Origin of the sequence: Ureibacillus terrenus, from assembly GCF_006569205.1 — a bacterium.
GTDB lineage: Bacteria > Bacillota > Bacilli > Bacillales_A > Planococcaceae > Ureibacillus > Ureibacillus terrenus.
The window spans coordinates 1-57,671 of sequence record NZ_VIGD01000009.1 but is presented as its reverse complement, the minus strand read 5'-3'; the positions used below and the strand labels follow the sequence as shown (position 1 = coordinate 57,671).

Here is a 57,671-nt window from a genome sequence, read left to right as displayed (position 1 = left end):
CAGGCCACATCTTTAACCTGGGACATGGAATATTCCCTGATGTAAATCCGGAAGTGTTAAAACGGCTTACTGCATTTGTTCATGATTATAGCCGAGAAAGAATTGCAAAACTGACTCATGAATAACAAAAATTATTTGAGGTGAAAACATTGAAACCGGTACATGGTCTATTAGTCATGGCTTACGGTACGCCATATAAAGAAGAGGACATCGAACGATATTACACGCATATTCGCCATGGGAGAAAGCCTCCCCAAGAACAAATTGACGATTTGAAAGCGCGGTACAGAGCGATTGGCGGCATTTCTCCTCTTGCGAAAATGACAAAAAAACAAGCGGAGGCTCTTGTCAATCGTCTAAACGAAGTACAAGATGAAGTGGAATATAAATTATATATCGGATTAAAGCATATTGAACCATTCATTGAAGATGCCGTTGAACAAATGGTCAAGGACGGCATTCGGGAAGCAGTTTCCATTGTATTGGCTCCTCACTTTTCAACGTTTTCGATCAAGTCCTATAACGGCAGGGCCAAAGAAGCTGCCGAAAAATTGGGCGGCACTTTAAACATCACTTCAGTGGAATCCTGGTATGACGAGCCGAAATTTATCGAATATTGGTCACAAGCCATCCTTGCAGAATTTGAAAAGATGACAGAAGAAGAACGGGAAAAGGCTTGCGTAATTGTTTCCAACCACTCTTTGCCTGAAAAAATCAAACAGCTGGGCGATCCTTACGAAGAACAATTGATTGAAACGGCCCGTTTGATTCAAGAAAAAACAGGATTGCCGAATGTCGAAGTAGGATGGCAATCAGCCGGCCAAACACCTGAACCATGGCTTGGTCCGGATGTACAGGATTTAACCCGGGAGCTTTATGAGAAAAAAGGTTACCGTTCGTTCGTCTATGCGCCAGTCGGATTTGTAACGGAACATTTGGAAGTATTGTATGACAACGATATTGAATGTAAAGCTGTGTGCGATGAGTTGGGCGCTGGATACTATCGGCCACCAATGCCGAATACTCATCCGTTGTTTATCGATGCAATGATTGATGCCATTTTTAAAAAGCTGGAAAAATGATAGAGAGTGATGATGAGGGTGACGAATCGAAAAAAAATTGCTGTGATTGGCGGCGGTATTACTGGGTTGACAGCAGCGTTTTATTTGGAAAAGAGCGCACGGGATCATCGTTTGCCGTTGGATGTGGTGCTGATTGAATCTTCTTTGCGATTGGGCGGTAAAATCCAGACGTTGAGAAAAGATGGGTTTATTATTGAACGGGGTCCGGAATCTTTTATCGATCATGACGACAGCATGACCGAGCTGACTGAACATTTGGGCATACAAGATGAAGTGGTAAGCAATAACAGAGGCCAAACATATATAGCTGTCGGAACACATCTGTATCCGATACCCAATGGAATTTTGTTTGGAGGTGCGCCTATTGTCACCTCATTATTAACTTCCGGGATTGTTTCATTAAGCGGAAAGGTTCGTGCTGCCGGGGATTTATTCTTGCCTAAAACAAAAGAAGAAAAGGATGAACCGATCGGGGACTTTTTCCGGCGCCGTTTTGGAAAAGAAGTAGTCGAAAATTTAGTGGAGCCTCTGCTTGCAGGAACTTTTGCAGGAGACATCGACCGGTTGAGCATACAATCCATGTTTCCTGAAATTTATGAAATGGAAAAGCAATACCGCAGCTTGATTTATGGAATGAAAAAATCCCATTTTTCCTTGTTTAATCAAGTGAAGGGTTACCAGACATTCAAAAACGGCTTGGAAACGCTGGTTGAAAAAATCGAGGAATGTCTGCCGTCCAAAACGATTCTAAAAGGCGTAAAAGTGGAATCGATTGACCGGCTGCAGGATGGCACGATGCAAATTTATTTTAATAACATTGCCCCTCTAAAATGCGATGCGGTCATCGTAACAACGACATTAAATCAAGCGAAAAATATGTTTGCCCATTACGGGATATTCCATGAGATTCCGGACATGAATTATGCGACGATCGCAACGGTAACGATGGCATTTGAAAAAATGGAAAATGGAAATTATCAAGATGCAATCAGCTTCTATTTTTCCAGAAACAGCGACATTTCCATTACAACTTGTACATGGAGCAACCATAAGTGGAATAATGTGGCGCCGGATGGATATGATTTGATCCGGACATATATTGGACGTGTCGGGGATGAAGCCATCGTTGAATTGTCCGATGCGGATATAGAAAAAACGGTGCTCCATGATTTGGAGAAATCGATTGGCATTAAACAAAAACCAAAATTTACGATTGTATCCCGTTGGAAACAATCCATGCCGCAATATACGGTCGGCCATGAAAAACGTTTGGAGAAAATGAAGGAAATACTGAAAAAGGAATTTCCTTATGTCAAATTGGCGGGCAGTTCTTATGAAGGCATTAGTGTTCCGGATTGTGTAACACAAGGCAAGCAGGCCGCAGAGGAAATCATATCCGAATTGTTTCATATTCATAAAGAATATTTATTAACATGATCTGCAGGCGGGTGAGACCGGAGATTTGATTGTTGTCAAACGGAAATTCTTAAAATGTTTCGAACGGACGCTGCACGTCATCAACCCTCGCTCATCATTTCAGATAATATAGTGGATGAATATATTTGCATGGCTGCTTTCGAATGGTCAATGAAAATTGACGTTCGCAGCAGCTTTTTTTATTTCGGAAATGCATAGGATGGGGGGGATGTGCCCGAGGGGAGAGTTTATGTGCCCGAGCAGGAGGGGTTATCCGCCCAAGGGGAGAGTTTATGTGCCCGAGAAGAGGGATTAAGTGCCCGAGGCAGAAAGTTATGTGCCCGAGTGGACTTCTGACCTGCCCAAGCTGGAGGAGTAAACGCCCAAGCACGGGACAAATGCCTAAGGGATTTTAAATGCCCAAGAGGGGGAATGGCTACCTGAGGGAAGAAGAACAGCCCGCATAAGCGGATTTGAAAATATAAAAAATTGTAATGATTGTCAAATTTATTTCATCAAAACTTCACACTTTTTCACTACACTATAGAATTAGGGGTGATTATTTGAAAAAATGGGTAGCCTTTTTGTTTTTATGCACCATTTGGATATTGCATGGTTGCAATGACGAAGAATTTCAACAGATTAATCAGCACCAGTCTTTTGTTGCATCAGTAAACATTTTAGAGCCTTCAGTGGATTTTTTTGATTCGGATGGCGAACGGATTGCAACGTGGAAGTTTGAGAAAGCATATACTGGTGCCGCTTTGATCCCGTATGACCGCCTCGTGCTTTACGGCCATCAATTGGACGAGGTTGATATATATGAACTGTCTACCGGAAAACTGATACAGTCCATTGAAACGGGGACCGGTACGACGAATGTCCATTACGACAAAAAAGAAAAACTGCTGTTTGTGGCAAACAGTGAATCGAATACGGTCGCAAGTTTCAATGAACAAGGAGAAAAACAGGGGGAAATCCGTCTAAAGGATTATCCGATGTCAATGGATAGCCACGACGGAAAGTTATATGTCGTCAATTATAAAGCTCCGGTGCTGTCAGTAGTTGACATAAAATCCATGTCCCTTGTTGATGAATGGAACATCGATAAATCATCCAGCGGTCTATTGATTGTAAAAGAAACCAACACCCTTTGGGTAGGCGGGCACGGCTCCGGAAGCCGGCCGAATCAAAAAGTCAAAGTGCTGGATTTGGATAATGGACAGGTCATTCAGGAAATACAAGCTTCACAAATGCCTGTAGGTTTTTCTAAAAAAGGGGACATCATTTACGTCACCAACCACGGCTCGAACGAATTGTTTGCTTTTGACCTCAATGGCAAGATGTTGTGGAGGAAAGAGGTGGGGGCCAATCCATTCGCTGTAGCCGTTTTTAAAGATAATGTCATAGTAGCCGGTTTTGATGATAATCAGATTTATATTCTGGAAAACGGTGAAATTAAACGAAAGATTTCAACTCAATCCGGACCGTTCCAGTTGCTGGTGAGGGAGGTATAAACATGCCGACAGTGTTAATTGTAGATGATGAACAAGATATGAGAAATTTGATTGAAGTCATGCTTTCCAAATCAGATTTCGAAACCATCGCTGTTGCCAGCGGGAAAGAGGCATATCCGGTGATTGAAAGAAAAGAGGCTGATATTGTCCTCTTGGATGTCATGATGCCCGGCGAAGACGGATTTGAAGTTTGCGAAAAAATTCGAAAAATCTCGTCCATTCCGATCATTTTCTTGACAGCCAGGGATGGCAATGAAGATAAAGTAAAAGGGTTGACGATCGGAGGAGATGATTATATCGTGAAACCTTTCACCGCCAGTGAATTGATTGCCAGAATACAGGCGGTGTTAAGAAGAGCCGGAGTGAACAACCAAAAGATGCTTGAACGGGGTGTCATCAAGCTGGATGAAGCTTCACGGAAAGTGTATGTCAACAATCAGAATGTCACTCTGACACTAAAAGAATTCGACTTGCTGCAATTATTCATGAGAAATCCGAATACAGTCTTTTCCCGTGAACAGCTGTTGGAAAAGATTTGGGAAATGGATTATGATGGAGGAACTCGGACAGTCGATACCCATATTAAGACATTGCGGCTAAAATTAGGGAAAGTTTCAAAGGAGGCAAGCGAGTACATCCAAACTGTATGGGGGATTGGATATCGCTTTGATCAGGTATGAGAAAGTTTGCGACAAAAATTTGGGTTTTAATCATCGCGTATTTAATGCTGACGATCGCGTTCATGTATATATTCGCCGATTTTCTTTATGAAAAGTTTTATGTGGAAGATACAAAAAGCGAGATGATCGAAATCGGCGAAAACCTCCAATCTAAATATTCCGGAGGCAAAGTGACCGATGAGTACGTAGAGTTGGTCGAATCCTTTAATTATTATTCCAATTACGATGTTTTTGCCGTCCGAAACCCTCGCGAACTCAGTGCATGCGTCCCGTTTGAAATCGATTATAAAACCCTGATCGGTCCTGACGAGCGGCGGGTATTATTAAATGGAGAAAATATCACAAAAATTGGCTATGAAGAGCGGTTCAAGCGGGAAGTCGTATCCGTGATTTTGCCGCTGGTGGATCAGAATCGATTGGAAGGAATTATCTATATTTATTATCCTTTAGCAAAAATTACTGAATTAGCAAGAACGGAAGTGGCTATATTTATAGGTGGAGGGGTGCTTTTCTCCTTTCTCATCGCGATTTTGGTTTATCAAAGCCTGAAGCGGATTATGCGTCCGCTGAACGATTTGCATAGGGCAGTAGAACAAATGACGGAAGGGGATTATAGCGCGAGGGTAGAAGTTGCTTCAAAAGACGAAATCGGTTTGTTGTCGGAAGCTTTTAACCATATGGCCGAATCCATTCAGCGGGAAGATGAAAAACAAAAAGCGTTCCTGGCCACCGTTTCCCATGAATTAAGGACGCCGATCAGCTATATCAAAGGATATAGCGAGGCGATCCAAAGTCAATTGGTTGAAGGGAAAGAACAGACTGAAGCCCTTGAACTGATTCATCGGGAAGCGATCCGGATGGAACGGTTGACAAATGAATTGCTGCAGCTTGTCAGAAAAGAGAAAGAGGAAATTGAAATGCTTCCGATCGTCCTTTCCGAAACGATCCGCGAATCGGTCAAACTGTTGGAAGGACAAGGGGACAAAAAACATATTCACATTGTGCAAAACTTGGATGAAAATATTATCGTCCTTGGTGATGAAAAAAAATTAAAGCAAATATTTATCAACATCATCGAGAATGCGATCCGCTATTCCGATGAAAATGCAAAAGTGACGATTAATAGTTACGTGTCTGACCGGCGTGCCGTTATTGAAATTCAAGATGAAGGGATTGGCATCCCTGAAGAAGATCTCCCTCACATCACGGAACGATTTTACCGGGTAAACAAGGCGAGAAGCCGTTCCGACGGCGGAGCAGGTCTAGGATTATCGATTGTGAAACAATTGGTAAAAATGCATAATGGAACACTTTCTATTAAAAGCGCAGTAGGTGAGGGGACACAGGTTACCATAACATTACCGATAATGGAGGAAGAGTAAAATGAAAAAATGGTTGATTACTTTGTTGGCTGTACCTTTATTGCTGATTGGCTGCAATAATACGGAACAAAAATCGGAAATCGATACGAATGAAGATCCTGCCGATATAGCTTCATTGGAAGTGAAAGTTGAGATTTTGACTCCGGATCAGGTGGAAGTCGGAAAACCTGTAGAACTAGCCGCCCATGTAACACAAAACAATGAAAATGTGGAAGATGCGGATGCAGTGCAATTTGAAGTTTGGGAATCCGGATTGCGTGAACAGGGTGTCATGATTGATGCTGAACATGCAGGAGATGGCGTATATAAAGCTGAATTTACTTTCAATCATGACGGCGTGTATTATATGTATGCCCACACAACAGCAAGAGGGCTGCACGTCATGCCGAAAAAACAGATTGTCGCAGGAAATCCGGATATGAGCAAAGTGCTTCCGGAAAAAGATACATCGAAAGAAGATGCCGAAAAAATGCAGCTTGATAATCAAGAAAATACGGAATCTCACGATGAAACACATTAAAACAGCAAAAAATCCTCAAAGTTCGCGACTTTGAGGATTTTTTGCGTTTGTAAGCGATTGTATGTTGTCATGTGTTAAGCGATTTAATAGTAAGTTCATTTTCAGGTTTAAAGCGATTCACCGAATATTATTACGACCATTAGTGGGAGCTGCATTTTTCGCATGTGTTTGTATAGCATTCACTTTGCTCTTCAATTTTTTCTCCGCACTTTACACAGACTTTGTCTGGCAAGTTTTTGAAGAATTCAACGATATTTTCTAACATGGGGGACCTCCTTAAGGACTAACTGTTTTATAATACCTGTTTGTATTTGTAATTGTATTATAACAGTTTAGAATAGTCAATAAGGAATTTGCCCATTTTTAAAAACGGGATGTGAACATTTTGTGAATGAAGATGAAAAAATCGCAAAATCAAATTGGAAGAGGGCGTTTGAATGACCGTTATTGTATTTTTGTTAAAATAGAATTAGATGTTCCGTTAAGGGGGAAAGCATATTGGAAGGTACGCGAATCTATATCATTGAAGATGATTATAAAATTGCTACATTATTGGCCGAAAATCTAAAAAAATATCAATACGAAGTGGAGATTGTGAAAAACTTTGACGAGATTGTGGAGGAGTGTCTCGCCTTTTCTCCGCATTTAATATTGCTTGATATAAATTTGCCTTCTTATGATGGGTACTATTGGTGCAGACAGTTAAGACAGTACACAAAATGCCCGATTATTTTTATTTCCGCGCGTTCGGGAGAGATGGATCAGATTTTTGCGTTGGAAAACGGCGGGGATGATTTTATTACAAAACCGTTCAATTATGAAATTGTGTTGGCAAAAATCAAAAGCCATTTAAGAAGATCCTATGGAGAGTATTCATCGAGACAGGAAGAGAGAACCGTCCAATTGGGGCAATTGACGCTCTACTTGGAGCGGATGGAGCTGCATGTAAGAAATGTGGAAATCCCTTTGCAGAAAAAAGAATGCGCCATTTTAAATTTGTTAATGAGGGAGGCGCCGAAAGTGGTGTCCCGGGAAAAACTTCTGGAAGAGCTTTGGGATGACCAGGCGTTTGTCGATGAAAATACATTGAATGTCAACATGACCCGTGTGCGGAAAAAACTTGCCGAATACGGGGTGCAGTCCGTTATTGAAACCGTTCGCGGAGCCGGTTATCGATTCGTTTTAAGTTCGGAGGAAAAATAGTTATGGGGTTAAAGCTGTTTTTTAAAGAACACCTTTCCTTTATCATTTTTGAGCTGATCGTGGTGTTGTTCATATTATCCTTATATTGGCTGGACGGTTTCCGGAACGTGGATACCGCGGTGTATTCCATCGTCATCAGCATGATTCTTATTTTTTCGTTTCTTGCGGTCCGTTTCGCGTTCCGAAGAAATTTTTTGCAAAGAATTTCAAATTTGCCGCAAACCATGGACGACGCCCTTCAAAAGAATGCCAAGACGCCCGAGCATCTTCAGACAGAAGCGTATTTGCAGGAATTATATCGTCTTTATCAAAACGAAGTTCAGAACCTTTATGCAAAGCAGGATCGGCAAGAAAAGTTTTTAAACCAATGGATTCACCAAATGAAAACGCCCATTTCCGTGCTGGAACTCCTGTTGCAGGAAGAAGAGATTGACAGGACGAGCATCCAGGAAGAAGTGGACCGGTTAAAAAGAGGCATCGAAATGGTATTGATGAATGCGCGGATAGAGAAGTTCGAAGAGGATATGCAAATTGATGAAGTCCGATTGAAAGAGATTGTGACCGCAACAATTAATGACAATAAACGTTTATTTATAACAAACCATGTTTTTCCGGTCATTGATATAGACCCTGAAGTGACGGTGACAACGGATTCGAAATGGCTGAAATTTATGTTTACTCAATTTATTACGAACGCTGTAAAATATACATTTGAGCCGAATAAAAAGGTGAAAATATTTGTTGAAAAAAACGAATCGAAAACCGTTTTATGCGTGGAGGATGAAGGAATCGGAATTCCGAAATCCGATTTGGCAAGGGTAACAAAACCGTTCTTTACGGGGGAAAATGGAAGGAGAACCGGAGAATCTACCGGCATGGGCCTATATTTGGCGAAGGAAATCTGCGAGAAACTGGGCCACCGGCTAGAGATTGAGTCGGAAGTCGGAAAAGGAACGTTGGTAAAAGTGATTTTTTAATTAATAAAGCATGAACGAAACGGCGAACATTTATTAAAAAAGAGGGAACATTTATGGCAATTTTGGAAGTCGTTGATGTCACAAAAGTTTATGAAGGAAAGGTTACCAACCGTGCTTTGAACCAATTGAGCTTTGAGGTGGAAAAAGGTGAATTTTTGGCTGTCATGGGACCCAGCGGCAGCGGGAAAACCACTTTGCTGAACATCATTTCCACCATCGATAAGCCGACATCCGGTGAAATTATTTTTAATGGGACAAATCCGCATCTTTTTAATAAGACGGAGCTTGCCTACTTCAGAAGACGCGAACTCGGTTTTATTTTCCAGGACTTTAACTTGCTTCCGATGCTGACGGTGGAAGAAAATATTGTGTTGCCGCTTACCCTCGACAACCAGCCGGTTTCTTTGATGGAAGAGCGGGTAAAAGTATTGGCCGAAAAGTTGGGGCTTTCTGGCGTATTGCATAAAAGGCCTGACGAGTTATCCGGGGGACAAGCGCAAAGGGTGGCGATTGCAAGGGCGCTGATTCATGAACCTGCCATCATTTTGGCGGATGAACCGACCGGAAATCTGGATTCCCATAACTCCAGGGAAGTGCTGGAATTGTTAAGTAAAATCAACAAAGAAAGAAATGCAACCATCATTATGGTCACCCATGACCCGATTGCCGCAAGCTTTTGCGACCGGGTATTGTTTATCAAAGACGGCGAATATTTTAATGAAATTTATCGGGACGACCGGAGACAAACATTTTTCCAACGCATCTTGAACGTGTTGAGTTTGTTGGGGGGAAGAGTCGGTGACCTTTCATCAATTCGCTTACCGTAACGTCATACGCAATTTCCGGATTTATGCGGCGTTTTTTATGGCGAGTTTCTTTTCGGTCTTTGTGTTTTTTATTTATTCGATGCTCATGTTTCATCCTGAAATCGAGAATGGCCATCTGGGGAAAGTGCCGATTGGCGGCATGGTCATCGCTGAAATGATTTTGGTTTTGTTTTCATGGTTTTTTATTTTCTATTCCATGAAAGCATTTTTGGAGTCGAGGGCGAAAGAATTTGCCATTTTGATTCATCTTGGGATGGAGAAGCGGCAGCTTGCGAAGCTGATTTTTATGGAAACGATGCTGATTGGAAGCCTTTCAATCGCTTTTGGCATTATTTTTGGATATGCATTTTCGAAATTCTTTTTTATGATTGTCCGGGAAATTTTAATGCTGAATGAGCTGCCGTTATATTTCCGGTGGGAGCCGTTTATTTTAACGATTGTCGTTTATTTTAGCGCCTTTGTGATCATTTCGGTGATCAGCGTCAATTTTTCCCCTGAACGGAAAATCATCGATTTATTGAAATGGTATCAATATGCGGATGTGAACGATCGTTTTTCCAAAAAGCGGGCGGTTATGGCCGTTGTTTTGTTAGGAATTGCCTATATTTTGGCATTGCTGACGAACAGGGTGAACTTTTATCCGTTTGTTGTGCTGCTTCCGGTCCTCATTACAATCGGTACATATTTTTTCTTTACAGATACTGCCCAATGCATTGTGCAATGGATGAAGAAACGGAAGCACTACTATTGGAGAAAATCAAAAATGTTATCCATCGCGGAACAGACATTTATTTTAAAAAACAACGGAAAAATGTATTTTGTTGTGACGATGGTTTCTGCGGCTGCTTTTTTATGTATCGGGTTGTTGGCCGCTTTATCATCCTATACATCCCAGTACGACAAATTAAATCCCTTGGGGCTGATCTACAAGGGCCATATTGATAATCCCTATGAGAAACAACATATCACGTCCATAGTGAATGAACTGGAACAGAAGGGACTTTCCTATCATTTGACCCGCTTTGAAGTGAAAAAGCAGACTTCTTCTTTCACCAATTACGAAGTGGAAGTGTTTCGGGAATCCGACATCAACAGTTTGCTGTTCTCTTATGGTTATCCGATGGTGCAATTGGAAAGCGGGGAAGGGATGTTTATTCCCTATTCCGAAGAATCCATTAAAAAGCTGTCCAAAAGGACGGTGCATACGGTATTAAAGGAAAACAACGTGCCGATCACCATTGACCGGGTATATCCGAAAGTCATCTTTCCAAGTTCGATCGTCAGTCCCAACTCCATCATCATCAGTGATGAAGATTTTTTGCGCCTAAAAAATCCATATAGCGGTTATCCGAGGGTGGAACCGGGATATCATTTATTTGCGTTTGATATACCACAATGGCTGGAAGCGCAGAATGTGGGGCTGGACATCTACCGGCAGGTGCAGAAAGAATATGAAAAGAACCGATATGGGCTGCCATTTTATTTTGAGAATGCGGGGTTGAATTATTCGTATGTTTTATCCATGTATTCATTATTTACATTGGTAGGATTGTTGGTTGCCGGGGTATTTTTGCTTGCTGCCGGAAGTTTCATTTACTTTAAAATCCATACCAATTTGGATTCGGAAAAACGGAAATTCGATGTGCTGAAGCGGATGGGGATTACGGATGGAGAAATCAAACGGCTTGTTTCAGCCCAGCTGTTTCCGCAGTTTTTTCTTCCGTGGGGAGTGGCAATGGTTCACAGCATATTCGCCTTTTTGGCTTTGCAAAATTTATTAAAGGATATTGCCAATATCTCGATTGTAAAGGAAATCGTATTTGCATTTTCCTTCTTGATTTTATTGCAGATCATTTATTTCTATTTAATCCGCTGGAGATTTATCGCCCATGTGAAAAATTGATTTTTTAAAAAAGATGCCATAAAAAAGCGGCAATTCGGCAGTGGAAGGCGCGTTTCCAGCCGGGAGTGACAGAATGAGGGGAAACAAGTACAATGAATGTAAAACGAAAATGGACAGGGAAAGAGGGAAGAAGCAATGAAAAAAATGAATGTGGAGAGTTTTAACTTGGATCATACAAAAGTAAAGGCCCCTTATGTCCGTTTGGCCGGCGTTATCGAAGGGAAAAATGGCGATGTGGTGCGCAAATATGACATCCGTTTCAAGCAGCCGAACAAGGAGCATATGGAAATGCCTGCCCTTCATTCTCTTGAGCATTTGATGGCCGAACATATCCGCAATCATACCAATCAAGTGGTGGATTTAAGCCCAATGGGATGCCAAACGGGATTTTACCTCACCATGATTAACCACGATGATTATGAGGAAGTATTGGATATTTTGGAAAAAACTCTTCGGGATGTATTGAATGCGACGGAAGTTCCTGCATGCAATGAAGTGCAATGCGGATGGGCGGCAAACCACAGTTTGGAAGGGGCAAAACAATTGGCGAAAGAAATGCTTGAAAAACGCAATGAATGGCCGATAGTTTTTGCGGAATAATAAATTTTTGAATGTATCATCTTTTTAAAGATGATACATTTTTTATAATTCAACATTAGTCAAAAATACTTTATAATTTAAAAAATATTTTTGGGACTTTTCAACGATTTTTTTTGAATGAATGGATTGGATATTATTGTAATAGGAATTCAAAGATTATGTAAAGAGCGAGGAAATCATGGTGGAAGTATTTGTAGGAAGGCAACCCATCTTTAACAGGAATGAAGACGTGGTGGCATATGAACTGTTATACAGGAGAAGTGAAACGAATCGCTTTGAACAAGTAGACTCGAATAGCGCCACAATCGAAGTGTTGAAAAATTCGGTGTTTTCCATTGGCATGCAAGAATTGACGAATGGATTGCCCGGTTTTATCAATTTTACGGAAAAATTATTGATGAGCGACCTTTTTGATGTTATCCAGCCTTCCACTTTTGTAATTGAAATATTGGAAGATGTGCCGATTACAGATAAATTGGTTTATCGGATCATTGAATTGAGAAATCGTGGATTTATCATCGCGCTGGACGATTTTGTTTTACAAAAGCCCATAGATTATTACAACGTCTTATTTTCCCACGTCGACATTATAAAAATCGATTTTTTAAACACTCCGAAAGAAGATCGGCTGATCATTGAAGAGCGGGTAAAAAAAATCTTCCCCCACATCCAATTGTTGGCGGAAAAAGTGGAAAACCGCCAGCAGTTCGAGGAAGCGAAAGGGGCAGAATATTCGCTGTTCCAGGGATATTTTTTTGAACAGCCGCAAGTCATCAAATCTTCCGATATCCCGATGAATACGCTGCATTATTTCCAACTCATGAGCATTTTAAAAGAGGAAGATTCCAATATTCAGGAAATTGCCGAAAAGATTGAACAAAATGTTTCATTGACATATAAATTGCTCCGGTTGATCAACAACATTTCGAATAAAAGAATGAAAGTGCGCTCGATTAAACAGGCGATTATGATGGTCGGGCTGATTGAACTTAGAAAATATTTGTATTTATTGGCAATCAATGAAGGACGTTTGGAAGAGCCGTCCAATGTCGATCTTGAATTGATGCGGACCTCCATTTTGCGGGCAAAGATTTGCGAGTTGCTCGCGAAAAAAACAAAAAAGGAAAATTATCCCGAATATTATTTGGCCGGAATGTTCTCGCTGATTGATGCCATTTTGCAAAGGCCGATCCATGTCATTGTCCAGCAATTGCCCTTCTCCAAAGAAGTTATTGAAACCATTTGCGGCAAGGAAACAGAAATGACCATCTACTTGCAATTAAGCATCGCCCTGACAAAAATTGATTTGGACCGGGCAACAAAATTGGCCAAAGAATTGGGGATTCAAACGAAAGAATTAGTACATATCTACGATAAGGCGATAGAATATACAAAAAGATCGTTATAGTCAAAACAAATCCTATTCATCGGAGGATGATGAATAGGATTTGTTTATTGGAGCACAATATTTATGCATTTGCTTTTCACTCCACCGCGGAAATCATATTAAAATAATTTTTGGACGGTTTTTATTAATTGTGAACACGTTTTCACAAAGAATTCATAAAAATGAAACAAATGCTGGAATCGTTGATAATGCTGAATTTTCCTGTATTCTCAACGCTTTGGGGAAGGAACCAAATGTTTCTTTCTCGATTGATTTTGCTATAATGAAGTTGTATTGCATATTTTTACTATCTTTTTGGAGGGGTTCAAGAAATGAAAAAAGCATGGTTAGCACTACTATTCGGATCTGCACTAATGCTTGGTGCCTGCGGTGGTGGAAATGACAATGCATCTGACGACGCCGGTAAAAGCGATGGCGGGGACAAAGGCGAACAACTTGTCATGAAAAACTGCACATCTTGCCATGGCCAAAACTTGGAAGGAATGGGCAATACTCCTGCATTAAATGATGTAGGTTCCAGATTGTCTGAACAAGAAATTTTGGACATCATCAACAATGGTAAAAATGCCATGCCTAAAGGATTGCTTCAAGGCGAAGATGCCGAAGCTGCTGCAAAATGGCTGGCTCAGCAAAAATAATTTTCAAAATTAAAGCGTTTACATGTTCCATGAAAGGAGACGTTGAAGGCACGTCTCCTTTTTTATTTGGGTTAAGTATACTATAATGCTAAAATAAATACATATGAGAAAAAGGTGGGAGAATCGGATGGCGCAAGTAACGACAAAAGATGTGATGGAAAAATTCAATTTAAAGCTTGTCAGCGGACATGAAGGGATAGGCCGTTATATTACGACGAGCGATATTTCAAGGCCCGGTCTGGAGATGGCCGGATATTTCACCCATTATCCTGCCGACCGAGTGCAATTGATTGGAAGAACGGAACTGTCCTTTTTTGAAATGCTCCCTCCGGATTTAAAGCGGGAACGGATGTTGAAATTATGTTCTCAGGAAACTCCGGCAATCATCATTTCGCGGAATATGGAAGTGCCGCAGGAATTAATTGAAGCTTCCAATAAAAACAATGTGCCGGTGCTTGTCACATCCATGAAAACGACAAGATTTTCAAGCAGGCTCACCAACTATTTGGAAAGTAAACTGGCACCATCGACAGCGGTGCATGGAGTGTTGGTGGACGTTTACGGCATTGGTGTGCTGATCATCGGGAAAAGCGGTGTGGGGAAAAGCGAGACCGCTTTGGAATTGATTAAAAAAGGACATCGGCTCGTCGCGGATGATTGTGTGGAAATCCGCCAAGAAGGAGAGAATTTATTAATTGGAAGTCCGCCTCCTCTGCTTGAGCACTTATTGGAGATCCGGGGAATCGGCATCATTAATATTATGACTTTGTTTGGAGCCAGTGCGGTCCGCCCTTATAAACGGATTACATTGGTGGTGGAGCTGGAAAACTGGGATCCGGACAAAACGTACGACCGGTTGGGGCTGGATGAAGAAAAAATGAAAATCATCGATACGGAAGTGACCAAATTGACCATTCCGGTCCGCCCTGGACGAAACGTCTCCGTCCTTATTGAAGTGGCGGCGATGAATTATCGCCTGAAAAAGATCGGCATTAATCCAGCCCTCGAATTTTCCAGAAGGTTGGACGAAGTGATTGCAATGCAAGATGAAATTGATGAATATTAATGTAAGAAAGATTATGGAAATTGAGAGGAGTTCCTATGGAAAGTATTTTGTTAGCGATTGATCCGGTTGCCTTCAATATTGGTCCCATCACTGTGCGATGGTATGGAATTATCATAGTGACAGGCATTATTATCGGTTATTTTGCGGCACAGGCCGAAGGGAAAAAACGGGGATTGCCGGAAGATTTTTTTGGCGACTTATTGCTTTGGGCGCTGCCGATTTCCATCATTTGCGCCCGCCTTTACTATGTCATTATGAGATGGGATTATTATGGTGCCAATCCAGGGAAAATTATTGAAATATGGAATGGCGGAATTGCCATTCACGGGGCATTATTTGGAGCGGTTTTAACTGTGTATATATTCTGCCGGGTGAAAAAAGTAAGCTTTTTGAAAGTGGCGGATATTGCGGCTCCAAGCATCCTGATCGGCCAAATCATTGGGCGCTGGGGAAATTTCATGAATCAGGAGGCTTATGGCGGTCCGGTTTCCCGCGGATTTCTTGAAAATTTATTCTTGCCGGATTGGATTATCGAGCAAATGTATATTCACGATTTGGGCACATATGTCCATCCTACCTTTTTATATGAATCAGTATGGAACTTTGTCGGCCTTATCATTCTGCTAATATTCAGAAGAGCCAATTTGCATCGGGGAGAAATTTTCTTCTCTTATTTGATTTGGTATTCCATCGGCCGTTTTTTTATTGAATCTTTGAGAACCGACAGCCTGTATTTGTTCGGCGATTTGCGATCTGCGCAAGTTGTTTCGGTCACATTAATCATTATCGGCTTTGTTTCAATATTTTACCGCCGATGGAAGGTTCGTCCGGTTGTCCGGTATTTAGATGAGTAGAAAGGAAAATGGAAATGTCTACGTTAAAAAAGGGGATTATTGCAGGCGGCCAGACTGCCTGGTCTTTAAGCAAGGTCATTTTTCCCATTACTTTCTTGGTCACCATATTACAATTCACACCGGTTTTGCCATGGCTGATCGACTTAATTGCACCTTTGATGGGAATACTTGGACTGGGCGGTGAAGCTGCCATCCCGCTTGTTTTGGGTAACTTTTTGAATTTATACGCGGCGATTGCCGGGATTTTGTCGGTTGAACTCACCGTCAAAGAAGTATTTATACTTGCTGTCATGCTCTCGTTCTCCCATAACATTTTTATTGAAACCGGTGTTGCATTAAAGACGGGGGTAAAGCTTTGGATTATCCTTGCCGTAAGATTTGGTTTGGCGATCCTTTCCGCCATCGTAATCCGTTTTCTGTGGAATGGCGGAGGGGAAATTGCCCAATATGGGCTGGTTCCTGCACAAACCCCTGATCCGGATGGCTGGGGAGGAATCCTGCTTTTGGGATTGGAGAAAGCAGGGTTAGGTATATTGCAATTGTTAATCATTGTCATTCCATTAATGATTGTCGTCCAATATTTGAGGGACTATCTTTTTTTAGATAAATTATCAGATATTCTTGCCCCGGTGACGAAAGTGATCGGTGTACAGCCGAATGCAGCGATGACGCTGGTTGCCGGATTATTCATCGGTTTGGCCTATGGCGCTGGTGTCATGATTCAATCAGTCAAGGAAGACGGGGTCAGCAAAAAAGACGCTACGCTGTGCTTCATCTTCCTAGTTGCCTGCCACGCGGTGATTGAGGATACGCTCATTTTCGCACCGTTAGGGGTTCCAATCCTGTATTTATTATTAATTAGACTTTTGACAGCATTTGCTCTGACAATGGTAGTTGCATTTATTTGGAATAAAGCAGAATTGAAGGAAATGAACAGGGAAGTGTTTCAGTCGGAATGAAAGCATTATTGTTTGATTTTGATGGCACATTACTGAATACGAATGAATTGATTATACGCACATTTATGCACGTTTTAAACGAAAGATTTCCCGGGCAATATTCGCCAAAAGATTGCATCAAATTCATTGGTCCGTCTTTAAAAGAGACGTTTGAGCAAATTGCGCCAAATGAAGCTGATGAGTTGATCGCGAAATATCGACAATTTAATCATGCCTATCACGATCTTTACGTAAAAGAATTCGACGGCGTCAACGAGACATTGGAGCAGCTTAAACGGGAGGGCCATAAATTGGCAATCGTTTCAACGAAAAAAAAGGAAACGATTGAACGCGGGCTTAAATACATGAAAGCCGAACATTACTTTGACTTCTGGATCGGATTGGAAGATGTGAAAAAGGTAAAGCCGGATCCGGAGCCGGTGTTGTTGGCGTTGGATCGGTTGAAGGTGCCAAAAGAAAAAACGTTGATGATCGGGGACAATTACCATGATATTTTGGCCGGTAAAAACGCGGGAGTCAAAACGGCCGGGGTTGCATGGTCGATTAAAGGGGAACATTATTTAAAACAGTTCAATCCGGATTTTATGCTGCATCACATGTCCGATTTATTAACAATCGTGAAGGGGTTGTAATATGCGGAGAACTGAAACGTATAAAGTTCAAGGAGGCGCAAACTCTTTATGGCATGTATATAAAACGGTGCCGTTTTGGAAAGTTGTGAAATGTTTTGTTTTTATTCAAATCGGCAGGATTACTCCGTTCATGGGGTTAAAAAATTGGTTGTACCGGACATTTTTGAAAATGAAGATCGGGAAGAAAACCTCCCTGGCGTTAATGGTCATGCCGGATACGATGTTTCCCGAGCGCATTTCGATCGGGGATAATACGATTATCGGCTATAATACGACCATTTTGGCCCATGAATATCTGATTGATGAATATCGGCTTGGCGATGTGAAAATTGGAAACGGAGTTATGATAGGAGCGAATTCAACGATTTTGCCGGGGGTGGAAATCGGTGATGGCGCGATTGTTTCCGCCGCCACTTTGGTGAATAAGGATGTACCTGCCGGGGCCATGGTGGGGGGCAACCCGATGCGCATCATTTATACGGCGGAAGAAATGGCTGAACGGAAAAAGAAGAGGGACAAGGCTGTTTAGAAAGGTTTCTAAACAGCTTTTTTTATATGTTCATACAGCGTTATGAATAATTCCATATTCCGGAAGATATTTTGCGCATTCACCGATTTTGCGGATTACTTAAAAAAATTGACGGATTCTAAAGCGTTCCTGAAGATAATTCGAGTTAAAATGTAGATAGGAAAAGGGTTGTTGCAAATGCATAAAAAGGACGCAAAAATAAAAAATTTTCCTAACAATATTGTTTATGAATTGACTAATTTTTGATAGTTCGATACAATGCTTTCATATACTAATTCTCTAACTCTCTAACACTCTAATATATTAAAGTATATTAATAGGATGTGTGAATATGTCAGCAATCAAAAAGTTCGAAAAACCTATAGGAATGAGAGACACGTTCCCCGGAATTTATGAGAAAATTGAAAGAGCAAAGCGAATCGGCCGTGAAGTTTTCCGTTCTCGGGGATTTGATTTCATTGAAACGCCCACTTTGGAATATTACGATACGGTCGGAAAGGCATCGGCGATATCGGACGCATCTTTATTCAAATTGGTCGACAGTCAAGGAAATACCTTAGTTTTGCGTCCGGATATGACAACTCCTATTACGAGGGTTGCAACTTCTAAATTATTAAAGGAAAAAATTCCGCTACGCCTGGCTTATGCCGCCAATGTGTTCCGCGCGCAGCAAATGGAAGGGGGAAGACCGGCGGAATTTGGCCAAATGGGCATTGAAATCATCGGCGACAAGACCGTTTTCGCCGATGCGGAAGTGCTCATTACAGCGATTGAATTAATGAAGGAATTTGGCATCGAATCATTTAAATTGACCATCGGCCATGCGGGCGTATTGCATGATATTTTAAATGATTATACCGATCATGAAGAACAGCGGGAAATTTTGCGGACTCTGCTTGTCGAACGCAATTATGTGGGATTTGAAGAAGCGGTGCATGAATTTGGTTTGCCGGCGACGAAAGCGAATGCCCTTCTCGAGTTCATCAGTGAGGCGACAAATTTGGCTTCCATTGAAGACATGGAAAAATATGTACGGAAAAACGATGGAATCGAATATATGAAACAACTGTCCAAATTGATTAATGCCTATGGACTTTCCCAATATGTTTCCTTCGATTTCACCCTTTCAAGCCATATGAATTATTATACGGGCATGTTATTTGAAATTTTCGCTTCCGGAAGCGGCTTCCCTTTAGGAAACGGCGGCCGGTATGATGGTTTGTTGCATCTGTTTGGAAGCGATGTAGGGGCGACAGGTTTCAGCATCCGCATCGATCGGCTTCTTGAAGTGCTGCCGAAAGAAGAATTGAAGGAAGAAACGGTTTGCGTACTGTTTGATGATGAAGATTTCATTAAGGCGTTGGAACTCGCATCAACGTTAAGACGGCAGGGAGCCCGAGTAACAGTCCAATCAAAGCGGGGGTTAATCAACAAAGAAGCATTTACCAAACTATTTAGTCGTGTTGTCGATTTGAGCCAGGAGGAAACGCAATGAGTAGTGAATTAACGATTGCCATGCCGAAAGGGCGCATTTTTGAAGAAGCTTATCAAATGTTGATCGAGGCAGGATTCAAGCTGCCGGAAGAGGTGGAAATGTCCCGGAAGCTGATGATCGAAATTCCGGAGGAGAACATCCGCTTTATTTTGGCGAAGCCGATGGACGTTCCGGTTTATGTGGAACATGGGGTTGCGGACATCGGCATTGCCGGGAAAGATGTTTTAATGGAGCAGCAGCGGAATGTCCATGAATTATTGGATTTAAAAATAAGCAAATGCCATATTGCTTCGGCAGGACTGCCGAATACCGAAATGGACGAAATTGCTCCGCGCATCGCAACGAAATATCCGAACATCGCAATGAATTATTACAAAGGCATCGGGGAGCAGGTGGAAATCATCGAATTAAACGGTTCTGTTGAACTTGCCCCGATGATCGGCCTTGCCGACCGCATTGTGGACATTGTTTCAACGGGAAGAACATTAAAGGAAAACGGATTGGTGGAGTATGAGCATATTGCCGATGTCTCTTCGCGCCTGATCGCCAATCCGGTAAGCTACCGGATGAAAAATGAGCGCATTCAGGAAATTGTATCCCGGTTAAAGAAAGTCGTGAAATAGAGGGAAGGTTGACATATGAAAATTTCAAAGTTGACAACTAACATTTCATTAAAAAGAGAGCTCGAAAGCGGGAATGAAGAACAGCTGAAAACGGTTCGCCAAGTGATTGCGGACGTGCGCGAAAATGGGGATGCGGCCGTCCGAAAATACACGGAAATGTGGGATGGGGTCTCCCTCGAGGATTTCCGCGTGACAGAAGAAGAAATCAATGAAGCCCTCCAAAATTTCGATCCGCAATTGAAAAAGGATTTGGAAGAAGCGGCGGACAATATCCGCAACTATCATGAAGCGCAGAAAAGGGAAGGCTATACCTTGCCTTTGGCTCACGGTTCCTATCTTGCCCAGCGGATTATTCCGCTGGATTCCGTAGGTTTGTATGTGCCGGGAGGATCTGCCGCCTATCCTTCTTCGGTTTTGATGAATGTCATTCCTGCCCAAGTGGCGGGAGTAAAACGCATTGTGATCACTTCCCCTTGCGGTAAAGACGGCAAACTCCCCCCTGCAGTGCTGGTATGCGCAAGCATTTTAGGGGTGAATGAAATTTATAAAATCGGCGGTGCCCAGGCCATTGCGGCACTCGCCTATGGAACGGAAACCATCGCTCCTGTCGATAAAATCACAGGTCCTGGAAACATTTTTGTGGCCCTTGCCAAACGGGAAGTGTTTGGACAAGTGGCGATTGATATGATTGCCGGGCCGAGTGAAATTTGCATCTTGGCCGATGACACTGCCTATCCTGATGAAATAGCGGCCGATTTATTGAGCCAGGCTGAACATGACAAGCGGGCATGCGCCATTTTAATAACTACAAGCGAAAAGCTTGCAAAAGCCGTGAGCGAACAAGTGGAAGAACAGCTGAAACAACTTCCTAGGGAAGAAATTGCAAGAGCATCCATTGAAAACTTCGGCCATATTTATATTGCGGAAAATATGGATCAGGCGGTGGAAGCGGTCAATACCCTTGCGCCGGAACACTTGGAAATTGTCGCTGAAAATGCGGAGAAAGTCAGCGAGGGCATCCGTCATGCTGGGGCCATTTTCCTTGGACGATACAGTTCGGAACCGGTCGGGGATTATTTTGCCGGCCCGAACCACGTATTGCCGACAAACAGCACGGCGCGTTTTGCAAGCGGATTAAATGTGGATGATTTTATAAAGAAAACAAATATCGTTTATTACTCGGAAAAAACATGGGAAGAAAACGCCCCAAAAATTGCAAGACTGGCCCGCATGGAAGGATTGGAAGGACATGCGCGGGCGGTTGAATCGCGAGGCTGGAAGAAAGGGGAAAATTAAATGACGGCGACAAGAAAACGTTTTGCTCAAATTGAGCGGACAACAAAAGAAACCCAAATCAAAGTGGAATTTCATTTGGATGGGGAAGGAAATGCCGAGGTCAATACAGGCGTCCCTTTTATGGACCATATGCTCGATTTATTTATGAAACATGGTTTGTTTGACGGAAAAATTGTGGCGAACGGAGATACCCATATTGATGATCACCACACAACTGAAGATCTTGGCATTGTTTTGGGACAGGCAGTAAGGGAAGCATTGGGAGATAAACGAGGTATCCGAAGATATGGGAATGCCTTTGTTCCGATGGATGATGCCTTGGCCCAGGTTGTTGTGGATTGTTCCAACCGGCCCCATCTGGAATATCGTGTAGCGCCTGAGCTGAAACCGAAAGTAGGAACTTTTGACACGGAACTGGTGCATGAGTTTTTATGGAAATTTGCGTTGGAAGCGCGGATGAACGTGCATGTCATCGTTCCATATGGCCACAATACGCACCATATTATCGAAGCAATCTTTAAAGCCCTTGCCCGCGCGATTGATGATGCGGTACAAATCGATCCACGGGTTAAAGGAGTACCTTCAACGAAAGGAATACTCGCATGAAAATCGGCGTCATTGATTATGGAATGGGAAATTTGTTCAGTGTCACTCAGGCGTTAAAAAAATTGAATGCGGAAGTCATCGTTTCTTCCAATCCGGAAGAGTTAAGGGAGGCGGATGCCCTCATTTTGCCGGGCGTAGGCGCTTTTCCCGATGCGATGAAGAAATTGCGGGAAACCGGATTGGACCAGTACATCCGAAACGAAGTGGAAAACGGTAAACCGCTTCTCGGCATCTGCCTGGGCATGCAACTGTTGTTTGAAGAAAGTGAAGAGGTAACCCCAACAAAGGGATTCGGCTTTTTTGAAGGAAAAGTGGTCCGCTTCTCCGGCATATCAGAGAAAGGCGAAAAATATAGAGTGCCCCATATGGGATGGAACTCATTGACGTTTCACTCCATTCCGAAATGGCTGGAAGGGGAAGAATTGCCTGAAGACCGGTATGTTTACTTTGTCCATTCCTATTATGCCAACACCGGCTCCCCACAAGTGGTGGCAACCGCCGATTATTTTGGCGTTCCCGTTCCCGGAATCGTTCAAAATGGCAATGTATGCGGCATGCAATTCCACCCTGAAAAATCAGGAGAATTTGGCGTATATCTGTTGAAAAAGTGGCTGCAAGGGGTGAAATAGATGTTGACGAAAAGAATCATACCTTGTTTGGATGTGAAAGACGGAAGGGTCGTGAAAGGGATACAGTTTGTCGGCCTCCGGGACGCAGGGGATCCGGTGGAACTCGCAAAATATTATGATGAGCAGGGAGCGGATGAACTCGTATTTTTAGATATTTCCGCATCCTATGAAGGCAGAAAGACGATGATTGATGTCGTCAGAAAAACCGCTTCGGAAATTTCCATTCCCTTTACGGTGGGCGGAGGCATCCGCACATTGGAAGATATGAAACGGATTTTGCGTGCCGGAGCGGACAAAGTATCGGTCAATACATCCGCCATCGAAAGGCCGGAATTAATCAAAGAAGGAGCGGATTTTTTCGGATCCCAATGCATAGTGGTGGCCATTGATGCGCGGTACAGCGACGAAGATGGCACATGGATGGTTTATACCCATGGCGGCCGAAACAAAACCGGATGGACGACAGTGGAGTGGGCAAAAAAAGCCGTGGAGCTTGGCGCCGGGGAAATCCTGCTTACAAGCATGAATCAAGATGGGGAAAAAACCGGCTATGATTTGGAGTTGACGAAAGCTGTCCGGGATGCGGTCACAGTGCCGGTGATTGCCAGCGGAGGAGCAGGAACGAAGGAACACTTCAGGGAAGTATTGCAGGACGTTGATGCGGATGCAGCCCTTGCCGCCTCAATTTTCCACTACAAAGAAACAAGCGTGCCTGAAGTAAAGGCCTATTTACGTGAAAAAGGAGTTTGTGTCAGATGATTGAAATCGAAAGTTTAAAATTTGATGAAAAAGGTTTAATCCCTGCCGTTGTACAAGATGCGCGCACTAAAGAGGTTTTAACGGTTGCGTACATGAATAAAGAATCATTAAATAAAACAATCGAAACAGGCGAGACATGGTTCTATTCCCGTTCACGCAATGAACTTTGGCATAAAGGGGAAACAAGCGGAAATACACAAAAAGTCGTATCCATCACAACCGACTGCGATCAGGATGCCCTGGTGGTCGAAGTGGTTCCGGCTGGCCCTGCTTGCCATAAAGGCACAACTTCCTGCTTTACGGAAAAAATTCTTGAAAACGAAAAAGTGGGCAGTGTCGGCATTATTCCGGAACTGGTGGAAATCATAAAAAAACGCGAAGAAGAAATGCCAGAGGGCGCGTATACGACTTATTTATTTACGGAAGGCATCGATAAAATCTGCAAAAAAGTCGGAGAGGAAGCGACGGAAGTCGTAATTGGCGCAAAAAACCGGAATCCGGAAGAAGTGAAATGGGAAGCGGCCGATTTGCTTTATCATTTGCTCGTTTTATTGCAAGAACAAAAAGTGAGCGTATACGATGTTCTGGGAGTGCTTGTGGAACGCCATCAGCAAAAAAGAAAGAGCACGAAAAATACAAAATAAATTCATCATTGAAAACGCTATTTGCAATGACGATTGCAAGAAATATGATATAATAAGGTGTATTCATCAAGAGGAACGTTTTTATAACGTTCCTTATTTATTTGGAGGTTCATTTTGGAAAAGAAGCAGCAGAAAGAGAAAAACAACATTGTTTCGTTTATTCCAGATGGAGAATACTATTTCAATAAAGCAATTAAGGCGTTGGAAAGGGATCAGCTGGATCGAGCGTATAAATATATGAAAAGAGCGGCGGAATTGAGTCCGGATGATGCCCACGTGTTAATGCACTATGGGCTTTTGGAACTGAACGCCCAAAATTTCGAAAAGGCCTATGAACTGATTCATACCGCATATTGTCTGGAACCGGATGAGCCAGAACATGTTTATTATTTGGCCGAAGTATCCGGTTATTTGGGATTGATGAATGATGCAAAAAAGTATGCAGAGAAATATTTGGAGCTTGATCCTAATGGTCTTTATGCATTAGAAGCGAAAGAAATCATCGATTTTGTTCATTTTGAGCAAAACGAAATCGATGATTTGGATGAGGAAACCTATGAGCAATTCCTCTTGCAAGAGAAAGCGCGCCGATTAATGGAAAAAAGCCAATTTCATGAAGCGATTGAATTGCTGGAAAATATGATCGATCAATATCCCGAACTCTGGTCTGCTTATAATAATCTATCCCTGGCTTACTTTTATGTAGGCGATCTGGAGCAATCCAAAGCCATTTTGCGGCATGTGCTCCGCGAAAATCCGGGAAATTTGCACGCATTGTGCAATTTGACGATCATTGCCTATTACGAAAAAGATGAAGCCTTTCTCCGTTATTTGGTCGAAGTATTGAAAAAGATATATCCATTTGATTTCGACAGCCGTTATAAACTGGGGGCGACGCTGGCGTTGATCGGAGAGTATGATTTGGCCTATAAGTGGCTTCATAGCATGACAAAAAGAATGGCGCCGAATGATTCCGGCTTCTATTTTTGGTTAAGCCAGGCCGCCTATTTTTCCAACCATGTGAAAGAGGCGGAAAGGGCATGGGAAATGTTGGTTCAGATTGATCCTTCAAAAACCGGTATGGAGCCGTGGAAACATATTAAAAAGAAAGAAGCCTCGGAATTTCCTACCCTTGAACAAAACCGGGATTACATTATCAAAAAAATCAGCAGCGATTATCCGGCCCACCGGATGTTCGGCTTTTTCCTGCTCAGCAAATCCGCCTTTAAACAGGAAATTATTTCACATCCGAAATTAATCGATTTATCCAAATATAACGGCTTGGAAAAGCTTTGTTTAGCCTACGCATTGAATCATGAATTCAATGTGAATAATAAATTGGAGAAAATATTTATTCGTCTCATCTCCGTGGCGGAGGAACTTTTTGACGGCATAGAGGCATTGACCCTTGAAAAACAGCACTTGTTCCAAATGTGGTTTGTTCTTAGCGAGAGGGCTTTTCTCAGCGGCTATGAGTTCAAAAATGTGAAGGCATTGGCCGCGGCAGTGGAATATATGTATTTTTCAACCATCAGTTCCGATCGTGTAACGAAAAAACAGTTTGCAGAAAAACACGGAATAACGGTGGCAACCTTAACGAAATATATGGATCAATTGCTTGAATTTTTGCCATTCGCCGAAGAATAGGGCAAACTATTTGATGTTTTGCATTCCATTGACTACATTAAAAGAGAGTTAGGAGGAATGGAAATGGCAGAGGAAAAAATTTATGATGTCATCATTATCGGAGCAGGTCCTGCCGGAATGACAGCTGCGGTTTATACTTCCCGCGCAAACCTTTCAACACTCATGTTGGAGCGTGGAATTCCAGGCGGACAGATGGCCAATACGGAAGAAATAGAAAACTATCCTGGATTTGAGTCAATTCTGGGGCCTGAATTGTCCACAAAAATGTTTGAACACGCAAAAAAATTCGGTGCGGAATACGCCTATGGCGATGTGACCGAAGTAATTGACGGGGAAGAGTACAAAGTTGTCAAAGCAGGGCAAAAAGAATATAAAGCCCGTGCCATCATCATCGCGACAGGTGCCGAGCATAAAAAATTGGGCGTTCCCGGCGAAAATGAACTGGGCGGACGCGGTGTAAGCTATTGCGCGGTATGCGACGGAGCGTTCTTTAAAGGGAAAAAATTAATCGTTGTCGGCGGCGGCGACTCGGCGGTGGAAGAAGGCGTATATTTAACCCGCTTTGCCGAAAAAGTGACCATCGTGCATCGGCGCGATAAACTCCGTGCCCAAAAAATCCTGCAAGAACGCGCATTTGCGAATGAAAAAGTGGACTTTATTTGGAATCATACGGTCAAACAAATTAATGAAAAAGATGGAAAAGTCGGCAGCGTAACCCTGGTTTCAACGGTGGACGGTTCCGAAAAAGAAGTGCCATGCGACGGGGTATTTATTTATATTGGTTTATCCCCGCTGACTGAACCGTTTAAAAATCTGGGCATTCTAAACGAGAATGGCTATATTGTGACAAATGAAAAAATGGAGACGTCTGTAAAAGGGATTTTTGCAGCGGGAGATGTACGCGAAAAAACATTGCGCCAAATCGTAACCGCAACAGGCGACGGAAGCATTGCAGCCCAGTCCGCGCAAATTTATGTTGAAGAGCTGAAAGAGCAATTAGTAAAGAAAGGGTAATCATAAATTAACTATATTGTAACTTTTTTTACCATGGGAATGGGGGTATAATAAAAGTACATTTTAACCCCCCTTTAGTTAAATTTTTGGTTGTTTCCATTTTGGAAACAACTTTTTTTTTGAATATTCTACGAAATAGCTTCTAATCATAAAATATACATTATAGATTGTATATAAGTATTATTTTGTACCAAAAGAACTAGTCACGGTATAATAGTGATTAGGAGTAACAAAGATTGAGGTGTCGCTTATGCAAAGAATTGCCAACTTATTAGCTATACAGGATGGACAAGTGCTTCTTCTAAAAAAGCCGAGAAGAGGATGGTACGTCGCTCCGGGAGGAAAAATGGAAAGCGGCGAATCCATATATGAAGCGGCGGTAAGGGAATTTCAGGAGGAGACAAATGTTACTCCTAAAAATGCCCATTTAAAAGGAGTCTACACAATTGTCATAAAAGAAGATGATCAAGTGATTGATGAATGGATGCTGTTTACTTTTGTGGCCCATGGGGTTGAAGGAACTCCAATGGAGCAAAACAGGGAAGGCATTTTGGAATGGCGTCCAATCGGAGATCTCGAGCATCTTCCGATGGCGGAAGGCGATCGGAAAAATCTTCTGTTTGCCGCATTAAATAAAGGAATTCAGTACGGTACGTGCATATATACAAAAGATTATGAATTGATAGAGGCAAAGTATCAATCTTCTATGGAGCTTTTCGAAGGAGATGAGATCCATGGATGAAATAGACGGAAAAGGCGCAAAAGCTCCCGAATATGAATTAGTGATTATTACAGGCATGTCTGGAGCCGGAAAAACCGTGGCGGTGCAAAGTTTTGAAGATATGGGCTATTATTGCATCGATAATTTGCCGCCTAAATTATTGACGACATTTTTGGCATTAATGAAACAATCGAAAAAAAGAATTTCAAGAATTGCCGCAGTGATGGATATGCGCGGCGGCGAGTTCTTTAATTCCCTCATCGATGCGCTCGACATGCTGGAGAAAGAAAAAAATGTAAACACCAAAGTATTATTTTTGGACGCGGATGACGAAACCCTTGTCCGCAGATATAAAGAAACGAGACGCCAACACCCTCTGGCCCCCGGCGGTCTGCCTCTGGAAGGAATCAGAAAAGAAAGAGAGATGCTCTCTGAATTAAAAGGGAGAGCCCATTACATTTACAATACTTCAAAAATGAAACCTCGCGAGCTTCGTGAACGTATTACAGAGGAATTTTCCCTCACAAAAAAACCAAAATTTTCAATTAATGTGGTTTCATTCGGTTACAAAAACGGGATTCCTATTGATGCGGATTTGGTTTTTGATGTAAGATTTTTAAATAACCCTTATTATGTAGAAGAACTGAGAAATAAGACCGGATTGGACCAGGAAGTTTATGATTATGTTTATAACACAAAAGAAACAAAAATTTTAATCGAAAAATTGGAAGACTTATTTGATTTTATTATTCCACAATATATTAAAGAAGGAAAACCGCAATTAGTCATTGCCTTCGGCTGTACCGGAGGGCAGCATCGGTCTGTCACACTGACTGAATATTTCGGGAAATATTTCAAAGAAAAATATCAAACAGAAGTCATCCACCGTGATATTCGTTCATAGAGAGAGGATTGTTTGAATGGGGAATACGAATATAGTTGTGATTGGAGGAGGGACCGGTTTATCAACCATTCTGAGGGGATTGAAACTCTATCCCTTTCATATCACCGCCATTGTAACCGTAACAGATGATGGGGGATCTTCGGGGAGACTTCGGGATGATTATGATATACCTCCTCCAGGGGATATACGTAATGTGATTGCCGCTTTATCTGATACGGAACCATTGTTGGAACAAATGTTCCAATATCGTTTTTCGAATTCCCAGGACTTGGGAGGCCATTCATTGGGGAATTTGATGCTTACTGCATTAACGGACATTACCGGCGATTTTTTCAGTGCCATCATCGAGATGAGCAGAGTATTGAACGTAAATGGAAAGGTCATTCCATCAGCGAATGGCATTGTCAATTTGCATGCTGAATTGTTGGACGGCCAAATTGTTAAGGGAGAGTCCAAAATCTCTTTATCCAATAAGCGGATCAAACGCGTCTTTTTGGTTCCGGAAGATGTAAAGCCCCTTCCTGAAGCAATAGCAGCCATCAATAGCGCCGACATGATTTTAATCGGCCCCGGCAGTCTTTATACAAGCATCATCCCAAATCTGTTGGTAAAAGAAATTCAGGAAACGATTATTCGTTCCAAAGCTAAAAAAATCTACATTTGCAATTTGATGACGCAAAAAGGGGAAACGAATCAGTATCAGGCGGCAGATCATGTAAAAGCTATTTATGAACATGTTGGCAAGCCATTTTTAGATGCCATTTTGGTAAACAGCAATGATTTACCCTACTCCATTAAAGAAACTTATAAAGAACAGAAAGCGGAACCGGTCAAAGTAAATATAGAAGAATTACAAAAATTAGGATTAGCGATTATAAAGAAAGATATCGCAACCATCAAAAATGGTGTTGTGCGCCATGATGGGAAAGCCATTGCAGAATGGCTTATCGATTATTCATCGAAACATATTAAATAAGGATTATTCCAGAGTTGGAAAAGAGGGGGGCTTATATGTCTTTTGCTTCGGAAACGAAAAAAGAAATGACTCAAGTGGAGGCAAACGACCAAAGCTTGAAAGCGGAGGTTTCCGCCATTATCCGCATGAATGGAACACTTTCCTTTTCAAATAAACAATTGAGTTTCGACGTGCAAACGGAAAACGCGGCAATCGCAAGAAGAATTTATACCATTATAAGAAAACTTTATCCGTATAATGTGGAATTGCTCGTCCGCAAAAAAATGAGGTTGAAAAAGAACAATGTTTACATTTGCCGCATCCGGGAAGGAGCCAAAGAAATCCTGACAGATTTGGATATTTTGCATGGAGATTTTCAGGTCAATCATTCCCTTTCAAAATCGTTATTAAAAACAAAATCGCAAAAACGGGCATATTTGAGGGGGGCTTTTTTGGCGGGAGGTTCAGTCAATAATCCCGAAACATCTTCCTATCATTTGGAAATTTATTCAATGCATAAAGAACATAGCGAAGCGTTGGCCAATTTAATGAACGAGTTCCATTTGAATGCAAAAACGATTGACCGGAAAAAAGGATACATTACTTATCTAAAAGAAGCGGAAAAAATTTCTGAATTTCTAGGTTTGGCCGGTGCCTTCCAAGCAATGTTGAAATTTGAGGACGTCCGTATCCTGCGGGATATGCGAAACAGCGTTAACCGCATCGTCAATTGCGAGACGGCCAATTTGAATAAAACGATTGGCGCCGCTTTAAGACAAGTGGAGAATATAAAATATATCGATCAGACCATCGGAATTGACAAGCTGCCCGAAAAATTGCGCGAGGTGGCGCGACTGCGCATAGAACATCAGGACGTCACATTAAAAGAGCTGGGGGAAATGATTTCGACAGGAACGGTCAGTAAATCCGGAATCAACCATCGTTTAAGAAAAATTGATGAAATAGCAGAAAAACTTCGCCGCGGGGAAAAAGTGATAAAATAATTGATAGGGCGCATTGTTCTTTTCAGATAATTTCGATAAGATAAATATAAAATGATATGAACGGATTAGAAAGGATGTGTAACAAAGGAATGGTTGAAACCACTGTGGAGGTCAAATTAAAAAACGGTTTGCAAGCGCGGCAGGCGGCGTTATTTGTCCAGGAAGCAAACCGTTATAAATCCGATATCTTTTTACAAAAAGATGAAAAGAAAGTAAATGCAAAATCCATTATGGGAGTTATGAGCTTGGCGATTGCAAGAGGAACAACCATCACATTAATCGCAGAGGGCAATGATGAGAACGAGGCGATTGAAGGATTATCATCGTTCATTCAAAAAGAAGGGTAATTTGCAAAAAAAATGAAAACGCTCGCAATTTTTCGAAGGTTTTCGAGAATTGTGAGTTTTTTTATTTCTTAGTATGCTAGAAAACCATTATGGAATGCTGATACAAAAGCGGATATCCACTTAAAGGGAAATCCGCTGCTTTCTCAATGTTATTTTATTTACGAGATAATATGTATTAACTGGATTGTTTTCTCTCTGATAGAAAAAAACGGATTCGCTGCATTTAATGATTCCAAATATAAAAAAAGGTATCACCCAAAGGATGATACCTTTTCACCTCTATTATTTGTCATCGCTGGAAGAAATAATGTGGTCAATTAAACCGTATTCTTTCGCCTGTTGAGCCGTCATGAAGTTGTCGCGGTCAGTATCTTGGGCGATTTTTTCGATTGGCTGCCCAGTATGTTCGGATAACAATCTGTTTAATTTGTCACGCAAGAAGAGAATGCGTTTTGCGGCGATTTCGATTTCGGTAGCTTGACCTTGGGCACCGCCCAGTGGCTGATGAATCATTACTTCCGCGTTTGGCAATGCATAACGTTTTCCTCTTGCTCCCGCTGAAAGGAGGAAGGCACCCATGGAAGCAGCCATACCGATACAAATCGTTTGAACATCCGGTTTGATGTACTGCATTGTATCGTAGATGGCCATGCCGGCAGTGATGGATCCGCCTGGAGAGTTGATGTAAAGGGAAATGTCTTTTTCAGGGTCTTCCGCCGCCAAGAATAATAATTGTGCAACAATGGAGTTTGCCACATTATCATCAATCGGGCTGCCAAGTAAAATAATCCGGTCTTTCAATAGGCGCGAATAGATGTCGTAAGCGCGCTCACCGCGGCTTGTTTGCTCAATGACTGTAGGAACTAAATTCATATTCGATGTCCTCCTTAAACCATTAATTGTTATGTTCTACGTAACAAAGCAAAATTGTTTCCGCATGTTTATCATACACGCAATAGTCAATAAAGGTCAAATGATAAGTATGCAATTTTTTGAATTAATATCATGCAATTCAATATATAGAAAAAACTTTCTTTGAGCAAAAGGGGTTGAATTATATTTGAGTACCGTGTATAATAATTAATATCGTGGTCAGTCATAAAAAAAGACTCATGCATATTTATTATTATATGAAAGCCACACAAAAGTATGCAAAAATGGCAATTTTTATTAATATTTTGCCCTCGTAGTTTAATGGATAGAACGCAGGATTCCGGTTCCTGTAGTGGGGGTTCGATTCCCTCCGAGGGCGCTACGAACAACTGATCCGGGATTAAAATCCTTATGCTTTTTGATACGGCTGCATTTGCAGCCGTTTTTCTTTTTGGCAATCCGGAAAAAACCCATGAAATAAATTTTCATAAACTTTGCGCCGGGAGCCCCCATCTCCAGGACGGGCTGCCGCTATTTTTTTGTTTCATCATCTCCCGCTATATTTCCAGCCAACAGATTCTTAACCTTATCCAACTATAGGAAACTTAATCTCCCATTTGTTATTCACTTCCCCTGAAATCAATGCTTTAAACGTAGGATTTTAAGCCAGGAGGCAGCGTATTAAAAATTAATGGCTCCTCAATTTTTATTCCCCAATAATGATTAAATTCCCTAAAAAGGAAAAAACATTTATAAATGCTAAAACTCCCTATTATTTTGACGATAAGAAATAGGGAGAAGCCATTCATCTCAGCAAGAAGGGGATGATACCGCATCTGTTTCACAAGGGCAACAGATTCCAGTCGTTTTTCTTTTGGTGCAGCTGTGGGCCGGCAATCGGGGTGAGAGATGCAATATGGAATGTATAAAAAGGCTGTTTGTCCAAATTATTTTATTTTTTTATGTTTGAAACATTTCCTGAATTTCTGCTTTAGAAAGGGGTTTTATTATGATTCTCATCGACGATCAAATCATTTCCCCTATTCTGGTCAAATCGCTGCAAGAACTTAATGTGCCTGTTTTTAAACAAGGCAATCGCTCGGAAATGTCAAAATCCCTGCAATTAATGGATGCCAATGATTTTTTTTCAATTATAGACGAACATCAAAAGTTATTGACAAACTCGGAAAGTTGTTTGGCATTGCTTGAATCCCATGCCCCTGACAGTGTCCAAAACCGTTGGGCAAAACAATTGAAAGATAAAGGAATATTCCGTCAAATCCTTTCAAAAATGTATCCTGATTATTTTTATAAGGTAGTAAATCTGGATGAGCTTTATAAAATTCCGGTGGAGGATATTCCTTTCCCCGTTGTGATAAAGCCGAGCAAAGGATATTCAAGCGTTGGCGTGTATAAAGTAAAAAATGCAGAAGAATGGCGGGCTGCCTTAGAAAAGTTAAGCGTGGATATGCTGCTGATAAAAAACATTTATGACAAGGAAGTCATTAACGGGGAGAGCGTTTTAATCGAAAAATGGGTATTTGGGGAAGAATATGCCGTTGACGGTTATTACGATCATGATGGTAATCCTGTGATTTTAAATATCTTTAAACACTTATTTAAAGACGAATATGATACGTCGGACCGGATCTACTATACATCCAGAGAAGTGATTCAAGAAATTTACGATGACATATTGACTTTTATGTATAAGTTCAAAGAAATTGTTCCTTTAAAAAATTTTCCGCTTCATTTTGAAGTAAGAAAAAATGATCATGCCATTATTCCAATTGAAATGAATCCACTCAGATTTGCCGGGGCGGGAACGACGGATTTGGGATTCCATGCTTATGGCTGCAATGTGTATAAACATTATTTCCAGGGCACCAGACCGGATTGGGAAGCGGTTCTTCGCAAGATGGACCAAAGTATATACAGTTTCTTCTGTGCGGAAATCCCGATGGATATTTCACGGACTCTTATAAAATCCATTGATCATCAGTCATTCAAAAAACAGTTCCAACAAATTTTGGAATATAGAGAAATACAAGCGTTAAATGACAGGGTGTTTGCCATTGTTTTTTCCAAAAACGGATCAATGGAAGAGCTTTATCAATTATTGGAAATGGATTTGCGTCCTTTTATTGCATTAAAGGAAATGGAACATTCGAGGGAGAGATAGAGATGAGAAATATCGCTCGAAAAAAATCAATAAAAACCCAATTAATTATCAGTTTTTTACTTCCGTTTTTTATATTTTCAATGATTCTTTTTGGATTTGTGCGGTATGTATCGAATTACATTATTCAAGAACATGTCATTCCGCAATTCGATGAACGGCTGAAAGAAAATGTACAATTGCTGGCAGAGTCGATCGAACCGGATTTAATTAAGAATACAATGGTTTCCCCTGAAAAATATGGAATGGAGCTGAAGCGGAAATTAGACTCATTTTTTGAAGGGAAAAAAGGGCTCGAATATGTATATGTATTGTCCAGACAAAACGGAAAGGATGTCATTGTCGCGTTAAACGGCAGTGACGACTTTATGGTTGAGTCCCCGTTTACAGAAGACCAAAGAAAATCATTTGAAGAAAAGAAGGAAGTTTTGAGCCCTATCTATAGAGATAAATGGGGTGTTCACAAATCATTTTTCATTCCTTTGGACGAAGATGGAGTGGAAGCCATTTTCGGAATCGATATGAGCGCCAAATTCATAGACCAGTTGGAAAATCGGATTATGACCATTTCGCTGATTGTAACGGCTGTCATGATAGTGATCGGAATCCTATTGGCTTTATTTATTGGTAATAGAATTTCGAAACCTCTTAACAGTTTAGTGCAATATGCGAAACTCTTTTCTACCGGCGATCTCAGCAAATCGGTGACTATTAAACGAAAAGATGAGGTAGGGATTCTGGCAGACAGCTTTGAAGAAATGAGAAAAAATTTGAGCAACATCATTGAGAATGTGAAAGAAAAATCGGAAGGAATCCATCATACCAGCCAAAATCTTTTGGAATCCTTTGAAGAATTGGCCCAGGCTTCCGAACAGATCGCGACAAGTACAGACGAAGAGGCGAGAGGCGCCGAAGAAAGAGCCAACCATATCGACCGGATTTCAAATATGATATCTGAAATTTCCACTTCGATATCCAATGTAGATGAACAAACGAAGTTGATCAAAAACCTTACCGATCAAACAAGCCGGCAAGCCGAAAAAGGTAATGTTCAAGTTCAAATGATTACCGAACAAATGAACAAAATAAAACAAAATGGCATGGTAAGCAAAGAAAACTTGTTTAATCTGGGCAAAAAATTGGAACAAATCAATGAAATCATTCAGATTATCCAAGAAATTTCGTCCCAAATCCATCTTCTTTCTTTAAATGCCTCCATTGAAGCAGCCCGTGCCGGAGAGGCGGGGAAAGGATTTTCGGTTGTTGCCCAGGAAGTTCAGAAACTTGCAAACCAAACGGATGGATCGATCAAAAGAATATCGGAAGCGATCGGTGAAATCAATGAACAGGCCAATATCGTGCTGAATTTGAACCAACAAGATTATGAAGACATTGTCAAAGGCGTTGAGATTGTTGAAGACAATGGGCGATTATTCAATGCCATTTTTGAGTCAGTCGAGCAATTGGCAAAAGGAATTGATACGATTGTGAAAAGTACGGAAGATCTGGATCAAGCATCCGATAAAATTTTAACATCCATTCAAGAAATTTCTGCAATTTCAGAACAGGGAGTTGCCGCGACACAAGAAATTTCCGCTTCCGCCGTCCAACAACACAGCACGATCGATTACTTAAAGCAACAAAATTCGGAGCTGAAACTTTTGGCTGACAGCCTGCAAGACATGATAAAGCGGTTTAAGACAAGAGAAACAATAGAATAAAATGGAACTTTATCAAACCTTTATTGATTTTATAGTAAAATTTTATACATAACCAGTGTTCATAATGGTACAATATTATATACATATCAAAATCTCCATCATAGAGCTTTTAGGCAACAGATGGAGATTTTTTTACCGATAAAATGTAAGCCTTTTCATATCATTTTTGGAAAAATGTACAATAAAAAATTAACATTTTTTATCCTTTCATTAATTTATTTGTTGTATAAATATTAGACGATTTATATAATTAAACATGTCAGTGTCACTTGTTTAATTGATTCTGGTTGCTGATGAGCTCAATAAATGACCAAAGGAGGATAAACCCGGTGGTAAAAAAGAATTATGTATTTTTATTAATGTTGATGGTTTTGTCGTTCGTGTTGGCAGCCTGTGGGCTGGAGAGGACAAGAAATCCGCAGGAGAAGGTGCAGATGAAGGTTCCGGCTTGAAAGACAAGAAAATTTTAGTGGGCACGGAAGCGACTTTCGCCCCTTTTGAATATATGGACGATAACGGAAACATCGTAGGGATCGATGTGGATATTGTAGACGCCATTTTTAAAGAATTGGGAATGGACTACGAATTCCGCCACGTCGGTTGGGAAGCGGTATTCCAGCAAGTGAAAAACGGCGAATTGGACATGGGGGCATCCGGCATCACCATTACGGACGACCGGATATAATCTGGAACTACCGTGATTATTTCATACGTGGTATTTGGGTAACATTGATTTTGACGCTCTGCGGATTTTTTGGAGGATTCGTGCTTGGCGTGCTATTGGGGCTCGGAAAAAATTCGAAAAGAAAGTGGCTATATTGGCCTGTAAATTATATATCGATTTATTCCGCGGAACCCCCCTCCTTGTCCAAATCTTCATTATCCACTTGGCGTTGATTCCGACGCTTTTTGGACATTCGCTCGGGTTCATGGTTTCCGGTATTACAGCCCTCATATTGAACTGCGCCGCCTATACGGCAGAAATCATCCGGGCGGGGATTCAATCCATTGACAAAGGTCAAATGGAAGCGGCAAGGTCCCTCGGTTTAAATCATTTTCAAGCAATGCGGAAAGTGATTCTGCCCCAAGCCTTCCGACGTATGATCCCCCCACTAGGAAACGAGTTTATCACTCTCTTAAAAGATTCGTCCCTGGTAACGGTGATTGCGGCCAACGACATACTATATGCAGCGAAAGTTGTTTCGGGAGCCTATTTCCGTTTCTGGGAACCGTATCTTGCAGCGGCTCTCCTTTATTTAATTTTGACGTTTATCGTATCGAAAATCGTCACATTTATTGAAAGACGTTTCAGCATTGAATACAATCCGCGCAAAATTAAAAATGAAGGGCGGGTTGAAGCATGATTAAAATTGAGAATCTCCATAAAAGTTTTGGAGATTTGCACGTATTAAACGGCATCAATTATGAAATACATGAAAAAGAAGTGGTTTGTGTGATCGGTCCTTCCGGCTCCGGAAAAAGCACGTTTTTGCGCTGCATTAATTTGCTTGAAGACATTACGGAAGGCGCCATCTATTTTGACGGCAAGAAAATCAACGATCTGAAAACCGATATTAATGAGGTCCGTACGGAAGTGGGAATGGTCTTTCAACAATTTAATTTATTCCCTCATATGACGGTGTTGGAAAATATTACAATGGCACCGATGCTGATCCGGAAAATGAGCAAACAGGAAGCGGAAGAATTGGCTTTTGAATTGCTTCAAAAAGTGGGGCTTCGCGAAAAAGCGTATAATTATCCTCAACAGTTATCCGGAGGCCAGCAGCAGCGGGTGGCGATTGCAAGGGCCCTTGCCATGAAACCGAAAGTCATGTTGTTTGATGAGCCGACATCCGCTCTCGATCCGGAAATGGTGAAAGAAGTGCTGGATGTCATGAAACAATTGGCGAATGAAGGGATGACGATGGTGGTTGTCACCCACGAAATGGGATTTGCCCGTGAAGTGGCGGACCGGGTCATCTTTATGGACGGGGGAGTCATTGTGGAAGAAGGGCCGCCTGAAGAAGTTTTCGGCCATCCGAAGCACGAACGGACAAAAGCGTTTTTAAGCAAAGTATTATAAAAAGAATAATTAAAAAGGACATCTCCGTTGATGAAGAGATGTCCTTTTTTTATGAACAGGTGCAAGTCTCAAGCCGCGGAGTTTTCCTGTTCAATCAGTTAGGCATATTTTTTGCTCTCTCCGCTTGTCCATACATGTTCAACATTGTTTGCATATCTTGTTGTGAAAGCTGTGGTACTTGGTAATATCCTTTTTTGTTTTGGTAGAGGGAAAGTTCGTATGCCATTTCAATGCAGTTTGGAACAGAGTCCTGCAATACACGGCGCACTACAGGGTTTGTCGCTTCCAATGCGGCCGCCGTTTTTCCGGTAGCCAATACTTTGTGCTGGCCTAACATGAAACTTGAAATGATGCCGTCGTTAATTTCATTAGGGGAAGTAATCGGTTTCTTAGGCTGGGATGGTGTTAAGCCATATTTTGAGTCGTTTCCGATTTGCATGTTGTATTTGCGCGTCGGATGGCTCGGATCGCGTCCAGTTTTGAAACATTCCAAAGTGATATTGTATTCATCGAGCATAAAAGCGTATTGTCTATCTAAAATATTTAGTAACTCAGGGTCTTGAACATGCGGACGCAAAAGGACGAACATGTTCAAAGCGCCAATGGAAGAACTTAATACCTCATGAACATCCATAACCTCATGTGCACCGTGGTTCATTGATGTAGGAATTGTTTCTGAAGTCGGTTGTTGCTGATTAAAGAATTGATTTTCCATAGAATTTCTCCTCCTTTAAATTTTTCTGTACACTCGTACATCACTATTTTGGCTATAAAATCATTTGATTATTCAGGCCGGATTTGGGATAGTGTAAACAGAAAAGAATGAAAAGAGGGAAAGAAATTGAAGGTGCAATTTTATACGAGACCCAATTGCTCTTTATGCTGGGAAGGATTAAGCATTTTAAAGCTTGTCCAGGAAGAGGCCGATTTTGAAATCGAAATCATTAATATTGAAGAAAACGATGAACTTCACGAAAAATATATGCTCATGATTCCGGTTGTTGAAAAGGATGGGGAAATGATTCAGTATGGACAATTGGATTATGTCACTTTATATGAAGCCCTCACAAAATAAATCATATTTGGCCGGTTGAACAATTATATTGGAATAAGAGGTTTAGCATCGGAAACTTCCCATTGATTGACGGCTTTCATAAGGAAGGAATACTGTTAAATGGGGGATACTTATTATGCCGATAAAACTTGCGATTAATGGTTTTGGACGGATTGGGCGTCTTGTGCTTCGCCAGGCGATGAAAACAGACCGGTTTAAAGTGGTGGCAATCAATGATTTGGCAGATGCAAAGCAATTGGCTCATCTATTGAAGTATGATTCGGTGCATGGAATTTATGATACGGATGTCCAATATGAAGAAGAGGCGTTGCTTGTGAACGGGCACCGGGTTGAAGTGTTTTCGGAAAAAAATCCGGAAAAATTGCCGTGGGAGGAACTGGAAGTTGATATCGTCTTTGAATGTACAGGAAAATTCCGATCACAAGAAGATGTTTCAAAACATTTAACGGCAGGCGCCAAAAAAGTCATTTTATCCGCTCCAGCAAAAGGGGAAATGCCAACCTTTGTAATGGGGGTCAATCATGATGAGTATGACCCGCAGCTTCACCATGTGATTTCCAACGCATCGTGCACCACAAACTGTCTGGCTCCTGTTGCAAAAGTCCTCGACGAAAAATTCGGACTCCAACGCGGCTTCATGACGACCATCCATTCTTATACAAACGACCAGCGACTTTTAGATTTTCCTCATAAAGATCTAAGACGATCCCGCTCCGCAAATCTTTCGATGATTCCGACAACCACCGGGGCCGCCGCTGCCGTTTCGAAAGTATTGCCGCAATTAAAAGGAAAACTGGACGGCTTTGCGGTGCGCGTGCCGACGCCAAACGTCTCCTGCGTGGACCTGGTGGCCGAATTAAGCAGAAATGTGACGGTAGACATGGTTAATTCAGCTTTCCAGGAAGCGGCAAAAGGGGAAATGAAAGGCATATTGGATTACAACGAACTGCCTCTCGTGTCCGTCGACTATAATGGAAATCCCCATTCAGCCATCATCGACGGCCTTTCAACAATGGTAATCGAAGACAATATGGTCAAAGTAGTCGCATGGTATGATAATGAAACCGGCTATTCCACCCGATTGATGGATTTGGCATCCCATATTGCAGAACAGGGGCTGGATCATTAATCGATATGTCATTTTTCATTTTGCCATTAACAATAAGTGTAACATAATTATGATTTTCTTTAGAAAAAGTATAGCCTAAATATGAATAACGATTTATAATAATGAAGGGTAAAAGGAGTGGTGGAGCAGCCCATCGCTTCTTATTTTTTGCAAATATTAAATCAACCTATGAAATTTATTATTACCGTTGGAAAGAAAGTTGGATGACGACGGATACACATAGGAGGTTACTTCATGTTTCTCAAGAAGACATTGAATGATGTTGATGTAGAAGGAAAGAGAGTCTTTGTACGCGTTGACTTCAACGTACCAATGGAAAATGGGGAAGTAGTAGATGATACAAGAATCCGCGCGGCGATACCGACTATAAAACAACTTTCGGAAAAAGGCGCCAAAGTGATTCTGGCTTCTCACTTGGGCCGGCCAAAAGGCGAAGTAAGAGAAGATATGCGCCTCACAGCAGTTGGTGAACGCCTTTCCAAATTGATAAATAAACCGGTGAAAAAATTGGACGAATCCGTTGGCGCTGCCGTAGAAAAAGCCGTCAATGAAATGAAAAACGGCGATATTATTTTGCTTGAAAATGTCCGTTTCCTTAAAGGGGAAGAAAAGAATGATGATGAACTTGCCAAACAATTTGCCCGTTTGGCGGATCTTTATGTAAATGATGCGTTCGGTGCAGCCCATCGCGCGCACGCTTCCACCGAAGGTATTGCGAAATACGTTCCGGCTGTTTCCGGATTATTGATGGAAAAAGAATTGGAAGTGCTCGGAAAAGCTTTGACAAACCCTGATCATCCGTTTACGGCGATCATTGGCGGCGCAAAAGTGAAAGACAAAATCGGCGTCATTGAAAATCTGCTTGATAAAGTGGATAACTTGATTATCGGTGGGGGACTTTCCTTCACATTTATCAAAGCCCAAGGATATGAAATTGGAAAATCCCTGGTGGAAGAGGATAAAATAGAATTGGCACGCCATTTCATTGAAAAAGCCAAGGAAAAAGGCGTAAACTTATATATGCCGGTAGATGCGGTTGTTGCGAAAGAACTTTCTCCTGATGCAGAAGCCAAAGTGGTCGATATCAATCAAATTCCTGCGGATTATATGGGACTTGACATCGGTCCAAAAACGGCAGAAAAGTATGCAGATGTGATCAAAAATTCAAAACTGATTATTTGGAACGGACCGATGGGAGTCTTTGAAATCGAACAATTCTCAAACGGAACAAGAAAAGTGGCCGAAGCAATGGCCGAAACGGAAGGGTATACGATCATCGGCGGCGGTGATTCTGCAGCAGCGGTAGAAAAGTTCGGATTGGCGGATAAAATGGATCACATTTCAACAGGCGGCGGAGCCTCTCTGGAATTAATGGAGGGCAAAAACTTGCCGGGCATTGCGGCATTGAACGATAAATAAGGAGAGAAATTGAATGCGTAAACCAATCATTGCTGCCAATTGGAAAATGTATAAAACTTTTGATGAAGCGGTAGAGTTTGTCGAAACAATCAAAGACAAAATTCCTCCGGAGGAAAAAGTCGATGCAGTAGTTTGTGCCCCTGCATTGTATCTGCCGACTCTTGTGGAAATCGCGAGAGATACGGATTTGGCAATCGGCGCACAAAACATGCATTATGAAGAAGAAGGCGCCTTCACGGGGGAAATCAGTCCGAAGCAGCTTGAAGCGATTCAAGTGGATTATGTCATCATCGGGCATTCAGAGCGCCGCGAATATTTCAATGAAACGGATGAAGCGGTCAATAAAAAAGTAAAGGCTGCTTTATCCCATGGAATCGTTCCGATCGTATGCTGTGGAGAAACGCTGGAAGAAAGGGAAGCCGGCAAAACGGAAGAAAAAGTGGCAAATCAAGTGAAAAAAGCGTTGGAAGGATTGACAGAAGAACAGGTTCAGCATGTGGTCATCGCCTATGAACCGATTTGGGCAATTGGAACGGGGAAAACAGCGACTGCCGATGATGCAAATGCGGTATGCGGACATATCCGCAACGTGGTGAAAGAGCTTTTCGGACAAGCCGCGTCCGACAACATTCGCATCCAATATGGCGGCAGTGTAAAACCAGAAAACATTGAAGAATTGTTATCAAAAGAACACATCGACGGCGCTCTCGTCGGCGGTGCGAGCTTGCAAACAGAATCTTATCTTAAATTATTGGAGGCGGGGGCAAATGCCTAGAAAGCCAGTCGCATTAATCATTTTAGACGGCTTTGCATTGCGTGAAGAAACTTTTGGAAATGCAGTTGCACAAAGCAAGAAACCAAATTTTGACCGTTATTGGGCGACATATCCTCATGCAACGCTCACAGCGTTTGGTGAAGCGGTCGGTCTTCCGGAAGGCCAAATGGGAAACTCCGAAGTAGGGCATTTAAATATTGGTGCAGGAAGAATTGTTTATCAAAGTTTGACAAGAATCAACAAATCCATTCGTGAAGGCGAGTTTTTCAAAAACGAAAAATTGTTGGGCGCAATCGGTCATGTGAAGAAACACCATTCCAAACTCCACATCATGGGACTTCTTTCAGACGGTGGGGTACATAGCCATTACAATCATTTATTTGCATTGTTGAAATTGGCTAAAGAAAATGGCCTTGATCAAGTATATGTCCATGGATTTTTGGACGGACGGGATGTCGGCCCTAAAACGGCGCTTGGATATATCGAAGAAGCTGAAAAACAAATGAAAGAAATCGGCATCGGAAAGTTTGCCACTATTCACGGCCGATATTACGCAATGGACCGGGATAAACGTTGGCAACGGGTGGAATTGTCTTACAAAGCGTTGGTTGACGGCGTAGGCAATACGGCGGAAAGCGCCAAAGAAGGCGTCGAAGAATCTTATAAAAATGATGTGACAGATGAATTTGTGGTTCCATTCGTCATTTTGGAAAACGGAAAACCGGTGGCAACCATCGACACCAATGATGCGGTGATTCATTTCAACTTCCGTCCGGACCGTGCCATCCAGCTTTCTACTGTATTTACAAACGACCATTTTGATTCCTTTAAATTATCGGACAAACATCCAAAAAATTTAAAATTCGTCACATTTACCGAATACAGCGATGAAGTATATGCCGATGTCGTTTTTGAAAATGAAGATTTAGTCAATACCGTTGGGGAAGTCATTTCAAAACATGGTTTAACGCAACTTCGCATTGCGGAAACGGAAAAATATCCTCATGTCACATATTTCATGAGCGGCGGCCGGGAGGAGAAATTCCCTGGCGAAGAAAGAATCCTGATTGCATCGCCGAAAGTGGCCACTTATGACCTGAAACCGGAAATGAGCGCTTATGAAGTGACAGAGGCGCTTCTCAAAGAATTGGAAGCTGATAAATTTGATGCCATCATTTTAAACTATGCCAACCCTGACATGGTCGGCCACAGCGGCATGCTTGAACCGACAATCAAAGCGATTGAAGCGGTGGATGAATGCTTGGGCCGGGTAGTAGACAAAATTTTGGAACTGGGCGGAGCAGCCATCATCACTGCAGACCATGGCAACTCTGATGAAGTGGTGACATTGGATGGCAAACCAATGACGGCGCATACAACAAATCCGGTGCCGGTCATTGTGACAAAACAAGGCATTACATTGAGAGAAAATGGGATTTTAGCCGACCTGGCTCCAACGATGTTAAAATTGTTGAATATTGAACAGCCTGAAGAAATGACAGGACAACCACTTTTTTAGTGGGAACACCACTATAAAAATTTAATATAGAGGAGAATGGATATGCCATTTATTACACAAGTATACGCACGTGAAGTATTGGACTCACGCGGTAACCCGACAGTAGAGGTGGAAGTATTCACTGAATCAGGCGCCTTTGGACGCGCAATCGTTCCATCCGGTGCGTCTACCGGCGAATACGAAGCAGTGGAATTGCGCGATGGGGACAAATCCCGTTATTTAGGAAAAGGTGTATTAAAAGCCGTTGAAAATGTCAACACAATCATCGCGGAAGCTTTGGAAAACAATTATTCCGTATTGGATCAAGTGGAAATCGACAAAGCGTTGATTGAACTTGACGGCACAGAAAATAAAGGAAAATTGGGTGCCAATGCGATTTTGGGCGTTTCTCTTGCTTGCGCCCATGCCGCAGCAAATTACCTTGATATTCCTTTATATCAATACCTTGGCGGCGTGAACGCAAAACAATTGCCTGTTCCAATGATGAACATTTTGAACGGCGGCGCGCACGCTGATAACAACGTGGATATCCAAGAATTCATGATTATGCCTGTTGGGGCGGAATCTTTCCGTCATGCATTGCGCATGGGAGCGGAAATCTTCCATAACTTGAAAGCGGTATTGAAAGAAAAAGGCTACAATACAGCAGTCGGTGACGAAGGCGGATTTGCGCCAAACTTGAAATCCAATGAAGAAGCGATCCAAGTGATTTTGGAAGCGATCGAACGCGCAGGTTACAAACCTGGCGAAGAAGTGCGCCTTGCATTGGACGTTGCATCTTCCGAGCTTTACAACAAAGAAGATGGCAAATACCATCTTGCAGGTGAAGGCGTAGTAAAAACTTCCGAAGAAATGGTTGACTGGTATGAAGAATTAACTTCCAAATACCCAATCATTTCTATTGAAGACGGATTGGATGAAAACGACTGGGAAGGCCATAAATTATTGACTGAACGCATCGGCCATCGCGTGCAGCTTGTAGGGGACGACTTGTTCGTAACAAATACTAAACGCCTTGCACGTGGAATCGAACAAGGCGTAGGCAACGCCATCTTGATCAAAGTAAACCAAATCGGAACATTAACAGAAACTTTAGATGCGATTGAAATGGCAAAACGCGCCGGATACACTGCAATCATTTCTCACCGCTCCGGTGAATCGGAAGACTCTACAATCGCGGATATTGCGGTAGCGACAAACGCCGGCCAAATCAAAACTGGCGCTCCTTCCCGCACAGACCGCGTGGCAAAATACAACCAATTGTTGCGCATCGAAGATCAACTTGGCTCCACAGCGCAATATCTTGGAATTAAGTCTTTCTATAATTTGAAATAAAAATAGCTAATTTCAACCCCAAGCTTCCAGAACAAAGCTTGGGGTTTTTCTTTATAGAAAATCATCCTCTTGGGAACTCGATAATCGCCAAATGAGAAAAAATAATAGCCGCATGGGAGAATTTAATCGCCAAAAGGAGGAAAATAATCGCCAATCAGAAATAAGCCTTTCCGAGAAAAAAATAAGGTAATCATTGTATAGAATTCCCCCTCTGAAGCGCAAATAAGGCCATTCTTTGAAAGAATGACCTAAAAGAAGGTTATTATTTATTCAAAATATCTTCAGGAATTATATAATATCTTCCTTTTTTATCTCCTTGCATTTCCAATCGTTTCAAAATTTTTTGTGCAAAAAATCAGGTTTTGCAAATAATAATTGAGCAACCAAAAAATAAAAAAGGCGTAACACCCATCTCATGTTACGCCTAAAAAGTTTTAATGCCCTTTTGAGTCTTCTTTTACGCCGGATTTTTTGGCCCAATACGTTGCAAGGATTGGTCCGGAAATATTATGCCAGAAGCTGAAGATGGCGCTTGGCACGGCAGAGATCGGATCAAAATGGGTTGCCGCCAAACTTGCGCCCAATCCGGAATTTTGCATGCCGACTTCGATGGCGACGGCCTTTTTGTCTTCGTAATCCATGCGGAACAATTTGGCCAGCAAATATCCAAGAGCATAGCCTAATCCATTATGCAAAATGACGATTGCCAGGATTAACAGACCGGATTCCAAAATTTTATCACGGCTGCCGCTCACGACTGCCGCTACGATCAATACGATGGCGATGACCGAAATCGTCGGCAGAATGTCGATGCTTTTTTCGACAACCGGCTTAAAAAACATTTGTGCAAGAATGCCCAGAATGATTGGGATCAGAACCACTTTTACGACTGACATAAACATGGCCATAAAAGATACCGGCAGCCATTCGCTTGCCAGAAAGTAGATTAATGCCGGCGTGATGATCGGCGCGAGCAATGTCGTACATGAAGTGATTGTTACAGATAATGCCGTATTCCCTTTCGCCAAAAAGGTCATGACGTTGGAAGCCGTACCGCCCGGACAGCAGCCCACTAAAATGACGCCGACCGCAATTTCAGGAGGAAGTTGGAAAATCTTTGCCAACACAAAGGCAAGCAAAGGCATGATGGTAAACTGTCCAAAAATACCAATGATCACGCCTTTTGGATGCATCAAAACGTATTTAAAGTCTTCCAATTTTAATGTCATCCCCATGCCAAACATGACGATTCCAAGCAACGTCGTAATCCAGGGAGAAATCCAAGCGAAATATTGCGGAATCCACATGGCCAAACCAGCAGCAAGCAGCACCCATAAAGCAAAGGTGTCTCCCGCAAACTTCCCTATCTTTTGGAAGGTATTCATATAATCCCTCTTTCCAGAATGAGATTAGTAAGTGAAATTCATTTTATGAGAATTGTAGGAAAAAATCAATAAAATTCCGAAATAAGGGAAATTTTCAAAATATCTTTTATCAAAAAAAATGTTTTCCTATTCGAGCGAAGAAAACATATTATTTATATTTCATTTTATTGACAATGATTGTAAATGGAATTGGAATTTGCTATACTTAAATAAGTTATGGTTCAGGAGGTGGGACTAGTGCATACGTTCTTGTTGGTATTATTGATTCTAGTTTCTCTTGCTTTGATCGCCGTGGTATTGTTGCAGTCTGGTAAAAGTGCCGGTTTGTCAGGTGCCATCTCTGGTGGAGCTGAACAACTATTTGGTAAAACTAAAGCTAGAGGAATCGATTTGGTTTTACATAGAATGACGATTGTTCTCGCAGCATTATTTTTCATCATTACATTGTTGATCATTAAATTTTAATGGATAAAATAGAAGTCTAACCAAGCATGGTTAGGCTTTTTCATTTATAATGAAGAGAGAAATTTTGCATATATGCGAAAATTTTGGAGCACGAGATTCACCATAAGAATAGTTGGAGGATATTATGAAGATTAAGGAACAACAACCTTTCTTTTTCCCTGCAGGAAAGCGAGCGGTCCTTTTGCTTCACGGATTTACCGGCAGTTCGTCGGATGTCCGGATGCTTGGACGCTTTCTTGAAAAAAAGGGGTATACAAGTTATGCGCCCCACTACCGCGGCCATGGTGTACCGCCGGAAGAGCTCGTCGAAACAGGCCCGAAAGAATGGTGGGAAGATGTCGTAGGAGCCTATGAAACATTAAAAGAAAAAGGATATGACCAAATTGCCGTCGCAGGGCTGTCGCTTGGCGGTGTTTTTTCATTGAAACTTGCCATGAACCTCCCTCTGAAAGGTGTCATCACCATGTGTTCCCCGATGACGATGAGAACGACGGACATGATGTTTGAAGGCGTCATCAAATATGCAAAAGATTATAAAAAATATGAAGGAAAAACGGAACAGCAAATCAATGAAGAAATTGAAGCGCTTCGCCAAAAGGGCATGCCGAGTTTGAAGGATTTGCAGGAATTTGTGCAAGATGTCCGGAACCATTTGGATTTGGTGTATGCGCCCATTTTGGTCATCCAATCGAGACATGACGAAATTATTGATCCGAAATCGGCTCATATTATTTATGAGAATGTGGAATCCTTGAATAAAAAACTGGTCTGGTTTGAAGAATCCGGTCATGTCATTACGCTGGGCAAAGAAAAACAAAAACTGCATGAAGTGATTTTCGAATTTCTTGAAAGCCTGGATTGGGAAGAATGAAGCGGTTTTTTCAAAGGAGGGAAAGTTATGGCACATACTGAATTGGAGCAAAGAATTTTAAACTTGATGAAGGAAGAAGATTATCGGCCGCTTAAAGTGGATGAGCTGGAAGAAGTGCTTGGAATCGAAACGGCGGATGAATTCAAGGAATTGGTGAAGACGCTCGTCCGTTTGGAAGACCAGGGATACATTGTGCGTTCCCGTTCGAACCGCTACGGCCTTCCTGAGCGTATGAATTTGCTGAGAGGGAAATTTGTCGGCCACTCAAGGGGTTACGGTTTTGTAGTCCCGGATGAGGAAGGATTGGATGATATTTTCATCCCTCCGACAGAAGTGAACGGAGCGTTGAACGGGGATACGGTTCTGGTCCGCGTGTTGAAAGAATCTTCCGGCGAAAAGCGCGAGGGCACAATCATCAAAGTGGTCGAGAGGGCGAAAACGACATTCGTCGGTACGTACCAGGCGAATCGCGGTTTTGGTTTTGTCGTGCCGGACGATAAAAGGCTGAATATGGATATTTTTGTTGCCAAGGAAGATTCGCTGGGCGCCGTAGACGGGCATAAAGTTGTGGTGGAAGTGACGAACTGGCCGAGCGAAATCAAGTCGGCAACGGGCGTAATCATTAAAATTTTGGGCCATAAAAATGATCCGGGCGTCGATATTTTATCGATCATTTACCAGCATGAAATCCCGAATGAATTTCCGGATGAGGTGTTGAAAGAAGCCGCCAAAGTTCCGGACCGAATTACGGAAGAAGATTTGGTGGGACGCAAGGATTTAAGAAACGAAACGATTGTCACGATCGACGGGGAAGACGCAAAAGACCTGGACGATGCCGTGACGGTAACGAAAAATGAAGACGGCACTTATAAATTGGGCGTTCACATTGCCGATGTCAGCTACTATGTGAAGGAAGGCTCTTTGCTCGACAAAGAAGCTTATAAGCGCGGAACAAGCGTTTACTTGGCCGACCGGGTCATCCCGATGATTCCTCACAGGTTATCAAACGGCATCTGCTCTCTAAATCCCCAAGTGGACCGATTAACGATTTCCTGTGAAATGATCATCGACAAAAACGGAAATGTGATTGAACACGAAATCTTTCCGAGCGTCATCCGGACGACGGAGCGGATGACTTATTCCAATGTCTATAAAATTTTGGAAGAGGAAGACGAGGAACTCATCGAACGTTATAAACCGCTCGTTCCAATGTTCAAAGAAATGAAGGAACTGGCCCTCATTTTGCGGAATAAACGGATGAAGCGCGGGGCAATCGATTTTGATTTCGATGAAGCGAAAGTGATTGTCAATGAAGAAGGATGGCCTATCGATATTCAGGTGCGGGACCGCACGATTGCGGAAAGAATCATTGAGGAATTCATGCTTTGCGCCAACGAGACGGTGGCCGAACATTTCCATTGGATGGAAGTGCCTTTCCTTTACCGCATCCACGAAGATCCGAAACCGGAAAAATTGCAGCGTTTCTTTGAATTCATTACAAACTTCGGTTTGATTGTGAAAGGTACGGGGAATTCCGTTCATCCGAAAGCATTGCAGGAAATCCTTGAATCCATCGAAGGGTTGCCGGAAGAGCCGGTCATTTCCACAATGCTCCTACGTTCGTTGCAGCAGGCGCGGTATTATCCTGAATCGATCGGCCACTTCGGTTTATCGACGGACTTTTATACGCACTTTACTTCGCCGATTCGCCGCTACCCGGACCTCATTGTCCATCGTTTGATTCGGACATATTTGTTTGAAGGGGATGTATCAAGACAAACCCTCTTCAAATGGGCGCAAGTGATGGAAGAAATCGCGGATCATACATCCGCATGCGAGCGTAGAGCGGTGGATGCGGAGCGGGATGTGGAAGCGTTAAAGAAAGCCCAATACATGTCCGATAAGATTGGGGAAGAATTTGTTGGTATCGTTTCCTCTGTGACAAATTTCGGCATTTTTGTGGAGCTCCCAAATACGATTGAAGGGCTCGTCCATATCACCAATTTGACGGATGATTATTATCACTTTGATGAACGGCAAATGATCATGGTGGGAGAACATACAGGGCGCATTTTCCGCATCGGGGATGAAGTGAAAGTCCGCGTTGCCAATGTCAACCTGGATGAGTCTTCAATTGACTTTGAAATTGTGGATATGGTAGAATCTTCCCACAAAATCCGCAGAGATGCCCCGAGAGTGATTCTTGCCGAACGGAAGCAAAAGAAACGGAACGATGAAGAAGAGCGCGGCCGAAAAGGGAAAAAGAAAAAAGAGAAATTTTACGAAGGCGTTGCGAAAAAAAAGAAAAAGAAACGAAAATAAACGGTTGATGAATCGACAAATAGCTGTCGAAGAATTATACTAGAGGCTGTTATGAAAATACTTTAAAATGGAATTAAAGTATTTCAGGCAGCCTTTCATTGTGTGTTTAGGGGGTGTTAAAATATGCCAAAAGGAACAGGGAAAGTCGTCGCGCAGAACAAGAAAGCGAACCACGATTATTTTATTGAAAAAACCTATGAAGCGGGCATGGTATTGAAAGGGACGGAAATCAAATCCATCCGGGCGGGACGCGTGCAATTGAAAGATTCCTTCGTATTGATCAAAAACGGGGAAGCGTGGATCCACAACATGCATATCAGCCCGTATGAACAGGGAAACCGCTTCAACCACGATCCGCTGAGGGTGCGGAAATTGCTTCTGCATAAAAAAGAAATCGCCGAACTGGCAGGAGCGGTAAAGAAGGAAGGTTATACGATCGTTCCGTTGAAAATCTATATTAAAGACGGTTATGCGAAATTGCTGATCGGTTTAGGAAAAGGTAAGAAGAAATATGATAAGCGCGCAGAAGAACGCAAGAAAGAAGCGCAACGCGAAATGGAACGGGCGATGAAATTAAAATATTGAGTTTTGCCTGCCGGATGATATCAAAAATATATTATAAAACAAAAAATATACAAAAATTATGTTTCTAACTCTTGCAAATATATTAGGATTCAAGTATAATGATAATCGAAAAGCCGGTTTGAACATTCTAAACGTACCGTAATTGCGATAAGCAATCCCTTTATTAATATCGAGGGGACGTTACGGATTCGACAGGAATGATTCAAGCTTAGGCTGCGCGTCGGAGGGCTCGTCTCCGTCATCAACGGCAGTTAAAAATAACTGGCAACAAACAATCTTACGCTTTAGCTGCTTAATTTGCTAAAGCACTCTAATCAGCCATCGCCCATGTGGCTGAATTAGGGTTCATCGCGAGTGGGCTACGGCGAGTGTCTTGCTTGGGGCACTGGCAAGAGATCTCACAAGCTAGCGTGCAGGACGCCTGTTTGTCGGCAGAATGCAACGCGAAACCCGAATAGACAAACTACACGCGTAGACGCTTAAGTGTTTGAAGTTTCTGGACGTGGGTTCGACTCCCACCGTCTCCATATTTTAATATCATTAGATTTCAAACAGTGTCAAAACCCTTGAATATCAAGGGTTTTTTTATTTTATCTATTTCATTCAATGTCATTTAATTTCATTATATGGTATTTAAAATGGCATTTAATAAAGTGTTATTCTTCATCATTTTCATCAATATAAGCAACGAATTTTTAGGCTACCATTTTTCGACAAATTTGATATTGGCAAAAATATCCGGGCTGAAAAACCCTTGTCCGTCTTTTTCCATTTGAACAAATTCGTCCCGGATGCGTCATTTTTTCTCCGTCCAGGTTTTCCAGTTGCCTTCAGGAATCCGCTCACCTAATCCTTCATGTTTTGGATTGTACATATATACATGGGCTTGAATGGTTTCGCCGGTTTCCAAAACGACTTCTCTGATTTCACGATTATAAAGGTTATCGCTTTTTGGCGCGTTTTCGTCGTAATCTTCCAACAGGTCCATCGCTTGTAAAGCCTTTCGAAAATGGCTCTCCTTAATTGTGAGGACTTCCCCATACACTTTGGAATTTCCCTCAATCATGCAAGGATATTCCCCGCTGATATGCGAATATAATTCCACGTTATGAATCGTCGCTTTTTGAATGTTTTCAATGGAATCTTTGGGTATGACATGATGGTTTGAACATCCCGACATTAGCGTACCGTATACGAAGAAATTTCGGTTCATTTTTATCCCCCCGTTTTTCTTTGAATCAAGGACCGCTTTCATCAGGGTAAAGGTTGCCTTTATTTTAATATTTTTGAATATATATAAAAAGCAGAAATAAAATACATTGTTTATATGACATTCATCATACCATTTTCATTACATCTTCCCCTGTTTTAAAAGGATGTTATATTGCCATAATAAAACAGAGGTGAAGATGATGACACAAACTGTTGCGACGAATAGCGCTTATAGTAAAAAAGAGGAGTTCTGGAATGCATTAACCCATGGAATCGGTGCACTTTTAACCGTTCCGGCAATGATTTTATTAATTGATAAAGCGCAAACCAGCGGAACGAGAGTGGAACTTGTCAGTTATATCGTTTTTGGGGTTTCGATGTTTCTTCTTTATATGGCATCGACGCTTTATCATTCGGTTCCGAAACATAAAGTTTTTCTGAAAAAAATGGATCACAGCTCCATTTTCCTTTTAATCGCGGGAACCTATACGCCGGTAGCGTTGATTGCCATCGGAGGAACAGCGGGGTGGACGCTGGTTGGAATTGAATGGGGATTGGCCGTAATCGGGATTATTTTAAAACAATTTTTTGTATATCGTTTCAAGAGAACTTCCCTTCTCGTTTATATCGGGATGGGGTGGCTGATTATTTTCGTTTTTAAACCGGTCATCGCCTATTTGACCATTAAAGGTGTGCTGGTATTATTGGCCGGCGGATTAAGCTACACAATCGGCACGTATTTTTATAAAAATAAAAATATCCCGTATAACCATGCAATCTGGCATGTGTTTGTCATGGGCGGAAGCCTGTTCATGTTTTTGGCGATTTATTATTTTTTATAAATGCCGCTTTATACAAAAAATGTTAATTGTAAAAAAATGCCGATTAGTTTAAAAATTTAATTAGGCCGTCACGGAAAGCGATCATTTCCGGACGGCCTTGTTTTATTTATCAATGCAATGATTATTTTTTTCTTAATAAATAATCTCCGACAGGGAGAAGAATAAAAATAAATGCGATCGTAGCAATGATCAACGCCTGGATAATGCCAACGCCAATTTGATCAAACATTTTTAATCCTCCTTTCGATATCAACACTTATGTTACCTTAAATAATATCAATTTTCCAATTATTTTAATTGAAAGGAAAACATTTGTCGGAAATTCGTATGTTCCATTTTATTATGCGAAGAAGCATGGAAGAAATTCAGGGAAAATAGATGTAGAGGAATGTAGAGGGTGAACAAATAAACTAAAAAAATATACAAAAATGCAATATTTTTAACAAGAAAAAAGTAGAAAAAAGTAGAAATATTAGGATTAATTCTATTATTTACCATTACTGATGAGTAATGTAAAATAAAAGTCAAAGGAGGTGGAAAAATCGCGAGAGATGAATGTGAATACCCAGTCGTACGAAGGAGGAGTATGAAAGATTTCTAAAATTGAAAATGCAGTTTTTCGTTTGTTAGACCAGGATCATTTTTCTGATTTGGAAAGAGAAAAATTGAGGTTTGGAATCCAAATCATTCTTGCCGAGTCGTATAAGATCATTTTGGTTTATTCTTTGGCTTTTCTATTGGATTGTATTATACCGACGCTGCTGGCTCATTTGACGTTCTTTCTGTTGAGGCAAGTTTGTTTGGGATATCATTTCGACAATTTATGGGTGTGCCTTTGTATTAGTATCATCACATTTCCGATCGCGATTAAATATATAGCTCTCAATTATAACTCCATATCCACCACCTACCTATATATCATTTTCGCTATTATTCTGATTCTTATTTACACCCTTTCACCCAAAGGCACGGAAAAACAGCCTGTCATTAATCAGGAACATAAAAAATATTTGCGCAAGAAAATGACCTTGCGCGTCCTGTTAATAGTCGGAATATTTTGTATAATGCCGTTTGGAATGAAAGTTTTTATCGCCTATGGGGCGTTTGTAGAATCCATTATGCTAATAGCACAATCAATGAAGGGGGAATTTTATTATGAAATGGATCACTGTTAAAAATCTATTGGCGAAAGTTGCTGCGTTTGCTATTACGTTTGGAGGCATTGCCGCAATCAAAGGTTGCACAGCTTTATTCCATGAGAATAAAGTACCTGCCGCTCTCTTGGAAAACAATCGTTTTAGCTCAAAAAAATAATGCGGATAAAAATTTATTGCAAAAATGTTCCGGCTATGTGAGATAGTCGGAACATTTTTCGTATGAGACATAAGCCCCTATAACTTTTTACATATTAATTGTATTATTGAATTAAAAAGAAAATGCATCAAATTTGAATATGTAACCGTCATGATGAATAATTGTAATTAAAACAAATCCATATATTTTACTAACTTGGGAGACAAATATGAAGCTGTTATTTGTAACGATTGATTTAATTTTGATTTATTGGGCAGTGATGTTTACTGCCGGCATTAAGTGGAACGTGAAAAACGTTTTATCTTTTGTTTTATTCGTATTTTGCCCGACCAGTTTGATTTTTTTATGGGATGGCCAATGGCAGGGAATTGTTTTTTTTATTCTTAGTTCTCTGGTTTACTTCTATTTAATCGGAAAAGAGTTTATTATTCTGATTCACTTTTGTTTTTTCATCATAATCGGGATCTTGTTAGACAACCTAACCCAGTATATCATGGAGCCGTTTCCATTTGATTTTTTGCCAGGAATCCTTGAACAATATTGCGTTTTCATTATTTTGTATAATCTAAGCATCATGATATACCGGTATTTTTATAAAAAAGTCGTCACCCTGGTCCCTGAAATGAAAAGCGTTTACATATTCATTCTCTTTGTGCTGATTGTCACAATGGTCACCTTTTACATCAACATTTACTTGATGAATTATTTTTCAATTAATAAATTGCTCGTATTTAACATCGTGATTCAAATCACTTACTTTGCCATCATGCTTTTCATACTCTCGCTGACCATTTTCAACATCAAGAAGCAGCATTATATTAATCAAATTGAATTCGAAAACGCTCAGTTCGCCGAATATATGAAATCACTCGAAGTAATCAATAATGACATGCAAAAGTTCCGCCACGATTATATGAATATATTGATAACGATGCAAGGTTACATAGAAACGGATGATTTTGAAGGGTTGAAAACATATTTCAAAAAACATATCTTTTCGGCGGAAGCGGACACATTGAAAAGAAATCAGCTGTTGGCCACCTTGACAAAGTTGAAAATCACGGGGATCAAAGGGCTGATTTTAACGAAGATTTTGCAGGCGGAAAAAGAAAATATCGAAGTCCAAATCGAGATTCCCGATGAAATTGATGAAATCCATATGAATATGATCGATTTGGCAAGAATTCTGGGAATCTTTTTGGATAACGCGATCGAAGCGAACTCGAATGTCAATACGGATGAGGAAAAATGCATCGATATAGCATTTTATAAAACGAACAATAATTCTGTGATGATTATCATTGAAAATACTTTTTTTGATCGATTGGAAGATGTCGAAGAAATTTTTGAAGAAGGCTTCTCCACAAAAGGGGAAAACCGCGGAAAAGGGCTCAGCAATGTGAGAAGCATTATTAAAAATTATCCGAATGTATATTTAAACACTTCAATTAATGGGAATTTATTTACACATGTTTTGGAAATTCAAAATAATGAATAATGTTGTGATGGTTACATAACGAATTTGATGCAGGTTGAAAAAACAAAATGCCTGTTTTCCCCTTCAGCAGGGCCATCTGTCCGGATTTATAGATCCGGATGGATGGCCTTAATCATTTTAACGGGAATTATGACGGGAAAATGCATTTTCATTCCAATTTTTCATCAGATTTGCAACATTTTCAAAAAATAGTTTCAGTTTCATTTCCAATATGAAACCATTATTAAAAACATAACGTAGAAAGTGTTAAAAGCATTTGCAGGAAGAGGGTTTCTGGTAATGAATTCAAATTTAGTCATGTACTATAGTTTGTTAATCATAGGTGCTTTGTTACTTTTAGGAACGTTGGGACTATTGATAAATTTGTTTATAACCAAAAAAGATAAAGGGTTTAAGTTGTTTTTTATTATTTTTTTAGGGTTCGTGGGCTCAATATTTTTTTTCGGAAGTCTTCCAACACTAAAATATGTCCTTGCAAAAGACTATGAAGTGATAGAAGGGAAATGTGTGCTCGAAGTGGATTCAAGGGATAGAGGTGGTTACCATTACAACATAAAAATGCTTGATACGGATGAAGAATTTTCCTTTGCTTCTGATATGGAAGTCGCTTTTGATGAACCTTCTAAAATCAAAGAATACGGGGTTGAAAACACCTTTTATTGTGAAGTGACGGTTACTAAAGATCACGAACTAAAACTATATCATAAAATATATGATCTTAATACTGGGAAGTTAATCGTTTCGGGTGAGTAGAATCTTCCCGAAGAACAGTTATGGAGAAGCAGTAGTGGATAAAGATTCATTATATAAGGTGATGTTGATGGAGAAAGAGAAAAGACTGATTAAAAATTTTAAAGTTATTATAACAGGGATATTTTTTTTAGGAATTATTTTGTTTTTTAGCGCCATGCCAGAGTGGAATACAATTCTTTTTGTTATCAATTTAGTTGTTGCAGCTTTTTTCGTTGCTTGGCTTTTTTTCGTTCAGAAATCAAACAGCAATATTAATAAGTATGCTTTTGCACTGCTTTATGCACTGGTCTTTCTCATATCATTTATATTTCCGCAATTTTTAATTAAACTCTTATTAAAAATTGGGACACGGCTATGGTTATTGCTGGTGGCAGGTTGGTTCATTGCATTTATTGTTGGCTTGGCCCATTTTTTTAGAGAAAGCAAAATCGGAAAAAAATTGTACAAAAATCCGTTTAAAAATAGAAAAGGCTTAATATTTGAATTTTTTCCTTTAACTGTAGCCATGATTATTGCTGTTATCATTATTTCCGTTTTGATAATTTATGGATTAATTTCTCTAAATGAACTTACAAATGACAGAATTAAATTTATAATTGAAGGTTTATTATTATACATTTGGTCAATCATCCTAATAGGGTTTTCCCCTTTGATGTTGATTTTTTATAAGAATGAATCGAAAAAGGATAATCTTGATATTAGAAATTATCCACGTGGGTGAGAAAAACTTATTGTGACAGAATCATTATCGATCACTTGTAAAGTACCAACCAAAAATTTCCGTAAAAAAATGAAATGTATATCATGCATAATAAATGAAAATGTTTTAGTGATATATTTAAAGAGACCAAATTAAAATTCCATTTTATCCACCCTCCATGTTAATGCAAAGGAAATTAGCGATGAAACGAATGAATATTTGCGAGACAAACATTATGCCTATCATGATTGGATTATTGACGAGCTGGAAGCGTTCGAAAAAGAGTTGGAGTCCATAAATGACCAAAACTACGCGGATGCAGTAGAACAATTGGAGAAAAAGTATCTTTCCAATGTCAAAGAATAGGGCATGAATCCGTTCAAAAAATGAGGCTGCCGGAAAACCCGGCGGCCTTAATGTATTATACGGAATCTATGGGTATTAGGAAAATAAGGAATTTTCATTTTAGTTTTTCAATAGGCAATTTTTATTCTCCCAGCCCCTTTACAAGAACATTTGTTCGTGTTATTTTATTGGTAATAAACGTAGAGGGGTGCATTTCCAATGGAACTGAAGCGTTTGAATTACTGTTGGCGGGATGGTTCTGAAAAGGAATTGCAAAAAGGGAATGAAATCCATTTTTTGGGGAAGCTGTAAATTATCACTTTATTTCCGCACAAAAAAGACTCTTTTTTGCACATTCCTTCGGAATATCCCTCTCCCCCTTTCCGAAAGAATGTGCTAAATTTTTTGTGAATTATTTCGGAATGGGACATGGG

The 57,671-nt window shown here is 41.1% G+C and carries 59 protein-coding genes, 1 tRNA gene, 1 other RNA gene and 1 pseudogene (1 of these 62 running past the window's edge); 57 read left to right on the top strand and 5 right to left on the bottom strand.

Annotated elements, in window-relative coordinates:
- The 7 genes from hemE to FKZ59_RS08295 form a co-directional block, all read left to right on the top strand.
- Window positions 1-125, top strand: partial view of a uroporphyrinogen decarboxylase gene (gene hemE, locus FKZ59_RS08325; RefSeq protein WP_141602297.1) — the 3' portion only. The gene continues 931 nt to the left of window position 1, outside the view; 125 of the gene's 1,056 nt are visible here — the last part of the coding sequence; the start codon falls outside the window, past its left edge; the stop codon is at window positions 123-125.
- Between the two features lie 24 nt (window positions 126-149).
- Complete coding sequence (gene hemH, locus FKZ59_RS08320) at window positions 150-1,082, top strand: ferrochelatase (RefSeq protein WP_141602296.1); 933 nt, start codon at window positions 150-152, stop codon at window positions 1,080-1,082.
- A gap of 12 nt (window positions 1,083-1,094) precedes the next feature.
- Entirely contained in the window at window positions 1,095-2,519 is a 1,425-nt protein-coding gene (hemY, locus tag FKZ59_RS08315; RefSeq protein WP_328215784.1) for a protoporphyrinogen oxidase, read from the top strand.
- Window positions 2,520-3,061: 542 nt separating this feature from the next.
- Window positions 3,062-4,015 (top strand): YncE family protein, encoded by a 954-nt coding sequence (locus FKZ59_RS08310; RefSeq protein ID WP_141602294.1) that lies wholly within the window; start codon window positions 3,062-3,064, stop codon window positions 4,013-4,015.
- A 2-nt stretch (window positions 4,016-4,017) separates the two neighbouring features.
- Window positions 4,018-4,695 carry a response regulator transcription factor gene (locus FKZ59_RS08305; RefSeq protein ID WP_141602293.1) on the top strand — a complete coding sequence of 226 codons (678 nt, stop codon included), beginning with the start codon at window positions 4,018-4,020 and terminating at the stop codon, window positions 4,693-4,695.
- Window positions 4,692-6,077, top strand: a complete 1,386-nt coding sequence (locus FKZ59_RS08300; protein WP_141602292.1) for a sensor histidine kinase — start codon at window positions 4,692-4,694, stop codon at window positions 6,075-6,077. Before FKZ59_RS08305 ends, FKZ59_RS08300 begins: the two co-directional genes overlap by 4 nt.
- A gap of 1 nt (window position 6,078) precedes the next feature.
- Entirely contained in the window at window positions 6,079-6,597 is a 519-nt protein-coding gene (locus FKZ59_RS08295; RefSeq protein WP_141602291.1) for a FixH family protein, read from the top strand.
- A gap of 139 nt (window positions 6,598-6,736) precedes the next feature.
- On the opposite strand, the gene yhfH is transcribed toward FKZ59_RS08295, so the two are convergent.
- Window positions 6,737-6,862, bottom strand: coding sequence for a protein YhfH (gene yhfH / locus FKZ59_RS08290; protein ID WP_141602290.1), 126 nt, complete (start codon window positions 6,860-6,862; stop codon window positions 6,737-6,739).
- A 233-nt stretch (window positions 6,863-7,095) separates the two neighbouring features.
- On the opposite strand from yhfH, the gene FKZ59_RS08285 reads away from it, so the two are divergent.
- The 26 genes from FKZ59_RS08285 to FKZ59_RS08160 all read left to right on the top strand — a co-directional run bounded on the left by FKZ59_RS08285 (window position 7,096) and on the right by FKZ59_RS08160 (window position 30,837).
- Window positions 7,096-7,800 carry a response regulator transcription factor gene (locus FKZ59_RS08285; protein ID WP_141602289.1) on the top strand — a complete coding sequence of 235 codons (705 nt, stop codon included), beginning with the start codon at window positions 7,096-7,098 and terminating at the stop codon, window positions 7,798-7,800.
- A gap of 2 nt (window positions 7,801-7,802) precedes the next feature.
- Entirely contained in the window at window positions 7,803-8,777 is a 975-nt protein-coding gene (locus FKZ59_RS08280) for a sensor histidine kinase (RefSeq protein WP_141602288.1), read from the top strand.
- A 53-nt stretch (window positions 8,778-8,830) separates the two neighbouring features.
- Window positions 8,831-9,604, top strand: a complete 774-nt coding sequence (locus tag FKZ59_RS08275) for an ABC transporter ATP-binding protein (protein WP_141602287.1) — start codon at window positions 8,831-8,833, stop codon at window positions 9,602-9,604.
- Window positions 9,576-11,507, top strand: coding sequence for an FtsX-like permease family protein (locus tag FKZ59_RS08270; RefSeq protein WP_141602286.1), 1,932 nt, complete (start codon window positions 9,576-9,578; stop codon window positions 11,505-11,507). The genes FKZ59_RS08275 and FKZ59_RS08270 overlap by 29 nt, the downstream gene beginning before the upstream one ends.
- Window positions 11,508-11,642: 135 nt before the next feature.
- On the top strand, window positions 11,643-12,107 hold the full coding sequence (locus tag FKZ59_RS08265; RefSeq protein WP_141602285.1) for an S-ribosylhomocysteine lyase: 465 nt from the start codon (window positions 11,643-11,645) through the stop codon (window positions 12,105-12,107).
- Between the two features lie 178 nt (window positions 12,108-12,285).
- Window positions 12,286-13,515 carry an EAL and HDOD domain-containing protein gene (locus FKZ59_RS08260; RefSeq protein WP_246045850.1) on the top strand — a complete coding sequence of 410 codons (1,230 nt, stop codon included), beginning with the start codon at window positions 12,286-12,288 and terminating at the stop codon, window positions 13,513-13,515.
- Between the two features lie 311 nt (window positions 13,516-13,826).
- Window positions 13,827-14,153: a cytochrome c551 gene (gene cccB / locus FKZ59_RS08255; RefSeq protein WP_141602284.1), complete on the top strand. Its 327-nt coding sequence runs from the start codon at window positions 13,827-13,829 to the stop codon at window positions 14,151-14,153.
- Window positions 14,154-14,280: 127 nt separating this feature from the next.
- Entirely contained in the window at window positions 14,281-15,219 is a 939-nt protein-coding gene (gene hprK, locus FKZ59_RS08250; protein ID WP_141602283.1) for an HPr(Ser) kinase/phosphatase, read from the top strand.
- Window positions 15,220-15,254: 35 nt separating this feature from the next.
- Entirely contained in the window at window positions 15,255-16,073 is an 819-nt protein-coding gene (gene lgt, locus FKZ59_RS08245) for a prolipoprotein diacylglyceryl transferase (protein WP_141602282.1), read from the top strand.
- Window positions 16,074-16,087: 14 nt separating this feature from the next.
- On the top strand, window positions 16,088-17,032 hold the full coding sequence (locus tag FKZ59_RS08240; RefSeq protein WP_141602281.1) for a nucleoside recognition domain-containing protein: 945 nt from the start codon (window positions 16,088-16,090) through the stop codon (window positions 17,030-17,032).
- Entirely contained in the window at window positions 17,029-17,664 is a 636-nt protein-coding gene (ppaX, locus tag FKZ59_RS08235) for a pyrophosphatase PpaX (RefSeq protein WP_141602280.1), read from the top strand. Before FKZ59_RS08240 ends, ppaX begins: the two co-directional genes overlap by 4 nt.
- Window position 17,665: 1 nt before the next feature.
- Window positions 17,666-18,193: an acyltransferase gene (locus FKZ59_RS08230; protein ID WP_141602279.1), complete on the top strand. Its 528-nt coding sequence runs from the start codon at window positions 17,666-17,668 to the stop codon at window positions 18,191-18,193.
- A 331-nt stretch (window positions 18,194-18,524) separates the two neighbouring features.
- Window positions 18,525-19,688, top strand: a complete 1,164-nt coding sequence (locus FKZ59_RS08225; RefSeq protein ID WP_141602278.1) for an ATP phosphoribosyltransferase regulatory subunit — start codon at window positions 18,525-18,527, stop codon at window positions 19,686-19,688.
- Window positions 19,685-20,311, top strand: coding sequence for an ATP phosphoribosyltransferase (hisG, locus tag FKZ59_RS08220; protein ID WP_141602277.1), 627 nt, complete (start codon window positions 19,685-19,687; stop codon window positions 20,309-20,311). The genes FKZ59_RS08225 and hisG overlap by 4 nt, the downstream gene beginning before the upstream one ends.
- Window positions 20,312-20,326: 15 nt before the next feature.
- Window positions 20,327-21,607 (top strand): histidinol dehydrogenase, encoded by a 1,281-nt coding sequence (gene hisD / locus FKZ59_RS08215; protein ID WP_141602276.1) that lies wholly within the window; start codon window positions 20,327-20,329, stop codon window positions 21,605-21,607.
- Entirely contained in the window at window positions 21,608-22,213 is a 606-nt protein-coding gene (gene hisB, locus FKZ59_RS08210; RefSeq protein ID WP_141602275.1) for an imidazoleglycerol-phosphate dehydratase HisB, read from the top strand.
- Window positions 22,210-22,842 carry an imidazole glycerol phosphate synthase subunit HisH gene (gene hisH / locus FKZ59_RS08205; protein WP_141602274.1) on the top strand — a complete coding sequence of 211 codons (633 nt, stop codon included), beginning with the start codon at window positions 22,210-22,212 and terminating at the stop codon, window positions 22,840-22,842. The genes hisB and hisH overlap by 4 nt, the downstream gene beginning before the upstream one ends.
- The gene (hisF, locus tag FKZ59_RS08200; protein ID WP_141602273.1) at window positions 22,843-23,601 is read left to right on the top strand and encodes an imidazole glycerol phosphate synthase subunit HisF; all 759 of its coding nucleotides are present in this window, start codon (window positions 22,843-22,845) and stop codon (window positions 23,599-23,601) included.
- A complete protein-coding gene (gene hisIE / locus FKZ59_RS08195; RefSeq protein ID WP_141602272.1) occupies window positions 23,598-24,245 on the top strand; it encodes a bifunctional phosphoribosyl-AMP cyclohydrolase/phosphoribosyl-ATP diphosphatase HisIE in 648 nt (215 codons plus the stop codon). The genes hisF and hisIE overlap by 4 nt, the downstream gene beginning before the upstream one ends.
- A 114-nt stretch (window positions 24,246-24,359) precedes the next feature.
- On the top strand, window positions 24,360-25,892 hold the full coding sequence (locus tag FKZ59_RS08190; RefSeq protein ID WP_141602271.1) for a tetratricopeptide repeat protein: 1,533 nt from the start codon (window positions 24,360-24,362) through the stop codon (window positions 25,890-25,892).
- A 63-nt stretch (window positions 25,893-25,955) separates the two neighbouring features.
- Window positions 25,956-26,906 (top strand): thioredoxin-disulfide reductase, encoded by a 951-nt coding sequence (gene trxB, locus FKZ59_RS08185; protein ID WP_141602270.1) that lies wholly within the window; start codon window positions 25,956-25,958, stop codon window positions 26,904-26,906.
- Between the two features lie 250 nt (window positions 26,907-27,156).
- Entirely contained in the window at window positions 27,157-27,648 is a 492-nt protein-coding gene (locus FKZ59_RS08180) for an NUDIX hydrolase (RefSeq protein ID WP_141602269.1), read from the top strand.
- Window positions 27,641-28,531: an RNase adapter RapZ gene (gene rapZ / locus FKZ59_RS08175; RefSeq protein WP_141602268.1), complete on the top strand. Its 891-nt coding sequence runs from the start codon at window positions 27,641-27,643 to the stop codon at window positions 28,529-28,531. The genes FKZ59_RS08180 and rapZ overlap by 8 nt, the downstream gene beginning before the upstream one ends.
- Before the next feature lie 16 nt (window positions 28,532-28,547).
- The gene (locus FKZ59_RS08170) at window positions 28,548-29,507 is read left to right on the top strand and encodes a gluconeogenesis factor YvcK family protein (protein WP_141602267.1); all 960 of its coding nucleotides are present in this window, start codon (window positions 28,548-28,550) and stop codon (window positions 29,505-29,507) included.
- 35 nt (window positions 29,508-29,542) lie between these two features.
- Entirely contained in the window at window positions 29,543-30,490 is a 948-nt protein-coding gene (gene whiA, locus FKZ59_RS08165) for a DNA-binding protein WhiA (protein ID WP_141602266.1), read from the top strand.
- Window positions 30,491-30,579: 89 nt separating this feature from the next.
- The gene (locus tag FKZ59_RS08160; RefSeq protein WP_141602265.1) at window positions 30,580-30,837 is read left to right on the top strand and encodes an HPr family phosphocarrier protein; all 258 of its coding nucleotides are present in this window, start codon (window positions 30,580-30,582) and stop codon (window positions 30,835-30,837) included.
- A 282-nt stretch (window positions 30,838-31,119) separates the two neighbouring features.
- On the opposite strand, the gene clpP is transcribed toward FKZ59_RS08160, so the two are convergent.
- Entirely contained in the window at window positions 31,120-31,710 is a 591-nt protein-coding gene (clpP, locus tag FKZ59_RS08155) for an ATP-dependent Clp endopeptidase proteolytic subunit ClpP (RefSeq protein WP_141602264.1), read from the bottom strand.
- 307 nt (window positions 31,711-32,017) lie between these two features.
- Between clpP and FKZ59_RS08150 the strand changes: the two genes are divergently transcribed.
- The 6 genes and pseudogenes from FKZ59_RS08150 to FKZ59_RS08125 all read left to right on the top strand — a co-directional run bounded on the left by FKZ59_RS08150 (window position 32,018) and on the right by FKZ59_RS08125 (window position 37,693).
- Window positions 32,018-32,089 (top strand) — tRNA-Arg (locus tag FKZ59_RS08150).
- 630 nt (window positions 32,090-32,719) lie between these two features.
- Entirely contained in the window at window positions 32,720-33,892 is a 1,173-nt protein-coding gene (locus FKZ59_RS08145) for an ATP-grasp domain-containing protein (protein WP_141602263.1), read from the top strand.
- A 2-nt stretch (window positions 33,893-33,894) separates the two neighbouring features.
- Complete coding sequence (locus tag FKZ59_RS08140; RefSeq protein WP_141602262.1) at window positions 33,895-35,610, top strand: methyl-accepting chemotaxis protein; 1,716 nt, start codon at window positions 33,895-33,897, stop codon at window positions 35,608-35,610.
- A 448-nt stretch (window positions 35,611-36,058) separates the two neighbouring features.
- Window positions 36,059-36,295 carry a transporter substrate-binding domain-containing protein gene (locus FKZ59_RS14940; protein ID WP_211358761.1) on the top strand — a complete coding sequence of 79 codons (237 nt, stop codon included), beginning with the start codon at window positions 36,059-36,061 and terminating at the stop codon, window positions 36,293-36,295.
- Window positions 36,262-36,974, top strand: a pseudogene (locus FKZ59_RS08130) (amino acid ABC transporter permease). The gene FKZ59_RS14940 and the pseudogene FKZ59_RS08130 overlap by 34 nt, the downstream one beginning before the upstream one ends.
- On the top strand, window positions 36,971-37,693 hold the full coding sequence (locus FKZ59_RS08125) for an amino acid ABC transporter ATP-binding protein (RefSeq protein ID WP_141602261.1): 723 nt from the start codon (window positions 36,971-36,973) through the stop codon (window positions 37,691-37,693). The pseudogene FKZ59_RS08130 and the gene FKZ59_RS08125 overlap by 4 nt, the downstream one beginning before the upstream one ends.
- A gap of 94 nt (window positions 37,694-37,787) precedes the next feature.
- Here the strand turns inward: FKZ59_RS08125 and FKZ59_RS08120 are convergent, their stop codons facing one another.
- Window positions 37,788-38,408, bottom strand: coding sequence for a spore coat protein (locus FKZ59_RS08120; RefSeq protein ID WP_141602260.1), 621 nt, complete (start codon window positions 38,406-38,408; stop codon window positions 37,788-37,790).
- Between the two features lie 126 nt (window positions 38,409-38,534).
- On the opposite strand from FKZ59_RS08120, the gene FKZ59_RS08115 reads away from it, so the two are divergent.
- The 6 genes from FKZ59_RS08115 to eno all read left to right on the top strand — a co-directional run bounded on the left by FKZ59_RS08115 (window position 38,535) and on the right by eno (window position 44,945).
- The gene (locus FKZ59_RS08115) at window positions 38,535-38,768 is read left to right on the top strand and encodes a glutaredoxin family protein (protein WP_141602259.1); all 234 of its coding nucleotides are present in this window, start codon (window positions 38,535-38,537) and stop codon (window positions 38,766-38,768) included.
- A 115-nt stretch (window positions 38,769-38,883) separates the two neighbouring features.
- Complete coding sequence (gene gap / locus FKZ59_RS08110) at window positions 38,884-39,897, top strand: type I glyceraldehyde-3-phosphate dehydrogenase (RefSeq protein WP_141602258.1); 1,014 nt, start codon at window positions 38,884-38,886, stop codon at window positions 39,895-39,897.
- Window positions 39,898-40,131: 234 nt separating this feature from the next.
- On the top strand, window positions 40,132-41,316 hold the full coding sequence (locus FKZ59_RS08105) for a phosphoglycerate kinase (protein WP_141602257.1): 1,185 nt from the start codon (window positions 40,132-40,134) through the stop codon (window positions 41,314-41,316).
- A gap of 13 nt (window positions 41,317-41,329) precedes the next feature.
- Window positions 41,330-42,091, top strand: a complete 762-nt coding sequence (gene tpiA, locus FKZ59_RS08100) for a triose-phosphate isomerase (RefSeq protein WP_141602256.1) — start codon at window positions 41,330-41,332, stop codon at window positions 42,089-42,091.
- Window positions 42,084-43,610 (top strand): 2,3-bisphosphoglycerate-independent phosphoglycerate mutase, encoded by a 1,527-nt coding sequence (gene gpmI, locus FKZ59_RS08095; protein ID WP_141602255.1) that lies wholly within the window; start codon window positions 42,084-42,086, stop codon window positions 43,608-43,610. The genes tpiA and gpmI overlap by 8 nt, the downstream gene beginning before the upstream one ends.
- Window positions 43,611-43,652: 42 nt before the next feature.
- Entirely contained in the window at window positions 43,653-44,945 is a 1,293-nt protein-coding gene (gene eno / locus FKZ59_RS08090; protein ID WP_141602254.1) for a phosphopyruvate hydratase, read from the top strand.
- Between the two features lie 434 nt (window positions 44,946-45,379).
- Here eno and FKZ59_RS08085 read toward each other — a convergent pair whose 3' ends face one another.
- The gene (locus tag FKZ59_RS08085; protein ID WP_141602253.1) at window positions 45,380-46,330 is read right to left on the bottom strand and encodes a bile acid:sodium symporter family protein; all 951 of its coding nucleotides are present in this window, start codon (window positions 46,328-46,330) and stop codon (window positions 45,380-45,382) included.
- 237 nt (window positions 46,331-46,567) lie between these two features.
- Here FKZ59_RS08085 and secG point away from each other — a divergent pair, with 237 nt between their 5' ends.
- The 5 genes from secG (at window position 46,568) to ssrA (ending at window position 51,103) form a co-directional block, all read left to right on the top strand.
- Window positions 46,568-46,795 (top strand): preprotein translocase subunit SecG, encoded by a 228-nt coding sequence (gene secG, locus FKZ59_RS08080; protein WP_141602252.1) that lies wholly within the window; start codon window positions 46,568-46,570, stop codon window positions 46,793-46,795.
- A 124-nt stretch (window positions 46,796-46,919) separates the two neighbouring features.
- Window positions 46,920-47,666: an alpha/beta hydrolase gene (locus tag FKZ59_RS08075; protein ID WP_141602251.1), complete on the top strand. Its 747-nt coding sequence runs from the start codon at window positions 46,920-46,922 to the stop codon at window positions 47,664-47,666.
- 27 nt (window positions 47,667-47,693) lie between these two features.
- Window positions 47,694-49,988: a ribonuclease R gene (rnr, locus tag FKZ59_RS08070; protein WP_141602250.1), complete on the top strand. Its 2,295-nt coding sequence runs from the start codon at window positions 47,694-47,696 to the stop codon at window positions 49,986-49,988.
- Between the two features lie 123 nt (window positions 49,989-50,111).
- Window positions 50,112-50,573 (top strand): SsrA-binding protein SmpB, encoded by a 462-nt coding sequence (gene smpB, locus FKZ59_RS08065; RefSeq protein WP_141602249.1) that lies wholly within the window; start codon window positions 50,112-50,114, stop codon window positions 50,571-50,573.
- 173 nt (window positions 50,574-50,746) lie between these two features.
- Window positions 50,747-51,103, top strand: a transfer-messenger RNA (tmRNA) gene (ssrA, locus tag FKZ59_RS08060).
- A gap of 266 nt (window positions 51,104-51,369) precedes the next feature.
- On the opposite strand, the gene FKZ59_RS08055 is transcribed toward ssrA, so the two are convergent.
- Complete coding sequence (locus tag FKZ59_RS08055) at window positions 51,370-51,786, bottom strand: gamma-glutamylcyclotransferase family protein (RefSeq protein ID WP_181733234.1); 417 nt, start codon at window positions 51,784-51,786, stop codon at window positions 51,370-51,372.
- A gap of 199 nt (window positions 51,787-51,985) precedes the next feature.
- Here FKZ59_RS08055 and trhA point away from each other — a divergent pair, with 199 nt between their 5' ends.
- The 7 genes from trhA to FKZ59_RS14735 all read left to right on the top strand — a co-directional run bounded on the left by trhA (window position 51,986) and on the right by FKZ59_RS14735 (window position 57,258).
- The gene (trhA, locus tag FKZ59_RS08050; protein WP_141602247.1) at window positions 51,986-52,627 is read left to right on the top strand and encodes a PAQR family membrane homeostasis protein TrhA; all 642 of its coding nucleotides are present in this window, start codon (window positions 51,986-51,988) and stop codon (window positions 52,625-52,627) included.
- 623 nt (window positions 52,628-53,250) lie between these two features.
- The gene (locus FKZ59_RS15200; RefSeq protein ID WP_181733233.1) at window positions 53,251-53,802 is read left to right on the top strand and encodes an accessory gene regulator ArgB-like protein; all 552 of its coding nucleotides are present in this window, start codon (window positions 53,251-53,253) and stop codon (window positions 53,800-53,802) included.
- Window positions 53,783-53,941 (top strand): hypothetical protein, encoded by a 159-nt coding sequence (locus tag FKZ59_RS14740; protein WP_181733232.1) that lies wholly within the window; start codon window positions 53,783-53,785, stop codon window positions 53,939-53,941. Before FKZ59_RS15200 ends, FKZ59_RS14740 begins: the two co-directional genes overlap by 20 nt.
- A 208-nt stretch (window positions 53,942-54,149) precedes the next feature.
- Window positions 54,150-55,439, top strand: coding sequence for a sensor histidine kinase (locus FKZ59_RS08040; RefSeq protein WP_141602246.1), 1,290 nt, complete (start codon window positions 54,150-54,152; stop codon window positions 55,437-55,439).
- A 279-nt stretch (window positions 55,440-55,718) separates the two neighbouring features.
- A complete protein-coding gene (locus tag FKZ59_RS08035; RefSeq protein WP_141602245.1) occupies window positions 55,719-56,192 on the top strand; it encodes a hypothetical protein in 474 nt (157 codons plus the stop codon).
- Window positions 56,193-56,226: 34 nt separating this feature from the next.
- On the top strand, window positions 56,227-56,913 hold the full coding sequence (locus tag FKZ59_RS08030) for a hypothetical protein (RefSeq protein WP_141602244.1): 687 nt from the start codon (window positions 56,227-56,229) through the stop codon (window positions 56,911-56,913).
- Between the two features lie 198 nt (window positions 56,914-57,111).
- Entirely contained in the window at window positions 57,112-57,258 is a 147-nt protein-coding gene (locus FKZ59_RS14735; protein WP_181733231.1) for a hypothetical protein, read from the top strand.
- Window positions 57,259-57,671: the final 413 nt, after the last annotated feature.

Coding starts and splice junctions, on each gene's coding strand:
- hemY (WP_328215784.1), top strand. CDS start 1,095: ATGAGGGTGACGAATCGAAAAAAAATTGCTGTGATTGGCGGCGGTATT.
- FKZ59_RS08305 (WP_141602293.1), top strand. CDS start 4,018: ATGCCGACAGTGTTAATTGTAGATGATGAACAAGATATGAGAAATTTG.
- FKZ59_RS08300 (WP_141602292.1), top strand. CDS start 4,692: ATGAGAAAGTTTGCGACAAAAATTTGGGTTTTAATCATCGCGTATTTA.
- FKZ59_RS08295 (WP_141602291.1), top strand. CDS start 6,079: ATGAAAAAATGGTTGATTACTTTGTTGGCTGTACCTTTATTGCTGATT.
- yhfH (WP_141602290.1), bottom strand. CDS start 6,862: ATGTTAGAAAATATCGTTGAATTCTTCAAAAACTTGCCAGACAAAGTC.
- FKZ59_RS08280 (WP_141602288.1), top strand. CDS start 7,803: ATGGGGTTAAAGCTGTTTTTTAAAGAACACCTTTCCTTTATCATTTTT.
- FKZ59_RS08275 (WP_141602287.1), top strand. CDS start 8,831: ATGGCAATTTTGGAAGTCGTTGATGTCACAAAAGTTTATGAAGGAAAG.
- FKZ59_RS08265 (WP_141602285.1), top strand. CDS start 11,643: ATGAAAAAAATGAATGTGGAGAGTTTTAACTTGGATCATACAAAAGTA.
- FKZ59_RS08260 (WP_246045850.1), top strand. CDS start 12,286: ATGGTGGAAGTATTTGTAGGAAGGCAACCCATCTTTAACAGGAATGAA.
- cccB (WP_141602284.1), top strand. CDS start 13,827: ATGAAAAAAGCATGGTTAGCACTACTATTCGGATCTGCACTAATGCTT.
- hprK (WP_141602283.1), top strand. CDS start 14,281: ATGGCGCAAGTAACGACAAAAGATGTGATGGAAAAATTCAATTTAAAG.
- lgt (WP_141602282.1), top strand. CDS start 15,255: ATGGAAAGTATTTTGTTAGCGATTGATCCGGTTGCCTTCAATATTGGT.
- FKZ59_RS08240 (WP_141602281.1), top strand. CDS start 16,088: ATGTCTACGTTAAAAAAGGGGATTATTGCAGGCGGCCAGACTGCCTGG.
- ppaX (WP_141602280.1), top strand. CDS start 17,029: ATGAAAGCATTATTGTTTGATTTTGATGGCACATTACTGAATACGAAT.
- FKZ59_RS08230 (WP_141602279.1), top strand. CDS start 17,666: ATGCGGAGAACTGAAACGTATAAAGTTCAAGGAGGCGCAAACTCTTTA.
- FKZ59_RS08225 (WP_141602278.1), top strand. CDS start 18,525: ATGTCAGCAATCAAAAAGTTCGAAAAACCTATAGGAATGAGAGACACG.
- hisG (WP_141602277.1), top strand. CDS start 19,685: ATGAGTAGTGAATTAACGATTGCCATGCCGAAAGGGCGCATTTTTGAA.
- hisD (WP_141602276.1), top strand. CDS start 20,327: ATGAAAATTTCAAAGTTGACAACTAACATTTCATTAAAAAGAGAGCTC.
- hisB (WP_141602275.1), top strand. CDS start 21,608: ATGACGGCGACAAGAAAACGTTTTGCTCAAATTGAGCGGACAACAAAA.
- hisH (WP_141602274.1), top strand. CDS start 22,210: ATGAAAATCGGCGTCATTGATTATGGAATGGGAAATTTGTTCAGTGTC.
- hisF (WP_141602273.1), top strand. CDS start 22,843: ATGTTGACGAAAAGAATCATACCTTGTTTGGATGTGAAAGACGGAAGG.
- hisIE (WP_141602272.1), top strand. CDS start 23,598: ATGATTGAAATCGAAAGTTTAAAATTTGATGAAAAAGGTTTAATCCCT.
- trxB (WP_141602270.1), top strand. CDS start 25,956: ATGGCAGAGGAAAAAATTTATGATGTCATCATTATCGGAGCAGGTCCT.
- FKZ59_RS08180 (WP_141602269.1), top strand. CDS start 27,157: ATGCAAAGAATTGCCAACTTATTAGCTATACAGGATGGACAAGTGCTT.
- rapZ (WP_141602268.1), top strand. CDS start 27,641: ATGGATGAAATAGACGGAAAAGGCGCAAAAGCTCCCGAATATGAATTA.
- FKZ59_RS08170 (WP_141602267.1), top strand. CDS start 28,548: ATGGGGAATACGAATATAGTTGTGATTGGAGGAGGGACCGGTTTATCA.
- whiA (WP_141602266.1), top strand. CDS start 29,543: ATGTCTTTTGCTTCGGAAACGAAAAAAGAAATGACTCAAGTGGAGGCA.
- FKZ59_RS08160 (WP_141602265.1), top strand. CDS start 30,580: ATGGTTGAAACCACTGTGGAGGTCAAATTAAAAAACGGTTTGCAAGCG.
- clpP (WP_141602264.1), bottom strand. CDS start 31,710: ATGAATTTAGTTCCTACAGTCATTGAGCAAACAAGCCGCGGTGAGCGC.
- FKZ59_RS08145 (WP_141602263.1), top strand. CDS start 32,720: ATGATTCTCATCGACGATCAAATCATTTCCCCTATTCTGGTCAAATCG.
- FKZ59_RS08140 (WP_141602262.1), top strand. CDS start 33,895: ATGAGAAATATCGCTCGAAAAAAATCAATAAAAACCCAATTAATTATC.
- FKZ59_RS08125 (WP_141602261.1), top strand. CDS start 36,971: ATGATTAAAATTGAGAATCTCCATAAAAGTTTTGGAGATTTGCACGTA.
- FKZ59_RS08120 (WP_141602260.1), bottom strand. CDS start 38,408: ATGGAAAATCAATTCTTTAATCAGCAACAACCGACTTCAGAAACAATT.
- gap (WP_141602258.1), top strand. CDS start 38,884: ATGCCGATAAAACTTGCGATTAATGGTTTTGGACGGATTGGGCGTCTT.
- FKZ59_RS08105 (WP_141602257.1), top strand. CDS start 40,132: ATGTTTCTCAAGAAGACATTGAATGATGTTGATGTAGAAGGAAAGAGA.
- tpiA (WP_141602256.1), top strand. CDS start 41,330: ATGCGTAAACCAATCATTGCTGCCAATTGGAAAATGTATAAAACTTTT.
- gpmI (WP_141602255.1), top strand. CDS start 42,084: ATGCCTAGAAAGCCAGTCGCATTAATCATTTTAGACGGCTTTGCATTG.
- eno (WP_141602254.1), top strand. CDS start 43,653: ATGCCATTTATTACACAAGTATACGCACGTGAAGTATTGGACTCACGC.
- FKZ59_RS08085 (WP_141602253.1), bottom strand. CDS start 46,330: ATGAATACCTTCCAAAAGATAGGGAAGTTTGCGGGAGACACCTTTGCT.
- FKZ59_RS08075 (WP_141602251.1), top strand. CDS start 46,920: ATGAAGATTAAGGAACAACAACCTTTCTTTTTCCCTGCAGGAAAGCGA.
- rnr (WP_141602250.1), top strand. CDS start 47,694: ATGGCACATACTGAATTGGAGCAAAGAATTTTAAACTTGATGAAGGAA.
- smpB (WP_141602249.1), top strand. CDS start 50,112: ATGCCAAAAGGAACAGGGAAAGTCGTCGCGCAGAACAAGAAAGCGAAC.
- FKZ59_RS08055 (WP_181733234.1), bottom strand. CDS start 51,786: ATGAACCGAAATTTCTTCGTATACGGTACGCTAATGTCGGGATGTTCA.
- trhA (WP_141602247.1), top strand. CDS start 51,986: ATGACACAAACTGTTGCGACGAATAGCGCTTATAGTAAAAAAGAGGAG.
- FKZ59_RS14740 (WP_181733232.1), top strand. CDS start 53,783: ATGAAATGGATCACTGTTAAAAATCTATTGGCGAAAGTTGCTGCGTTT.
- FKZ59_RS08040 (WP_141602246.1), top strand. CDS start 54,150: ATGAAGCTGTTATTTGTAACGATTGATTTAATTTTGATTTATTGGGCA.
- FKZ59_RS08035 (WP_141602245.1), top strand. CDS start 55,719: ATGAATTCAAATTTAGTCATGTACTATAGTTTGTTAATCATAGGTGCT.